Raw genomic sequence first — 43,916 nt, 5'->3', positions numbered from 1 at the left:
CCGGTGGCGGCAGGTGCAAATCGGATAAAGAGGGGAAACTTGTCTGAGCGCAGCGAGTTTGTTTCCCCTCCCGATTTGTGCCTGACGACGCCGGGGACCCCGAAGGGGCTACGAACTTGCGGTCGCCTTCTTTTGCTTACTTTTCTTGGCGAAGCAAGAAAAGTGAGTAGCTGCCGGGCTACCCCCGGCTTGGTCGTCCGAAGAACATGCCGCATCAGTTACAACAAACCGGCTATAAAGCTACGGCAAATTCTCCCGCAACATCACACTAATCCTCACCGCCTCCACCCCCGCCAACGCCTCCTTCTTCTCCCGCAAATTCCCAAATATCCGCACACAATTCATGATCATGTTCTGCGGATGCTGCGTCAGAATCGCATCCACGGTGCCGTCGATCAGCAACCCCCGCGTATCCGGCGTCAGGCCATGCCCGATGAACACCACCTTCTGCTCGCGCCCGCTCTCCCGCAGCGCGCGGCCGACGCCATCCGAAGCGCCGCCGATGTTGTACATCCCGACCAGATCCGGGTACTGCTCCAGCAGCGTGCGCGCCTGTTTGTAGTTGGTGTCGGCATCGTCATGCCCCTCGCGCAGACCGACCACCTGCAGATGCGGAAACATTTCTTCGAGCACATGCAGAAATCCCATCTCGCGCTCTTCATGACCGCGATAGCTGAGACTGCCGGCGATCATCGCCACTTTCATCGGCTTGGCCTTATTGCCGCCGACATTGCCGCCGCCGAGAAAGCGTCCCAGCAAGTAACCGGCGGTACGTCCCGCCGCCCGATTGTCCATACCGACGTAAGCCGCACGGCGAGAATTCGACAAGTCCGAAATCAGCGTCACCACCGGGATGCCTTCGGCCACCAGCGTATTGACGGCTTCGCGCACCAGCGGATGTTCGAGCGCCATGAAGGCCACGCCGTCGGCCTGGCGGCCGTAATGCAGCAGACGCTTGGCCAGCACGCTGGGGTTGAAGCCTTCGATGTGATGGCATTTGCATTTCACGTTGAACGGCGCCAGCTGCTCCTCGGAAAACGCGATGTAGTCGCCCAGCATCTGCATGAAGCGGTTGCTCTGCGGCGGCAGCAAGAACACCAGCCGCATCGGCTTGGGTTGCATCGCCTTGTACAGATCAGCTTCCGGCAGATAGTCGAGTGCGGCGGCCGCCTTCAGGACTTTTTGCATGGTCGCGGCGCGCACGCCGGGGCGCTGGTTGAGTACGCGGTCGACCGTGGCGGTGGACACGCCGGCGGCGCGCGCGATGTCGGTCACACGGGCGCGGCCGCCATCGTTGATGCCATCGGTCGGCAAACGGGGATCAGGGGAAAATGCCATAGCGAGATATTTTATGTTTACATCAAAAACCATCATGAAATTGCTTTGACCGCAGCAGATGCAAAGCCTATTCTCTGCAAAAAGCAATCGAGACAAATCAAATAACATCAAGAATATACAAAGAGACAGCATGCGCGGAAACATTTTTTCCGCTGCATTGCCACGCAGGTCTTCGCTACCCGAACAGAATCCGCACGCCATCAACGACCTATAAAAATCCAGGAGATACGCAATGCACGCCATGACCCGCCGTCACTTTCTGAAGGCCGCTTCCGTCGCTTCGGCCGCCGCCGCGACCGGACTCTATGCCGGTTCCGCCAGCGCCGCCGCTGAATTCACGCTGAAGTACGGCAACAACCTGCCGATGACGCATCCGATGAACGTCCGCGCCAAGGAAATGGCCGCCAAGATCGCTGCCGAGTCCAAGGGCCGCGTCGACTTCCAGGTTTATCCCAACGGCCAGCTCGGCACCGACACCGACATGCTGTCGCAGGTGCGCGCCGGCGCCATCGACTTCTTCACCATCTCGCCGGAAGTGCTCGGCACGCTGGTGTCGGCCGGCCAGATCAGCGGCGTCGGTTTCGCCTTCAAGGATTACAGCCAGGTGTGGGCGGCGATGGACGGCGATCTTGGCGCCTACGTGCGCAAGCAGATCGCCGCGACGACTTCGCTGTTCGCGTTCGAGCGCTGCTGGGACAACGGCTATCGCCAGGTGACCACCAGCACGCGTCCGATCACCAAGCCGGAAGACTTCAAGGGCATGAAACTGCGCGTGCCGCCGAGCCCGCTGGCGACTTCACTGTTCCGCGCGTTCGATGCGGCGCCGACCAGCATCAACTTCGCCGAAGTGTATTCCGCGCTGCAGACCAAGATCGCCGAAGGCCAGGAAAACCCGCTGGCAGTGATCTCCACCGTCAAGTTCTATGAAGTGCAGAAGTATTGCTCCATGACCAACCACGTGTGGAGCGGCTTCTGGTTCATGGGCAACAAGAAGTCCTTTGAACGCATGCCAAAAGAGTTGCAGGAGATCGTTACACGCAACGTCAACGAAGCCGGCCTCAAGCAGCGCGTCGACGTCAAGGCCTTGAACGAATCGCTGGTGGCCGACATGAAGGGTAAGGGCATGCAGTTCAACGATACCGATAACGAAGCCTTCCGCACCAAGCTGCGCGCTTCCGGCTTCTACACCGAGTGGCACAAGAAGTTCGGTCCCGAGGCGTGGGCGCTGCTGGAAAAGTACACCGGGAAGCTCGCGTAAATGGAAGCAGCAATGAATTACGCCGCACCGCTGCCGACCAACCCGCTGGCGCGTCTGCTGGCGGGCGTCAATCGCGGCGTCATGCACGTTGTCGCCGCGGTTGCTGCGGCGCTGGTGGTGGTGGAAACCGGCGTGCTGCTGGCCGGCGTGATCTACCGCTATGCGCTGCATGACCCGCTGATCTGGTCCGATGAACTGGCCTCGACGCTGTTCATCTGGCTGTCGATGCTGGGCGCAGTGCTGGCGCTGGACCGGGGCGAGCACATGCGCCTGACGGCCATCGTCAACAAGCTCTCCGACAAATGGCGCGTCTGGCTGGAAACAGTCGCCGCATTGATCGTCTGCATTTTTGTATTGATGATCATCCATCCTGCGGTCGACCACGCGTCGGAGCAAATGGCGATCACCACGCCGGCCTTGGAGATCCCCGACGGCCTGCGTGCAGCAGCGCTGCCGGTCGGCGCGATCCTGATGTTCCTGGCGGCGATTGCCCGCATGGCGAGCCGCTCCAGCATCAGGCAGGTGTTGTCTGCCGTGGCCGTGGTGGCCGTGATCGGCGCGGTGCTGTGGATCAGCAAGCCGGCCCTGCTGGCCATGGGCAACTACAACCTGATCGTGTTCTTCGTGGTGCTGATCGGCGCTTGCGTGGCCGGCGGTATTCCGATTGCGTTTGCGTTTGGTACGGCAACCATGGCTTACCTGACGATTGCCACCGGCGCGCCGATGATGATCGTGGTCAGCCGCATGGATGAGGGCATGTCCAGCCTGATCCTGTTGTCGGTGCCGTTGTTCGTCTTGCTCGGTTCGCTGCTGGAAATCAGTGGACTTGCCAGAACGCTGATCGACTTCATGGCGGCCTTGCTGGGTCACGTGCGGGGCGGCTTGCAATACGTCTTGCTGGGTGCGATGTTCCTGGTCTCCGGCATCTCCGGCTCCAAGGCGGCCGACATGGCCGCGATTGCCCCGGCGCTGTTCCCTGAAATGAAGAAGCGCGGTTCCAAGCCGGAAGAACTGGTGGCCTTGCTGTCGTCCTCCGGCGCCATGACCGAAACGATTCCGCCGAGCCTGGTGCTGATCACCATCGGCGCCGTGTGCAGCGTGTCGATTACGGCGCTCTTCATCGGCGGCCTGATGCCGGCGGTGATCGCCACGATTGCGATCGGCATTGTCTGCTGGTTCCGCGCCCGTCGTGAACCGATGCCGGATGTGAAGCGCGCCACCATCGGCGTGATCGGCAAGACATTGATCGCGGCGATTCCTGCGCTGGCCTTGCCGATGCTGATCCGCGTGGCGGTGATTGAAGGCGTCGCCACCGCAACGGAAGTGGCCACCATCGGTGTCGCCTACACCATCGTGGTCGGTCTGGTCATGCATGCCTTCATGAAGCATCTCGATTTCAAGCGCATCTATCCGATGCTGGTGGAAGCGGCGACGCTGTCGGGCGCGATCCTCTTGATCATCGGCATGGCCACCTCGATGGCCTGGGCGCTGACGCAGTCGGGCTTCTCGGCCAAGCTGGTGTCGCTGATGCAGGGCGTGCCGGGCGGTGGCTTCGGTTTCCTGCTGATCACGATCGTGATCTTCATCGTGCTGGGCAGCATCCTTGAAGGCATCCCGGCGATCGTGCTGTTCGGACCGCTGCTGTTCCCGGTGGCGCGCTCACTGGGCATCCATGACGTGCACTACGCCATGGTGGTGATCCTGGCGATGGGCATTGGTCTCTTTGCACCGCCGTTCGGCGTCGGCTTCTATGCCGCCTGCGCGATCGGCAAGGTGTCGCCGGACAAGGTCTTCAACCGCGTGTGGGGCTATCTGGCCGCACTGGTGGTGGCCTTGCTGGTGGTCGCTGCGGTGCCGTGGATTTCGATCGGCTTCCTGACGTAAAAAATTTAGCAATTATTCAAACGAAACAAACGAAAAAAGAGGTGAGCAATGAGCCGTTTTCTGGGTGAGATCAAACAACTGGGCTACGTCGTCGACGACATACAGGCCGCGATGAAATACTGGAGCGAAGTGCTGGGCGTGGGCCCGTGGTACTACATGGAGCGAGTGCCGCTGAAGAACTACCGCTACAAGGGCGAGCTGCAGGACATCCATTCGTCGGTGGCGCTGGCCAACTCCGGCAACGTGCAGGTGGAATTGATCCAGCAGCGCAACGATGCGCCGTCGATGTATCAGGATTTCCTCAAGGCCGGCCGCACCGGTTTGCAGCATCTGGCTTACTGGACCGAAGACTTCGACAACGATCTCGCACGCCTGCTGGAAAAGGGCTGGAAGGTCGGCATGAGCGGTGAAGTCGGCGAGCGCGGCCGCTTCGTCTATTTCGAGACCGAATTCCATCCCGGCACCGTGATCGAGCTGTCGGAAATTGCCGGCCCCAAGGGCACCGTGTTCCGCATCATCCGCGAGTCGGCGGAAAACTGGGACGGCAGCGATCCGGTGCGCACCTTCCCCGACCTGAGCAAGATGTGATGGCGGCAACGATGGATAACAATCGTTTCTACGCCGACTACCTGATCGAAACGCCGCTCGATCCCAAGCAGGTCGCCGAGGTCATGGCGGGCGAACAATCCTGCGGCACCTTCGTGCGCGTGCAGGGCGAGACCGAACAGCTGCGCGAACGCGCGCGCGCCGTCGTGGTGTCGGTGGAAGAGATCGACAGCGTGGCGACGCCGAGCCTGCCCAACGCCTGGCAGCAGCGTCAGAACATGCAGGGTCCTTATCGTCGGGCGAAAGTGAAGATTTCCTTCCCGATCGACAACGTCGGCGCCAACTTGCCGACGCTGGCGGCGACTGTCGCCGGCAACCTGTTCGATCTCGGCGAAGTCACCGGCATGCGACTGGTGTCGCTGTCCTTGCCGGAACATTACCGCCGCCAGTTCGACATGCCGCGCCACGGCATCGCCGGCACGCGCAAGCTGACGGGAGTGCCGCAAGCGCCGCTGCTGGGCACTATCATCAAGCCCAACGTCGGCCTCAGTGCCGTCCAGACCGGCCAGCTCGTCACGCAGTTGTGCGAAGCCGGCGTCGACTTCATCAAGGACGACGAAGTCTGCGCCAACCCGGTCCATGCGCCGCTGGAAGAGCGCGTGCGCGAAGTCATGAAACGGGTGCGCGCGTATCAGGACAAATCCGGCCGCCGCGTGATGGTGGCGTTCAACATCACCGACGAGCTCGACGCCATGCGCCGTCATGCCGAACTGGTCGAGCGCGAAGGCGGCAGCTGCATCATGGTCGGCCTCAACTGGTGCGGCTTCTCGGCGCTGCAAAGCCTGCGCCGCACCAGCGGCCTGGCGATCCACGGCCATCGCAACGGCTTCGGCATGATGTCGCGCCAGCCGGCGCTGGGCATGTCGTTCTCTGCGTATCAAAGCCTGTGGCGCCTGAGCGGCGTCGATCACCTGCACGTGCACGGCCTCGACGGCAAGTTCTCCGAGTTCAATGACGAAGTGGTGCAGTCGGCGCGCGATTGCCTGACGCCGATGGCGGCGGGCGATGAAGTGATGCCGGTGTTTTCGTCGGGACAATGGGCCGGTACGGTGCCGGCCACCTTTGCCGCGGTCAACAGCACCGACGTGATCTTCCTCTCGGGCGGCGGCATCCTCGCGCACCCGGACGGCGCTTCGGCTGGTGTCGCCAGCCTGCGCCAGGCGTGGGAAGCGGCGCGCGACGGCGTCAGCCTGCAGGAGCGCGCACGCCAGTCGCCGGAGCTGCAACGCGCGCTGGACTTCTTCGGGCCGCGTCTGAAATGAGCGAAGGGCATCGTCCGCGCGTCTGCTTTTACGGTGACGATTTCACCGGCGCCACCGACACACTGGCGACGGCGACCGAGGCCGGCTTGCGCAGTTTACTGTTCCTGCGTGTGCCGGACCGGCGCCAGCTGGAGGCGGCCGGCGAACTGGATTGCCTGGGCATCGCCGGCGCCGCACGTTCGATGGCGCCGGATGAAATGCGCGAAGAACTGGAACCGGTGGCACGTTTTTTCGCCGGTTTGCAGCCGCCGGTGACGCACTACAAAATTTGTTCGACCTTCGATAGCGCGCCGCACGTCGGCAACATCGGCACGGCCTTGTCGGTATGGCGGCAACACATCGCCAACGACTTTGTCCCCATCGTCGGCGGCCAGCCGAATCTGCAGCGTTATTGCGTGTTCAGCAACCTGTACGCTGCGGTCAACGGCGGCGGCGAGGTGTTCCGCATTGATCGCCACCAGACCATGCGCAATCATCCGGTGACGCCGATGCATGAAGCCGACATGCGCGTCCATCTGGCGGCGCAAGGCGTGACGGTGGCTGCAATCCATGCCCCGGCTTATGCGAAGGATACGGCGCAACTGGATGGGGAAGTGGAGCGGATTGCGCAAGCGCATCCCGACGCCGTGCTGTTCGACGTCGGCGACGCGGCGCATCTGCCGCTGATCGGCCGGCAGATATGGCGACGCGCGCAAGCACAGCCTTTGCTGGCGATCGGCGCCAGCAGCGTGGTGCAAGCCTTGTGCACTCATTGGCGCGAACAAAAAGAATTGCCTGAGTCGTCGACTGGTACGGCACGCATTGCCGCCGCGGAAGGCGCGGTGTTCGTGCTCGCCGGCAGCCTGTCGCCGGTCACGGCGCGCCAGGTGGCGGCAGCGACCTCTTATGAGCGCATCACATTGGATGCGCGCCGATTGATCGAACGCGACCAGACTTATGTCGAAAACATGCTGTTGCGTGTTGCACAGCATCTGAACAACGGCAGCCACGTGCTGGCATGCACCGCCGACGGCGCGCGCCTCGACGGTGAACACGCGTCGTTGCGGCTGGCGCAGGCGAGCGGTGATTTCCTGCAGCGCTTGCTGCCGATGACCTCGGTGCGCCGCATCGGCGTGGCCGGCGGCGATACCTCAAGCCATGCATTGAAGGCGCTCGACATCTGGGGCCTGTCTTATCTCGGCAAGTTGTCGCCGGGCGTCGCGCTGTGCCGCGCGCATGCCGACGGCACGCGCGAGGAGGGCGTTGAACTGATGCTCAAGGGCGGTCAGATGGGCGGCGAGGATTTGTTCGAACGACTGGCGAACGGTATCTAGCTTACTGCGGCCACGCGCGCGCCAGGATGCTTTTCTGCAAGGACGCGGCATCCGCAGTTCCCGCCGGCAGCGTGCCGTACACGCGGCCGTTGACGGCATCGCCGCGGCTGAGGACGAAGGCTTCTGCCATAGTCTGCGGCGCGTGCTGCAGCATCAGCGCGCCTTGCACGGTCAGCACCAGTTGCTGCACCAGCCGGCGCGCCAGCATTTCGCGCTGCTCCGGCGCCAGTGTCATCATCTGCTTGAGCGAATGCAACGGCGCCTGCAAGACTTCGTGGCCATCGGCGACCTGCTGCAATTCGTCCAGCAGCAACAGGCAGGCGTCCGGCTCGCGCTCCATCGCGCGCAGCACGTCGAGGCACATGACGTTGCCCGACCCTTCCCAGATGGAGTTGACCGGCGCTTCGCGATACAGGCGGGCCATCGGTCCGGTTTCCACATAGCCGTTGCCGCCCCAGACTTCCATGCACTCGCCGGTGAATTCCAGTGCACGCTTGCAGATCCAGAACTTGGCGGCCGGCGTGACGATGCGTCGCCAGGCGCGCTGCAAGGGATCGGCCGGCGCTTCGAAGGCGCGCGCCAGGCGCAGCATCAGCAAGGTCGCGGCTTCGCTTTCCAGCGCCAGGTCGGCCAGCACGTTGCGCATCAAAGGTTGTTCGGCCAGGTGCTTGCCGAAGGCGCTGCGATGACGCGCGTGATGGATCGCCTGGACCAGCGCATGGCGCATCAGGCCGGCGCTGCCGATGACGCAATCGAGGCGCGTGTGGTTTGCCATCTCGATGATGGTCGGGATGCCGCGCCCCTCATCGCCGACCATGACGCCGTAGGCATCTTCGAATTCAACTTCGCTGCTGGAATTGGAGCGATTGCCGAGCTTGTCCTTGAGGCGCTGCACCAGTACCCCGTTCTTGTGGCCGTCCGGCCGCCAGCGCGGCACGAAGAAGCAGGACAGGCCGTTGTCGGTGCGCGCCAGTACCATGTGGGCGTCGCACATCGGTGCCGAGAAAAACCATTTGTGACCGGTCAGGGTGTAGGCCGCGCCGCGTCCGCTACCGTTGAGCGGACGCGCCGCAGTGGTGTTGCTGCGCACGTCGGAGCCGCCTTGCTTTTCTGTCATGCCCATGCCGATCAGCATTGATCGCTTCTGGTCCAGCGGCAGGTCGCGCGGATCATGTTCGCGTGAAAACAATTTGTCGCGCACCAGCCGGTACAAGGCCTCTTCACCGCGCAATACGGGGATCGAGGCAAAGGTCATGGTGGTCGGACACAACGACCCGGCTTCGATCTGGGCATGCAGGAAATAGCCGGCGGCGCGCGCCACGTGGGCGCCGGGCTTGCCTTCGAATTCCGGCATCCATGGCAGCGCGTGCAAGGCTTCGCGCCGCAGCAGGCCCAGCAAGGCGTGCCAGGCGGGGTGGAAGTCGACGCTGTCGATACGGTTGCCGAAGCGATCGTGGGTATTCAGTTCGGGCGTGTGGCGGTTGGCCAGCGCCGCCATCTGCAACACCTCGGCGCTGCCCAGTTCGGCGCCGTAATTGGCCAGCGTGGATGCATGCCAGCCGGCCTGTCCGCGCTGCACGCCCTGGCTCAGCGCGATATCGGTGTCATACGGATTGAAGTCCTGCAGTTCCGGGACCTGGTTGGCGACATCGTGCGTTTTCATTGCGGCTCCTAGGGGAAGACGGAAGAACGACTGGCGAGCGCGGACAGTGTAAGGCATAGCCGGCGCGGAAGAGCTGCGTTAGAACCTGTTTGCGATCTTACTGCGAGGCCATGATCCGGCATCGGGCGGTGCTCAGAATCCTCATGTACTCAAGTACATTCCGGTTCTTCCGCTCCGGCCGCTGCCGGCTGATGGCCTCTCGCTACAGATCGTAAACAGATTCTTAGGCGTATTTGCTATAACTATATAAGTATCTTGTCGCTAGGCCTGTCCGGCACATGACAAAGACTCATATTAAAATGAGACTCCTGAAAGGATTCCTCCGACCATGCCTTATCTGACCATCGAAGACACCATCGGCAATACGCCCTTGATTCAATTGCAACGCCTCGGCGGCGAAGACGCCAAGCAACGCAACAACATCATCCTCGGCAAGATGGAGGGCAACAATCCCGCCGGGTCGGTCAAGGACCGCGCCGCGCTGTCGATGATCCGCCGCGCCGAAGAGCGCGGCCAGATCAAGCCCGGCGACACCCTGATCGAAGCCACCAGCGGCAACACCGGCATTGCGCTGGCCATGGTGGCGGCGCTGCGCGGCTACAAAATGGTCTTGCTGATGCCTGAAAATCTCAGCGAAGAACGCCGCCAGAGCATGGCCGCCTACGGCGCCAAGATCGTCCTCACGCCCAAGAGCGGCGGCATGGAATACGCGCGCGACCTCGCCGAACAGATGCAGAAGGAAGGCCAGGGCCTGATCCTCGACCAGTTCGCCAATGGCGACAATCCGCAGGCGCACTACGAAACCACCGGTCCCGAACTGTGGCGCGACACCGAAGGCCGCATTACCCATTTCGTCAGCGCCATGGGCACCACCGGCACCATCATGGGCGTGTCGCGTTACCTGAAGGAACAGAACCCGGAGATCCAGATCATCGGCGCCCAGCCGGAAGAAGGTTCGTCGATTCCGGGCATCCGCAAATGGCCGGAAGCCTACCTGCCGAAGATCTATGAAAAGCCGCGTGTCGACCAGCTCGAATACGTGAGCCAGGCCGCCGCCGAAAACATGGCGCGCAAACTGGCGATGGTGGAAGGTCTGTTCTGCGGCATTTCCGCAGCAGGCGCTTGCGAAGTGGCGCTGCGCATATCGCAGCAGGTCGAGAATGCGACGATCGTGTTCGTGGTCTGCGATCGCGGCGACCGGTATCTGTCTACCGGCGTATTCCCTGCATAATTCGCGTATCACGTGGGCCGGTGGCCCGGCGCCGGAATGCTTTCCCGGGCGCCAATAAAAAACGGAGCTTACGCTCCGTTTTTTTATTCCACGCCTGGTGTTGCCGGCGAGCCTGGCTTCGGCTTGAATTGCTTGTCGCTGATGCGGAATTTTTCGCGACGATCGCCCATCAATTCGCGCAATTCGCGGATCGACAGTTCGCTGACTTCGTGCATGCGGATCAGCAGCGACGCGCCCACCGGCAGACGACGGTGACGGATCTTGCTGATGACTGGTGGAGCCACTTCCAACGCACGCGACAAGGCGGCGTCGTTCTTCAGATGCAATTTCTCAATCAGCGCATCCAGCAGGTGGTTGGGATCGTAGTTGACTTGATCCGAAAGGGAAGTATCGTTGATGCCATTAGGTGTAGTCATGATCGGACGTTCCATTATGCAGATGTTTATAAAGGCCTTGTTTGTGCAAGTGCATTAGTTCTTGGTAAAACTGCAAAACGTGGTTCACTAGTTTCCATCAGAGGTGCCATTCTTTTCCCACTGCAACAACACAACTCGAACCAAGGCCATCGGGATCAGTCGGTCTGACTTGCCAGCCTTCACTATTCGTTTCCATGCTCCCAACGTCTGTACTATCAAAACGCCAATGTTGACGCACAGTACATTCGTTCAGAAAAGTCTATTACAAAATAGTTGCGAGAAATCACCTCGAATTTGTAACAGATATTAACAGGAATTTTTCTATAATTGGTGTTGTTTCTTTGACACGACAAAAGCCAGTCGATTCCAGCCATTTACGCCAAGATCCCGCATGGTTGCGATGTTTCGCTCGAAAATGGCGCTCGCTTCGGGGAAGGCGGCGACCGCCCGGTCGATGCTGCTTTCCCGCAACAGATGCAAAACCGGAAACGGCGAGCGGTTGGTGTAGTTGTCGACATCGTCGGGCAGGGCGTCCGCAAACTGATACTGCGGATGGAAACTGGCGATCTGGATGACGCCGTCCAGCCCGGCGTCTTCCAGCACCTGGTCGGCGACGTCGAGGAAGTTGTTGTAGTCGTAGAAGTCCTGCAACACGCGCGGATGGATCAGCAAGGTGGTGTCGAGCAATTCCGGATCGGCAGCTTGCAGATGTTGCAATTCATCCAGCAACTGCTGCGCCAGGCCGGCTTCATCCTCGGCGTGGCTGACCACATAGCGGATCTGCTCCTTGATGTAGACCGATTTGGCGAAGGGGCAGAGGTTCAGGCCGATCACGGCTTCGGCGACCCAGGCACGGGTCAGGGCAATGACGGTGTCGTCAGCGGGGAAAGTGGCGTTGTCCATGGCGGAATTGTCTCATGGGCACGGTTTTCCAATCTTGCGGGAAAGCGTAGAAAAGCCCCTGAAATCGGCTATGCTTCACATCCTTCGCAGGCATTCAACCCAACACCGCACCAAAAAGAAGACCGTCATGGCGCTCAAAGCAACCATTTTTAAAGCCGATCTGCAGATTTCCGACATGGATCGGCACTATTACCAGAATCATTCCCTGACCATCGCGCGCCATCCATCGGAAACCGATGAGCGCATGATGATCCGCGTGCTGGCCTTCGCGCTCAACGCCAGTGAAGCGTTGACCTTTGGCAAGGGGCTGTCGGATGTCGAGGACCCGGACGTCGTTGCCAAAGACCTGACCGGCGCCATCGACCTGTGGATCGAAGTCGGCCAGCCCGACGACAAGCGCATCCTCAAGGCCTGCGGCCGTTCCGCGCATGTGATCGTCTACAGCTACAGCAGCGTCAGCAGCATCTGGTGGAACCAGATCGGCAACCGCGTCGAACGCGCCAAGAATCTCACCGTCATCAACATCGCCGCCGAAACCAGCCAGGCCCTGGAAAAGCTCGCCCAGCGCAATATGCAGCTGCAATGCACGATCCAGGACGGCCAGATCTGGCTGGGCAACAATGAAGAGATGGTGCAGATCGACCCGCAGGTCATCAAGGCCGAGGCGGCTTTTTAGATTTGATTTTTAGCGTCAGACTGCCGCGCGCGCGGCTATGCGCGCCAGCAGCGCGCAGCCGGCAGTGGTGTTGAACCACGCGGCGTGGCCAAGATAGTAAGCGTCGTAGGCCAGCGCCGCATTATTGGCCGACCGCGTAATGCCGTGGAAGTACGCCAGCTCGGCCAACGCGAACTCCGCATGGACCAGCGGCAACAAGGCCGCCAGCGCCAGCCACTGGCGCGAGGTCAGCGGCCGCACCAGATGGTAGCCTTCGAGCAGCGCATCGAGCAGGTCGGGATGGACGGCGTCGGTCTTGCCTTCCTGGATCGCAAGCCATTCGATGACGTTGCGCTCGATCGCGGTAGCCAGGTCGTGCAGTGCACAAGTTCGGTCGCTGAGGCCGAAATCGAGGATGGTCTCGACGCCTGCCGCCGCGCTGCGATCTGTCCACAGCAAGTTGGACGCGTGCCAGTCGTTGTGGGTCCACAGCGGCGTCAATTCATCCAGATAGGGCCGCAGCCGCGCGTGGAAAGGTAACAGCGTGGTGGCCGCTTCGCCGCGCCAGTCGCGTTCCTTCAGATAGTCGGCAATCGCCGGATAGCGCTCGATGTAGCGTTGCAGCGCCGGCAGCGGATCTGGCTGAGAAAAAATCGTGAAACTCGACACCAGCGTCTGCGCCTTGCGCGCCGGCGCTGCGTAATCCTGCGCGGCCAGGTGCAAGCGCGCCAGCGCCTTGCCTGCTTCGTGCGCATGCACGCTGCTGCTGAACGGCGTCCACGACACGGCGTCGCGATACAGGTCGACGCCGGAGGCGACGCCATGCACTTCATAGGTCCAGTGATCGTCGGTGAAGGCGGTGGCGCCGTCGATGGTGGTCAGCACTTCACTGACGGCGATGCCGCGGCTGCGCAGGTGATTGATGAAACCGTGTTCTTCGCTCAGGCCGGCGACGTCGCGCACCGACACATGGTGGCGCTTGACGAACACGTCCATGGTCGAGGTCATCATCACGCAACCGGCCGAGAACGGGCGCGGGCTGTGCCACACCAGGCGCTTCGGCGTGCCCGCTTGCGGATAGTGCTGCAGCACGCGCGCCACCTCGGCCGAAGTCAGCGCCGGCCAGTCCGATATCACGGCGTCGGCGTTCATGCCGTGGCTCAGTACGCGGGTCAGATGGTGGGAGGCGGCTTCCATGCGGGCGGCGGTTGCGGGACGCTGATTTAGAAGTCGTACTGCACCGACAGGCGCGCCAGACGCGGGGCGCCCAGATGCAGGTAGCTGTCGCCGAGCGATTCGCCGGTGTCTTTCCAGTAGCGCTTGTCGAAGACGTTGTCGACGGTCAGGCGCACCGTGGTCGGATGGCCGGCCATCTTGGTCTGATAGCGCAGGCCGGTGTTGAAGATGTGATACGAAGGCACCGCCGCGCTGCCGTCGCGCGTGGCGCTCTTGCTGCCGCTGTACAGCCAGCTGCCTTGCAGGTTCAGGCCGGGCAGGGCGGCCAGCGCGTAGTCGGCATACAGCGCGCTGCGCACGCGCGGTACGTTGATGGCTTGCTTGTCGTCGTAAGCCGGCGTACCGGTGCCGTCGGCGCGCGCCTGGATGAAGGCCAGGCTGGCGGCAAGACGCAGTTGTTTCGTCACGTTGCCGGAGGCGCCGAGTTCGAGGCCGGTGTGGGTCTGCTTGCCCTGCTGGACATACCTGAAGCCACCCGCGCCGTCCGGCTGCGGATACTCGTAGGCCTTCTTCATGCGGAAGATCGCGGCGGTGAAACTCAGGTCCTTGGTCCAGTCGTACTTGATGCCGGTTTCCAGCTGACGCGCTACTGAAGGCGGCAGGATGGTCGGGTAATTGGTCTGCCAGAACGCCGCCGCCGTGCCCATGCTCAGCGTCTCTGCATAGCTGCCGTACAGCGACATGTTGGCTTGCGGTTTATAGATCAGCGCGAGTTGCGGCAGGAATTGGTTGCGGTCGGTATCGCGCGTGGTGGTGCCGGTCGCGTCGTAGGTTTTTTCCTTCAGCCAGACCTGGCGTCCGCCGGCCAGCACTTCCCAGTGTTCACCGAGCTGCAGGCGGTCGGTGAACAGGATAGCCTGTTGGCGGCTGTCCAGATTGCGGTACGAAGCCGGTATGACGGCGCCCGACGGCGCCAGCGGCGCAGCGACCGGGCTGTAGATGTTGCCGGTGCCGACTACGTTCGAAATGCCGTCCGACTTGTCGACCACGCGGCGCGACATGGTCACGCCCAGCGTCAGGTCATGCCTGATGGCGCCCATGTTGAACTTGCCTTGCACCACCGCTTGCGCTTCGTCGTTGCGGCGGGTGTCGTCCGGGCTGCGGTAGTCGTACACGTCGTAGTCGCCGTTGGCGGCGAAGGTCGGCGAGAACACGGTGGCGCTATTGCTGCCGTAAGGGAAGGACAGATAGTCGTCGATCACCGCGCGGCTGCGGCCGGCCGTGATGTAGCCGCGCCAATTGTCGTTGAATTCCAGATCGAAGCGGGTATTGAAGTTGAGCGAATCGATGCGCACCGGTTGCACCCACGACTGTGGTGACAGCATCGTCTTCGGCGAGACGCCGGACGGCACCGTGGTGCCGCCCAGCAGCTGATAGCCGGCGACTGATTTCTGCGCCTTCTTCTGGTATTCGATGTTGAACGCGAGGCGTGCTTTCGAACTGATGTCCCATGACGCCGCCAGCGAGGCGAAGTCGCGGTAGCCGTTGCTGTAGTCGACGTAGGAATTGATGTCTTCGTGCGCGGCATTGACGCGCAGGCCGAACTGTTTGCGATCGCCGAACAGCACGCCCAGATCGGTCGAGAGATAGCGTGAACCGTTGGAGTCGGTGCCGAACATGACCGAGCGCACGTCGGCCGGACGCTTGGTCACATAGTTAACCAAGCCGCCGGCGTTGACGACACCACCTTGCAGGCCGGACAGGCCCTTGATGATCTCGACCTGTTCCTTGTTCTCCAGCGCGATGTTCTGTTCGCCGACCACTGACAGGCCGTTGATGCGATAACCACTCGCCAGATCCAGCGGAAATCCGCGCACGCTGATGTTCTCGTAGTAACCAACCGGCGCATAGTTTTCACCGACGCTGGCGTCGTTCTTGATGACGTCGCTGAGCAGGCGCGCCTGCTGGTCTTTCAGTTGTGCTTCGGTGATCACCGACACCGATGCCGGCGTGTCCAGCAGCGGCGTTTCGCCAAAGCCGGCAATGGCCGACGAGCGTGCGCGATAAACGTCGGCGCGGCCTGCTTCGGCGCTGACGTTAATGGCCGGCAGCGAGCCGGCGTCATTGCTTTCTTCAGCGAAGGCGGCAGGTGCGACGCTGGCCAGCGTCAGGGAAATGGCGAGGGGAGAGAAGCGTTTCATCGGTCTTGCTGTCGGTTTCAGAGTGTGGCGCAGGCGGATCGGCTGGCGGCTTATTGCGCGCGCGCGGTGCGCACGGCGCGCGCCAGGTCGATCACCGACATGGCGTAGAAGTAGCTGCGGTTGTATTGCGTGATCGCAAAGAAATTGTTGGTCGCCAGCCAGTGGTCGGTCGGCGCATCGCCGTTCTGCAGGTCGACCAGGCCGAAGCGCAGGCCGGCCGGCAATTCGGTGCCGGGAACCACGCCGGCGGCGCGCAACTCGTCGGCGCTGAACTTGGCTTCCAGGCCCTGGTTGATCAGGTTGTCGATCTTGCCGGGGTCGGTGACGGTAGCGGTGAACACGGTCGGTTCACCGCGCTGCCAACCGTGGATCTTGAGGAAGTTGGCGACGCTGCCGATGGCGTCGACCGGCGAATTGCGCAGGTCGATCTTGCCGTTGCCGTCGAAATCAACCGCGTACTGGCGGATGCTGCTCGGCATGAATTGCGGCCAGCCGATGGCGCCGGCGTAGGAGCCCAGCAGCGAGAACGGATCGATGTTGGATTCGCGCGCGAACAGCAGCGTGTTTTCCAGCTCGCCGCGGAAGAACGCCATGCGGGCGTCGCGGTTGGCGGTCTTGGGGTAGTCGAAGGCCAGCGTGGTGACGGCGTCGAGCACGCGGAAATTGCCGGTGTTGCGGCCGTAGACGGTTTCCACGCCGATGATGCCGACGATGATTTCGGCCGGCACGCCGTATTGCGCTTCGGCGCGCGACAGCGCCAGTTCATGCTCGTTCCAGAAGTCGACGCCGGCGTTGATGCGCTTGGGTTCGACGAAGCGCGCGCGGTAGGCTTGCCAGTTCTTCGGCTTGCCGCTCGGCGCCGGCTTGATCAGCTGGATCGCGGTATCGATGTAGCGCGCCTTGTTGAAGAGCGCTTGCAGCGCGGCCTTGTCGAAGCCGTTGCGCGCGACCATTTCGTCGATGAAGTCGTTGACTTCCTTCCACTGGCTGAAATTGGCGAACTCGCCGTCGTCAGCCGGGGCGGCTTTCTTTTTCGGCTTGGCTTTCGTACTGCTGCTTTTGCTCTTGTCGGTTTTGCTCTTGTGGGTCGTCGATTCCGCATGAACCGCTGCAGGGAGCAAACAAGCGAGGGAAAGAACGGACAGGCCGAGCAGGCGAGGCAAACGAAGGCAGGGTTTCATTGACATGGAGGGCGCAGCGCTGCGCGTAAATTAACTCAGTAAGGTGGCTGACAGACAAGTCGGCCAGTATACATGATCGGCCGGGCGCGCCGACGGCCGCCCACTCCGTCTGAACCGCTTGGATGTACACTAGCAAAAATGCCACGAGACGCTCCCGCACCGGGAGAACAAAGCAAAGATAACAATGACGACCGCTTTTTATACGCATGCAGACTGCCAGCGCCACGAGATGGGCGACTGGCATCCGGAGACGCCGTTACGCCTGCAGGCCATTGAGGATCAACTGATCGCCAGCCGGATCGACCAGTTTCTCGAACGACGCGATGCGCCGCTGGCCGAAGTTGCCGACATCGAGCGCGTGCACACCACCAATGCGGTGGCGCTGATCCGTGACAATGCCGAGGCACTTGCTCTGGCGCAGGACAACGTTGCGCACTATCCGCTGGACGGCGACACCTCGATCAACCGGTATAGCTGGAACGCCGCTTTGCGTGCGGCCGGCGCCGCCGTCGCGGCGACCGATGCGGTGATCGCCGGCGAGCTGGAAAATGCCTTCTGCTCGGTGCGTCCGCCGGGTCACCACGCGACACCCACCACGCCGATGGGCTTTTGCCTGTTCAACAACGTCGCCATCGCGGCGCGCCACGCCATGGACGTCCACGGCCTGGAGCGCGTTGCCATCGTCGACTTCGACGTCCATCACGGCAACGGCACCGAAGCGGCATTCAAACATGATCCGCGCGTGCTGATGGTGAGTTTCTTCCAGCATCCGTTCTATCCCTTCAGCGGCGCCGATCCGGCCGAGCCGCACATCCTCAACGAGCCGCTGCCGGCGTATACGGCGGGCAACGTGGTGCGCCAGCTGGTGACCGACAAGTGGCTGCCGGCATTGCACGCGCATCAGCCGCAGATGATCTTCATCTCGGCCGGTTTCGACGCCCATCGTGAAGACGACATGGGGCAGATGGCGCTGGTGGAAGCCGACTACGCCTGGATGACGAAGCAGATCATGGACGTGGCGCGGCAGCATGCGCGCGGCCGCATCGTGAGCTGCCTGGAGGGTGGCTACAACCTGTCGGCGCTCGGCCGCAGCGTGGTGGCGCATCTCAAGGTGCTGGCTGATCTTGATTAAGCTCGGCTAGATCAGACTAGGGCGCTTCCAGCCGGTCGTAAGCCGCAACGATGGCGTCGGCCACGGCGCGCACGCGGGCGGTGCGGTTGAGGTCGCTGTGCAGCACCAGCCACATGTCATAAGGTTCGGCGCGCTCGGGCCAGAGCCGCACCAGTTGCGGCACCGTGTCGGCCATGTAGGTCGGCAACTCGCCGATGCCCAGTCCCGCTACCACTGCTTCCATCAGCATCAATCCCGAACTCACTTCCATCGCCACGCGCGCATTGGTGGTCGATTCACCGCAGATGGCGTCGATCTGCGACGCATAGATCGCGCGCTGGTAAATCACCACGTCATGTCCCGCCAGCGCGGTGCCCGGTTGCGGCAGGCCGTGCTTTTTGACGTAGTTTTTGGACGCGTACAGGCCGAGCGCCAGCCGCTTCAGGTGGCGCGAAATCAGATCGGGACTGGTCGGACGCAGGCTGCGTACGGCCAGGTCGGCTTCGCGCCGGGTCAGGTTGGAGACTTGCGTTGACGTCGTCAGCACCACGCGAATCGCGGGATGATCGGCCGCCAGCTGCTGCATGGCCGGCATCAGTACGTGCTTGGCCATGGTGTCGGTGGCGGCGATGCGCACGACACCGCACAGGCGCTCGTCGATGCCTTGCATCTGGCGCTGCAGCTGGTCGGCGGCGGTTTCCATTTTTTCAACCGCGGCCACGGCCAGGTCGCCTGCGGGCGTCGCCACATAGCCGGCCGGCGTGCGCAGAAACAGTCGCGCGCCCAGCGATTTCTCCATCGCGTTCAGGCGGCGGCCGACCGTGGCCTGGTCGATCTGCAGTTGTTCAGCGGCGCCGCGCAAGGTGCCGGCGCGCTGTATGGCCAGGAAAATACGGGCGTTGTCCCAATCCATGATGGCTTCCCTGCAAGATAAGTGAATAGACTGCTGATGCAAATTTGCATCGGAGTGACGAGATTATGCTTATTTATTGCATTGCGCAAGAAGCCTAGAATGGCATCCTTGCTCGTATTCCCGTTGGCCTCGTGCCGGAATTGTCGGGCGGCAATCCTACAGAAAGAAATCATGTCTACACAATGTCCCGCTCCCGCCGGCGCCATCCCCACACCGCCGCGCAAGGCCGAGGTCCAGGCGCGCACTGGCATGCTGCCGCTGGTGACGCTTGCCATCGGCTTCGTCATGGCGATGCTCGACGTCACCGTGGTCAACGTCGGCCTGTCGTCGATTGAAAAAAGCCTGGCCACGCCGCTCAGCATGCTGGTCTGGATCGTTGACGGCTATACGCTGAGCTTCGCCGCCATGCTGCTGGTCGGCGGTGCGCTGGCCGATCGCTACGGCGCCAAGAATATCTACCTGCTCGGCCTGGTGCTGTTCGTGGTCGCTTCGCTGCTGTGCGGCGCGGCGCCCAACGGCGGCATGCTGGTTGCCGCACGCCTCTTGCAAGGCCTGGGGGCGGCGTTCTTCATGCCGAGTTCGCTGAGCCTGCTGACCCATGTCTATGAAGACGACCGCGTGCGCGCCCGCATGCTGGGCGTCTGGTCGGCCACGGTCGGCGGCGCGGCGGCGGTGGGCCCGCTGGTGGGCGGCATCCTGATCCATTCGTTCGGCTGGCGCAGCGTGTTCCTGATCAACGTACCGGTCGGCCTGATCGGCCTGTACATGGCGGTCAAGATGATTCCGTCGGTGGAGCGGCACATGCGCGCATTGACCATCACCAGCCATTTCCTCGGTGTGCTGATGCTGGCCGCCTTGAGTTTCGTCCTGATCGAGGGACCTGTGTACGGCTGGACCTCGCTGCCGATCGTGAGCGCCGTGGTCGTTGCCGTGCTGGCGTTCGGTACGCTGGTGCAGCGCGAGCGCAGCGGTTCGGCGCCGCTGTTGCCGCGTGCGCTGTTTGCCACGCCGCAGTTCGCGGCCGCCAACGGCATCGGCTTCCTGATCAACTTCGGCGTCTACGGGCAGTTCTTTTTCCTGGCGCTGTTCCTGCAGCAGGCGCGCGGCGCCGATGCGCTGCAGACCGGTTTGCAGATGCTGCCAATGATGGCGGTGATCTTCATCGGCAACCTGAACTCCGGCCGCATGACGGCGCGTTTCGGACCGCGTCTGCCGTTGCGTCTCGGCCTGACGGTCGGCGCGGTGTTTTCCGCACTGCAGATCTGGCTGACGCCGGAGACGCCTTACTGGATGCTGGCCGTCGCCGGCGCGCTTGCCAACCTCGGCATCAGCACCGCCATCCCGGCCATGACCACCGCCGTGATGCAGGTGGCCGGCAAGGGCCACGCCAACAGCGCCGCTGCGGCGCTCAACGCCAATCGCCAGATCGGCGCGCTGGTGGGCGTGGCGCTGATGGGCGCGATCCTGCACAGCTTCAGCAGCTGGATCACGCGCATCGTGCTGGCCTACGGCGTGGTGGCGCTGGTCTATGCACTGGCGCTGGTGTTGGTGTTGCGTTACGTCAATGCACGCTCGGCGGCAAGCACGGCCGCTGTCGCTCCGGCCGGGGAATAAGCGGCATTCGTGCCTTCTTTTTGGAAGCAAACGGGCCGCAGGCCGTAAAATAGCGGCTTATTTTGCAAAAAGAAGAATTCCGCATGTCTATTCAATGGTTCCCAGGTCACATGAACGCCGCCCGCAAGAAGGCGGCGGAAGCGATGGAAAAGGTCGACCTGGTCATCGAGGTGGTGGATGCCCGCCTGCCGCAGGCCAGCTGCAATCCAATGATCGAGCAGATCCGCCTGTTTCGCCAGCGGCCCTGCCTGAAGATCCTCAACAAGAGCGACCTCGCCGATCCGGGCGTGACACAGGCCTGGATCGCACACTACAACAGCCAGAAGAACGTCAACGCCGTTGCGCTCAGCTGCAAGAAGCCCAGCGACGTCGCCAAGGTGCCGAAGCTGGCGCTGGCGCTGGCGCCGCATCGCGGCACGCCCCTGAAGCCGCTGCGCATGATGATCATGGGCATACCCAACGTCGGCAAGTCGACGCTGATGAATGCGCTGCTCAAGAAGCGCGTGGCCGCCGTCGGCGACGAGCCGGCCGTGACCAAGACGCAGCAGCGTCTTTACCTTGGCAACAACATGGTGCTGATCGATACGCCCGGCATGCTGTGGCCAAAGATCCAGCACCCCAGCGATGGCCTCATGCTGGCCGCCAGCCACGCCATCGGCAGCAACGCGCTGATCGAGGAAGAAGTCGCGACCTTCCTTGCCGATGAACTGCTCAAGCGCTACCCGCACCTGCTGGCGGCGCGTTACGGCTTCAAGACCGAAGGCATGGACGGCGTGGCGGTAGTGGAAGGCGTTGCCATCAAACGCGGCTTCCGCCTCAAGGGTGGCGACTTCGACTTCGAGAAGGCCGCGCACACCTTCCTGCAGGACTATCGCACCGGTGCGCTCGGACAAATCACGCTGGAGACGCCTGCTACGCGTGCAGAGTTGCTGGCCAATTACCAGGCCGAGCTGGCCATTGCGGCGGCGGAAGAAGCCGCAGAACTCGCAGCCATCGCGGCCGAGGAAGCGGAAAAGAATCGCGGTCGCCCCGAATAGAGCGAGCCGATTTCGCAGGTCAGGAAAACCGCTCCGGCGGTTTTTTTATTGCGTGCATGGTTGCAAGTTTTCACTGAGGTTCGAGGTTCACGCCGGACGGTGGACCTCAGTTCCTGTCGCAGGCAGCCGTTCCGGTGCCGATATCGGGAGCGCAGGATTTTCTCCTGACGTCGTAGGTTTTGACCGGCACCCAGCGCTGATCTTGAATGCGATAGACGGTAAACGCGGGATTTTGCAAATTGCCGTTGGCATCGAACGCGACCGTGCCAAGCAAGCCTTTGTGGCGAATTTTGTGGAGTTCCTCCACGATCCTGTGCGGTTCCAGTGAATTGGCCTTCTTGATCGCCGCAATCAATGTGTTGCAGGCATCGTAGGACGAGACCGTGTAGACGCTGATACCGGTTCGAAATTTCGCGTGGAAGTTTTTCTCCAACGCCTTGAATTGCGGGTGTTCCTCGTAGTGCTTGCCGGGAGCCGAGGCAAACAGGCCATCGCCCGCACCCTGGATCATGCTCAGGAAAATCGGATTCACTACGCTGCCGGTCAGGAACAATTTTGCGGAGACGCGCAGCCGCTGTCGGGCACGCACCAGATCCTCCGAACGCCGAAGGTAGCCGCCGAAGAAGATCAGATCGACTTCACCGGCTGTAAACTGGGTCAATACGGCGTTGAAATCGGAAGTCTTGTTGCTCACGGTGCTGCGGACAACAACCTGGTTGGGCGAACGAAATTGTTCGGCAAACAGCTCTGCCATGCGCGCGCCGAAAGCGGTGGTGTCGTCGATGATCGCGATGCGTTTTGACTTCAGTTCCTGAGTCGCAAACTCGGCAATGGCGATGGCGACATCTTCACTGCTGCCGACCGCGCGAAAGCTGGTCGCATAGCCCTGTTGGGTAAATTCCGGCGCAGCCGCAGAGGCACTGATCTGCGGTACGCCGGCTTCGGCATAGATGGGCGCCGCAACGATGGTCGGCGCCGATAACCAGTGACCGATCACCCCGGCAACACCGGCGGTGACCATCGATTTGGCGACGAACCCGGCGACGGCGACGTCGGCTTTGTCGTCCATGGCAAGCAGCTTGAAGACTATTTTCTTGCCATTCATGGAGTAGCCGGCGCGGTTGGCTTCATCGATCTTCAGCTGGACTCCGTATTGGCCGCTCTGCGCCAGAGGCCAGGCAAGCGGGCCGGCAAATCCGATCAGGACGGTTTGTGTATTGTCTGCGGCCGAAGCGGCGAGGGCAGGGCTGCCGGAGCAAGCGGAATGGATGAGGACGGCTAGAAAAAGGCGGCGGAGCTTTTTCATGGATGTTCCTTCCTGAAACAGCCTCGCCGTCATCGGGCGGCTCCCGTGCGCAAGGCTGATACACGGATCAATATATTTCCTTTTTGATAATTGTCTTGCGAGCAAGAAAAGGGTTTTTCGGTGTTTGTTTTGCTTTTCGGAAACCAGCAGGCGTAAAAAAGGCTTTCCGAAGAAAGCCTTTTTGGCGGCGGTACTGCTTGCCGGTGACGGACTACCGCTGGATTACCAGGAAGTCACGACCGAGTTCTTGTACTTCTCGATCACGAATTTCTTGATTTCCGGGCTGTGGTAAGCCTTGACCAGCTTGGCAACCCAAGGCTTGTCCTTGTCTTCGACGCGCACGGCGATGACGTTGACGTAAGGGCCCTTGGCGGCTTCGATGGCGATGCCGTCCTTGGTTGGCGACAGGCCGGCGGATTCAGCAAAGTTGCCGTTGATGGCGGCGGCATCGAAATCATCCAGCGAACGCGGCAGTTGGGCTGCATCCAGTTCGATGATCTTGACCTTCTTCGGATTGTCGACGATGTCCAGCGGTGTTGCCTTCAGGCCCGCATCAGGTTTCAGCTTGAGCACGCCTTGCGCTTGCAGCAACAGCAGCGCGCGGCCGCCGTTGGTAGGGTCGTTAGGGATGCCGACGCGAGCGCCGTTCTTCAGGTCGTTGAGCGACTTGATCTTCTTCGAGTACACGCCCATCGGGAAGGTGATGGTGGTGCCGACGCTGACCAGCTTGTAGCCGCGGTCCTTGACTTGCGCGTCCAGGTACGGTTGGTGCTGATAGCTGTTGGCGTCGAGGTCGCCGGCAGCCAGCGCCGCGTTCGGCTGGATGTAGTCGCTGAACTCAACGATCTGCAGCTTCAGGCCGTCTTTCTCGGCCAGCTTCTTTACCTGTTCCAGGATTTCAGCGTGCGGGCCGCCGGTGGCGCCGATCTTGATCGGCTTGTCTTGCGCCAGGACCGGTGCGGACACCAGGCCGGCAACCACGCTCAGACCTGCGAAAAATTGGATTAATTGACGACGATTCATTGTTTCCCTCTCTCTTCGATAGCAGCAGCGGATAGCTGCATTATTTTTTACGCCTGGACCTGTTCTTAACGATGGCTCAGACGACGTACCAGGACATCGCCCAGTGTTTGCACCAATTGCACAAATATGATCAGGATCAGCACCACCGCCAGCATCACTTCCGGCAGGAAGCGCTGGTAGCCGTAGCGGATGCCGAGGTCGCCCAGGCCGCCGCCGCCGATCGCACCGGCCATGGCGGAATAACCGACCAGGCTGACGAAGGTGATCGTAAGACCCGCGACGATACCAGCAAACGCTTCAGGCACCAATACCTTGTAAATGATTTGCCACGTGGTCGCGCCCATCGCTTGCGCGGCTTCGACCAGGCCGTGGTCGACTTCGCGCAAGGCGGTCTCGACCAGGCGCGCGATGAACGGCGCCGACGCGATGGTCAGCGGCACGATCGCGGCAGCAGTGCCGATCGAGGTGCCGACGAAGAAGCGCGTGAATGGAATCACGGCCACCAGCAGAATGATGAACGGCGTCGAGCGCACGGCGTTGACCAGCAGGCCGGCGATGCGGTTGAACGCGACGTTGGGCAGGATGCCCTTGCGTTCGGTCAGGTGCAGCGCGATGCCCAGCGGCACGCCGAAGACGGCGCCGAGCAGGCCGGAGATGCCGACCATCATCAGCGTTTCGCCGAACGAGCTGATGAAGAGATCAATCAGTTCAGATGACATGGTTCAGCTCCTCTACCACGACGCCTTGCGCACGCAGGTAATCCATTGCATTGGTAATGTTCTCGGCGGTGCCGTTGGCGAGGATCGCCAGCGAACCGAAGGCCTGGCCCTGGATCTCGTCGATCTGGCCGTGCAGGATATTGAAGTCCAGGTTGAAACGGCGCACCGCTTCCGACAGATGCGGCTGGTCCACGCCCGAGCCGGTGAAGGCGAAACGGAACAGATGGTCGGTACCCGCGCCGGCCTCGGTATTGGCCAGGCGCGCGCGCAGGCGCTCCAGCACGCCCTTGGGCAGTTCGTGGGCGATGACGTCGCCGATCAGGGCGCGCGTGACTTCATGTTTCGGTTCGCGGAACACGTCCAGCACTTCACCCTGTTCGATGACTTCGCCGGCTTCCATCACGGCGACGCGATCGCAGATCACCTTGATGACTTCCATCTGGTGAGTGATGAGGACGATGGTCAGGCCCAGTTCCTTGTTGATCTTGCGCAGCAGCTCGAGAATCGAGCGCGTGGTTTCCGGATCGAGCGCCGAGGTTGCTTCGTCCGACAGCAACACCTTGGGATCGTTGGCGAGCGCGCGGGCGATGCCGACGCGCTGTTTCTGACCGCCGGAAATTTGCGCCGGATAGCGATCCTTCAGGGCGGTCAGGCCGACCAGTTCCAGCAGCGGCTCAACTTTCTTGGCGATCTCTGCCTTGGACAGGCCGGCCAGTTCCAGCGGCAGCGCGATGTTGTTGTACACCGTGCGCGACGACAGCAGGTTGAAGTGCTGGAAAATCATCCCGATGTGGCGACGCGCATCGCGCAGATCGTCGGCCGACAGCGTGGTCATGTCCTTGCCGTCGAGGATGATCTTGCCCTCGGTCGGACGATTGAGCAGGTTGATGGTGCGCACCAGCGTGCTCTTGCCGGCGCCGCTGCGGCCGATGATGCCGAAGACTTCGCCCTTGCGGATGGACAGGTCGACGTTGCGTACCGCATCGACCGTGCCGCCGCCGTTGGGGAAGCGTTGGGTGACCCCCTGTATTTCGATCATATTACTTTCGATGTTGCTGAATTGTTGCTTCATGAAAAAGGCAGCAGGGCGGCTAAATAACCAGCCTGCTGCCGATATTTTTATATAGAGCCGTGATTTTATGAGGATTTCGTTGCAGGCGGAACTACATTTTGCATATTCCCTAATGAGAAAAAGGCATAACCAAGCGCTTTTTGGCGCGAATTGCAAAGAAGAAAGAGGATCGGCTCATGCCTGCAATTTCAATTTTGATCATTTACCAAGACCCGCCTGCATGTTTGTGCCAATGCGACTAAGATAGCCGTCCCGACCCGGAAGGAAACCATCGATGGCATATGTCTATACAACCATGAAGTCGCCCGTCGGCGAGCTGACCCTGGTCGGCCGTGGCGAGCGACTGGCGGCGATCCTGTGGGAAAACGACAAGCCCACGCGGGTACGGCTGGGCGAGATGAGCCCGGACCCGGACAGCCCGGTCTTGCGCGAGACCGAACGCCAGCTCAACGAGTACTTCGCCGGCAAGCGCAAACAGTTTGAAGTCGAGCTCGATTTCACCGGCACCGATTTCCAGAAGCGGGTGTGGGCGGCGCTGCTGACCATCCCCTTCGGCGAGACCCGCAGCTACAGCGAAATTGCGGTGCAGTTGGGCGACATCAAGGCGGTGCGGGCAGTCGGCGCGGCCAACGGCAAGAATCCCATCTCCATCATCGCCCCTTGTCATCGCGTGATCGGCGCCTCGGGCGAGCTGACCGGCTTCGCCGGCGGACTCAAGGCCAAGGAGCTGCTGCTCACGCTGGAGGGCGCGCATGCCTTGCACAACAAGCCCGGCACCGCGGTCCCGCAAAAGCGCCGAAGCAAGCTGCCCGATCCGAACCAGGGTTTGCTGTTCGCCGATTGATCTGATGATCGTCCAGCGACGCAAACTCTGCGCACAATAAAAAAGGCCTCGATCGCTCGAGGCCTTTTCTTTTGCTGCATGTTGCGTACAGCTGCGTGGAAAGCGTGCTTTCCGGTGCGCCCGCATTCCGGAGAATGCAGGCGCAGCCGAATTACATCATGCCGTCCATACCGCCCATGCCGCCCATACCACCCATGCCGCCTGGCATACCGCCAGCCGACTTGTCTTCCGGCAGTTCTGCAACCAGTGCGTCGGTTGTCAGGATCAGGCCGGCGACCGAAGCGGCGTTTTGCAGTGCCGAACGGGTAACCTTGGCTGGATCCAGAACGCCCAGTTCAACCAGGTCGCCGTAGGTGCCGTTGGCAGCGTTGTAACCGTAGTTGCCAGTGCCTGCCAGGACAGCGTTGATCACGACCGAAGGTTCGTCGCCTGCGTTGAACACGATCTGGCGCAGTGGCTCTTCGACAGCGCGCAGAACGATCTTGATGCCGGCTTCCTGGTCAGGATTGTCGCCCTTCAGGTTCTTGACGTTGGCGCGAGCGCGCAGCAGTGCAACGCCGCCGCCTGGCACAACGCCTTCTTCAACAGCAGCGCGGGTTGCGTGCAGAGCATCTTCAACGCGTGCTTTCTTTTCCTTCATTTCGACTTCGGTGGCTGCGCCAACCTTGATCAGAGCAACGCCGCCTGCCAGCTTGGCAACGCGTTCTTGCAGCTTTTCGCGATCGTAGTCGGAAGTCGCTTCTTCGATTTGCGCGCGGATTTGCTTGACGCGTGCTTCGATAGCGATGGCTTCGCCGTTGCCGTCGATGATGGTGGTGTTTTCCTTGCCGATTTCGATACGCTTGGCTTGGCCCAGTTCAGCCAGAGTGGCTTTTTCCAGGGTCAGGCCGACTTCTTCGGCGATCACTTGGCCGCCGGTCAGGATAGCGATGTCTTCCAGCATTGCCTTGCGACGGTCGCCGAAGCCAGGAGCCTTGACGGCTGCAGTCTTCAGGATGCCGCGGATGTTGTTCACAACCAGCGTTGCCAGTGCTTCGCCTTCGACATCTTCAGCGATGATCAGCAGTGGACGGCCGGCCTTGGCGACTTGTTCCAGGATCGGCAGCAGGTCACGGATGTTCGAAACCTTCTTGTCGAACAGCAGGACGAATGGGTTTTCCAGAGCAACAACTTGCTTTTCTTGGTTGTTGATGAAGTAAGGCGACAGGTAGCCGCGGTCGAATTGCATACCTTCGACGATGTCCAGTTCGTTTTCCAGCGACTTGCCGTCTTCCACGGTGATGACGCCTTCTTTGCCGACTTTGTCCATTGCCTTGGCAATGATGTCGCCGATATCGGAATCCGAGTTAGCCGAGATCGAACCGACTTGTGCGATTTCCTTGCTTGTCGTTGTTGGCTTTGCCAGCAGCTTGACTTCAGCGACGATGGCGGTGACAGCCTTGTCGATGCCGCGCTTCAGGTCGGTTGGGTTGAAACCGGCTGCAACGTACTTGAAGCCTTCGCGAACGATCGCTTGAGCCAGCACGGTAGCGGTAGTAGTACCGTCGCCTGCGTTGTCGGAAGTCTTGGAGGCAACTTCCTTAACCAGTTGCGCGCCCATGTTTTCCAGCTTGTCTTTCAGTTCGATTTCTTTCGCAACCGACACGCCGTCCTTGGTGACGGTTGGGGCGCCGAAGCTGCGCTCCAGAACCACGTTACGGCCCTTGGGACCCAGGGTTACCTTGACTGCGTTAGCCAGGATGTTGACGCCATTGACGATTTTTGCACGTGCGTCATCGCCGAAAATTACTTGTTTTGCTGCCATGTTGGATTCTCCAAAATTCGTTTGTTATTGCAATTGAATCAGCTTGATCAGCATTGATCAGACTTGTTCGCTGCCGGCGCAGGACGATTTACGTCGCGCCGCGGCAGGGGACGTCGATTATTTTTCGACGACGGCGAACAGGTCTTCTTCACGCATGACCAGCAGTTCCTGGCCGTCGATCTTCACGGCTTGGCCGGAGTACTTACCGAACAGAACGCGGTCGCCGACCTTGACTGCCAGCGGACGGACCTTGCCGTCATCCAGGATCTTGCCGTTGCCGACTGCCAGGATTTCGCCTTGATCCGGCTTTTCAGTTGCTGCGTCAGGCAGCACGATACCGGATGCGGTCTTGGTTTCTTGGTCGAGACGCTTGACGATAACGCGATCGTGCAAAGGACGAAGGCTCATGAAAACTCCTTAAAATTCAATAAGTTATAAATAAATTGCGGCATCGGCTGCAAAGTGTACTTAAGCCCTGCAGCAAGAAATCCGTGCCACATCGGAAAAGTGGGTAGGCCAGGAGGAGTTGTTAGCACTCTCCCCTAACGAGTGCTAAGTATAGGGGTGGGAAGGGGGTTTTTCAAGGGCAGGGATGATTTATATACGTCCAGACGACTGTCGGAATTCATTTAAGTCTGAACTTTTGCCACTTAACTCTGAATTTCTCGTCTCAATAGCCCTGTTTCCAGAATGTTGATTTGCACCGAGAATTGCCCCACGTTCAGAACACAATTCTGCTGATGACCGTCAACAGAAGATCGGAGTGATCGAGGTGGCCTTACCAGGCATTATTCGACTCTGGCACCTTCGTGACCGGGTCTCATTGCGAGAGATCATCGGGGTTCAGGGATCTCACGCAGCACCGTCAGGCGGCATTCGCGCTGAAGCCAGTGAGCCGGCCTATGCAGATAGGCGTCCCGGGGGATCTACAGAAAAATACGCACTAAAACTCTCAGCGTAGTTCATCACGCAAGCAGCGCGGTACCTTATAGCAGCTCCACTTGGCGCTGCGATCCTTGGATTCAGAGGGGCGTACGATCGGGGCGAAGCCTTCGTCAGATGCTGGAAGGTGGGTCAGTGGGGGAAGGGGCAATTTCGCGAGAAAATCAAAAAAACACATGCAATCGCGTTGCGGCATTCGCCCGGCAATGGAAAGTGGACGAGTCGGATAGAAAAATTCTACAGGCACAGGAATACTCACAAGGCAAAATTCCCAGAAAAATAATCTGCCGGGAATTCGCTTGTGAGGTCGGTGACGACATGTGGTCGCCCAATTGTGCGTCGTTGACTATTTGCTCAACACATAGTCAAATTTGCCCGGTTGCACGAGGAAGAACAAGCAGTCGGTGTCCGAGATGCACTCCGTCACATGCGACTCTTCACCGCGTTGAAACCAGTAGGAACCTACCGGAAGCGGAACTGCTTTCCCACCGGCCTGATAGTTGGCGCCGACACCCTTCAGCACCACGGCATAGTAGTCCTCGGTGTGTGTATGCGGAGCGCTCTTGAAGCCGGCCGGTGCGCGAACGAAAGTACCGTGACGTCCGTTTGCCAAATTCCCATAGGCCGGACCCGCCTTGAGCTCCTTGCCATCCGACTTCACGCCGGTATCTACAAACTTGATGTCGCCGGCGGGAACGCTCACCGACGGGCCTTCGTGCGCAGGCTTCTTGTCCGCAGCGCTTGCGACGATGGAAACACCGAAAGCCAGCCCCATTGCAATGATTACTTTTTTCATGTTCATGATAGTGTTTGATATAAAGATGATGTTGAATGATCGTGACAGTCACGGATCATGATTGCCAATCGGCGTCGTGATTGATGAGGGTAAATACCTACCCATCCATCAGTTCACTCCGCGTTACTTATTCAGAAGCCCGGCCACTTTGGCCACACCTGCCTGGGCGCAGACTTCGTCTTTGTCACCACCAGGCGAGCCACCGACACCGAGTCCGGCAATGGTTTCTTCTCCCACCTTGAATGCCACTCCGCCAGGCAACGCCGTGACATTGGGTGTGCTTGCCAGCGACTGAGCCAGCAGAGGTGGATACTTCGACAGAACACCGATATAGCCGCTGGTCGTATCGACATGGAAGATCGGCCCCATCGTCACGACCGTGTAGGCCTTGCGGAAGCTGCTGTCCTTGGTGTGAATCACCGCATGGTCGCCGCGCAGAACAACTTGCGGCGTTCCCGATACATCGACAACCGTCGCAGTCACGTCGTAGCCATTTGCCTTGCATGTGTCCACCGCCGTTTGCGCTGCAATAATTGCCGTGCTCAACGGCAGCGTCTTGCCGCTGACCGATACCTGTGCCTGAGCCGGTGCCTGAGAGATCAGGGCGATAAGTCCCACCATAACGGTCAACGATGCGACCCCTACGCCAAGTTTTTCTTGCAGGCTGGCAGTGTCAAATCGGTTGCCCGATTTGCCGCCGGTGCCGCGTGCAGTTTTGTTTATGATTTTCATATTTCAGTTATCTCGCATGGGTTGATTTGAGCGGCAAAAGAGTCGATACACGAAACACCAACAACGCTTCTTCCTGATCGCCTAAGCTGATCGGTCGTCTTGTTTCGCTTGGTCGCTTTGCCTGAAATGAATCATGCTCTGAATCGATTTAAAACAGAATCATGCAAATGTGAGAATCATTTCCTCAGAAAATGATTAAATTGCGGGGATCTGAAAGGGGCGCAGCTCGTCGTTCTTTCTTGGACTGGCGGCACCTGATTGCATCAAGGAAGGCTGCGCATGCGCCCGCATCCGTAATGGAAAATCCGGGAGGCATAGTCGTGTTTCACCCTATTCCATAGGGTATTGATGCGCGCCATGGGAAACGCACTAGTGCCTAAGCGAGTTAGGGCTCAAATGGCTTGCAACGGCGTCTGTAAGAAATGGAGGGGAATCAACTGCGTCGGAGCAATTCGGCAGGAGGACAAACGTCGCCGGTGGTCCGGGTACACCAGCGATGTCGAGTGTGCATCGGGGGGGAATTCAATCAGAAGGAATGCGCCCGAATTCAGCAAGCAACTCGCGAAGTTGCGGTACAGCATAGTCAATGAATCTGCGCAGCTTTGCCGGCATCGCTTCCCGGGAAAGAAAAACCACATGAACCGGAATCGGCTCAACCTCAAAATCTTGCAAGACGTATTGCAATTTCCCAGCCTTTACCGCGTCGTGCACATCGTGTTCAAGGATGAAGGTCACACCGATGCCTGCGATAGCCGCATCCACTGCGGCATCCGGCGACGAAACCAGTAAGCGCGGTACATCGGAAACTGTGTATGTTTGCCCCGTATCCTGACTGCGGTAACGCCATGGAGAGAGGCTTGGACTATCGAATACGACGCAAGGAAATTTGTTCAAATCCTCCGGCGTCTCGGGCAGGCCATATTTATCCAGAAGCGCCGGGCTGGCTACGGTCACCACCCGCAATGCCCCAACCCTCGTCGCGACCAGACTGCTGTCACGCAGATTCCCGACACGGATTGCCACGTCGGCGTGTACGTCGATCAAGTCAATGACGCGATCGGACTGTACCAGCCGGATTCGAATCTCGGGATAGAGCGCGAGAAACTGATTGATGACCGGCAGCACCCGCAAACGCGCAACCTGCACGGGCGAGGTGACAACCAGTTCTCCCCGTGGGGTCGTGAATTCACCGGCGGCACGCCGCTCCAGTTCGTCCACGTCTTCGAGGATTCGCTTTGCCGCAGCGACATACTCAATGCCCGCTTCGGTCAGCGCGAGCTTCCTTGTTGTTCTGATGATCAGCCTCGTCCCGACCATCGCTTCAAGGTCGCTGACGTTCCTGGTGAGCGTGGGAGCTGATACATTCAATTTTCTGGCAGCGGCCGACAAGCTGCCTTCCTCAACCGAGGCCACCAACATCGCCATCGCTTCTAGTCGGTCCACTTGATGCACCCAGAAAAAATATGAAGAATCAATTCTAACCCCAGGTTGCCCAATTCAAGCCAGGTCCTGTCCGCCGGGACGGGCCTGGCTTGTCGCGACATAGTGTCGCTGCACATTAGAACTGTGTCAGACCACCGTCGACCACCATTTCGGTTCCAGTGGTGTACGACGAATCGTCGCTTGCCAGAAACAACGCTGTCTTGGCCAGCTCCTCAGGGCTGCCGAAACGCTTCAGTGCAACCTTGTCTGTAATGCTGGCGGCGACCTGCGACAGCACGTTGTCGGGCAGGCCGATCTTGCTGTAGAACGGAGTTGCAATTGCGCCCGGGCTGATGGCGTTGACACGGATGCCGAGCGGTGCCAGTTCGGCACCCAGGGTGCGAACCAGGGAGCGCGTTGCTGCCTTGGTGGCGGCCAGAATCGACAGGCCTGGATAACCGATGGTGTTGAGGAAGGAGGTCGTCACGATGACGCTGCCGCCCCGGCTCATCAGCGGAGCCGTCTTTTGGATCGTGAAGAATGTGCCTGTGAAATTCAACGCGAGGTTTTCGTTGATGTAGTCCTCGGTGACGGAAGCGAGAGGAGCGACCGTGGTGGCGCCGGCGTTGGCAAAGACGACGTCGATGTGGCCGAACTGCGTACGGGTTTTTTCGACTGCACGTTCGATATCCGCTACCTTGCGGATGTCCGCCTGGATCAGCAGAGCGTTGCCATTGAGCGCCTTGCCGGCTTCTGCCAGACGTTCGGCGTTCGAGCCAACCAGCACGACATTGGCGCCTTCCGCTTGGAACAGCTTTGCAGTTTCCAGTCCGATGCCTGATGTGCCGCCGGTAATAAATGCCACTTTGTTGCTGAGTTTCATGATTTTTCCTTTGAGTGATAAGTTGGATCGCAATGCAATGGCTGACGATGACGTCACTTCGTCAACTTGTTGTGTTGAATGCCTTGCTTGGAACAAATAGTAGATCTCACCACTTTTAAAGAGAATCCATTAAACCTGATTAATATCTAATCAAAATATGAGGAAGTAACCAAGATGCCGGGATCGCGGTCAATAGCGACTGGTGTGCTTGTCAGGCTGAGGGAGGGCTTTGCTTTCGAGATTTTCCGGGAGCCGGTGTTAAGCCGCGCGATAGCTTGAATGCGTACACATCGGGAGCATTGCCGGGTAGGAGGAGTGCGGCATCTTGCGTCAGATCTTTCCGAGTGAAAACGGCGCCTGCGAGGCGCCTGTCGTTTCAGAAGAGACCAGGAAGCGCCGCCAATTTATTGCGCTTCCGGGTCGGGGGCCGGTAGCAGGAATTCTCTTTTGTCGGTCACCGTCAGCCATGTTTGCGCATCATCCGGCACTTTTCCCTGTTGCGTAATGAGGGGCCATGTCTTCGCAAACTGGATGTTGATATCGATATAGTCGCGGTCTTTGCCGGCGAGCGTCTCTTTGGCGCGGATTGCTCCTGCGGGGCATACCAGCTCACATATTGCGCAGTTGACACAAACGGATGGATCGATCACCACAAAATTCTGTCCTGCGCGGAAAGCCTGCACAGGGCAGACTTCCACGCATTCCATGAACTTGCAGCGAATACAAGCTTCGGTGACTACATAGCTCATGACATTTCTTTCTGAAAATCAGAAACCGGCGTCAACGTCAAAAAACACATTAGGCTTGCGATACACCGCCAGGATCACGCAGCCTTCGTCGGAGCGGGTTTCGTGCAACGAACCGGGCTTGCGCCATGTGAATTCACCGGCGCGTGCGATGCCGTCGTGATCATAGAAAGAGCCTTCCAGCACAAAGCTCTGTTCGATCTCCGGATGACGATGGAACGGGAGGGTGGTGCCAGGTTCCCATTTCAGCAGGCAAGTCAGCTCGCCGCTTTCGGCATTTTCGTACAGCGCCTTGATGCGGATGCCTTTGTGTTTGGTCGGCTTCCATTCCAGATCATCCGGCTTGACATAGGTAGACCCGTTAGGCGTTGGGGCCAGTTTTCCCTTCAAGCGGGTTTCGACGACTGCGTTCATTTTCATCTCCTTAAAAAATGCGGCTGTTCCGCGATAAGTTGAACAACTACTACAACACTTCGTTTCTGGTTTCCCGGGCGGCCAGCGCCGCGACAAGCGTGATGACGGCCAGTACGATCAGCATGATCGAGACGCCGGCGGTCCCTCCGAAATAAGCCATCAGCCCCGTCGCCAGCATCGGCGAAAGCCCGCCGCCGATGGCAGCTGCGACTTGAAAGCCGAAGGAGGCGCCGCTGTACCGCACATTGGCACCGAAGAGTTCAGGGAAATACGTCGCTTCCGGTGCAAACATGAGTCCATGGCCCAGGCTCAGCGCCACGATCATCGTGCCGATCACGATGGTCGCGTCTTTCGTATCCAGCATCGTGAAGAGCGGGAAAGCCAATAGCATCGTGATGATCGCTCCCGCTATATACATGGGGCGTCGGCCGATGTAATCGGACATCAGCCCGAACAGGGGAATCGTCACCACTTCGACGATCGCCGCATAGAGAATGCCGTCCAGGATCAGGGACTTCGGCAACGAAAGTGTGTTGGTGGCGTACAGAACGATAAAGACGGTCAATATGTAGACCCAGGACACTTCCGAAATTTTCAGTCCGATCGCCGTCAGGAATGAACGCGGGTTCTTCAGGATGGCGTCCAGAACCGGGCTCTTCGACAGTTCATTTTTTTCTTTCATGCGGAGGAAAACCGGCGACTCTTCCACCTTGCTGCGGATGAAATAGCCCACCACCACCAGCACCAGGCTCAGCAAAAACGGTATCCGCCATCCCCAAGCCATGAAGTCGGCTTCAGGCAACTTCGAGACAATGGAAAAGACTGCGGTAGCAATGAGCAATCCGAGCGGAAAGCCGACCTGAACCAGACTTCCATAAAATCCGCGTCGATTTGGTGGTGCATGCTCCAATACCATGAGTGCTGCACCGCCCCATTCTCCGCCCAGGCCAATGCCTTGAATGAAGCGCAGGGTGATCAGAAGAACCGGCGCCCATATCCCGACCTGAGCATAGGTGGGGAGGCAGCCGATCAGAACCGTCCCCAGGCCCATGATGAACATCGTCAGCAAGAGCATCGATTTGCGACCGACCCGGTCGCCGAAGTGCCCGAAAATGGCGCCGCCCAGCGGGCGTGCAAAAAAGCCGACGGCATAGCTGCCCAGTGCCGCCAGCGTGCCGATGATTGGCGAGACGTTCGGGAAAAACAACTTGTTGAATACCAGCGCTGCCGCCATGCCATAAATAAGAAAGTCGTACCACTCGATAATCGTCCCAATCGAGCTGGCTGCTGCGATTGTGCCGATCTTCCCTTTTGTTTCTGCCTTTCCTCCGGTCACCGCGTGACTTGTTGTTGGAATTGCCATCTGTGCCTCCTTCGTGTGATTTTTTACGAAGAACCGATTCTCGATACGAGAAACTCTATCTATCAGCAGTGGAAAATATCTTATTGGGAAACAATCGTTGTAACGAAATTCACTGTTGAATACAATAAATCGTACCTATCACCCTTCTTCTCCTGGTTCAGCTAGACAGCTGATGAAACTCAATGTAGCATCAAGTATCCCAACAGTAAACATTTTAATTAAAAGTTTCATAAAGGAGATTGGCATGAAAGTTGGCATTTTTATTTATCCAGATGTAGAGCCGATTGATTTGGCAACCTTCGGCGTGTTGTCGATGGCGCGTCGTGTTGATCCTGACATTCAGATCTGCACACTTGCGCCGCAGAGCGGAGAAGTTCGGCTGGCGAACGGGCTGCGGGTGATCGCCGACTACGGTGTCGACGACGCGCCGGCGCTGGATGTGATTGTCGTGACGGGAGGTCCGGGATGGCAGGCGCAGACTGTTGCGAAGAGCACGCTCGATTTCCTGAGGACGCGTGCGGCCGATACGTTGCTGGTCTCAGTGTGCACCGGCGGCATGATCATGGCCGCAGCTGGCGTTCTTGATGGAAAGAGCGCGACGACCAAGGTTGAAGTCATTGGCGCCGAGGTTTCTCCGTTGAGCGTGATGGCGTCGAAATATCCGGAGATTTCGACAGTGCATTCAAGCCTGGTCGATGAAGGAACTATCGTCACCGGCGGCGGGGTGACGCTGTGCATCGACGCGATGATGCATCTGCTCAAGACAAGAATCGACCCGAAAGTGGCGGATGAGACCGCCCGGATCATGGAGTATTCCCGGGCATGGCAGGCCAACATAACTGCGTTGCCGCCGGTTCAAGTCTGATGATGTCGGACGCTCCTCCCGCCGACGCGGCCGCCGGGCTGTCTGACGTAGAAATACGTCTGGGTACGCGCGTGTACGAACTTCGCAATGCGCGCAGTTATACGCTTGAGCAGCTGTCGGTCGAGACCGGATTTACCAAGGGATACCTTTCAAAGATAGAAAATTCGAAAGTCATTCCTCCAATCGGCACGCTGATAAAAATAGCGCAGGCGCTGCATACCGATCTGGCTGAATTGCTCGGTACGGAAGTGCTGGCCGAAAGCACCAGCGGAATCTGCGTCGTGCGCGCATGGGCACGCGAACCCAGCGTGCGCGGCGACAGCTCGTTCGGCTACGACTACATTGCGCTGGCCAACAAGCGGCGCCGCAAGACCATGGATCCCTTCATCATGGTATTTCCCTCCGATCTGTCGCACGACGTGCGATTTGAGCATGAGGGGGAGGAGTTCATTTACATACTCGAGGGGCAAGTCGAGTTTAGCTTTGTGGTTGACGGCAAGGAGCGGCAGTGGGTTCTGTCTCCGGGCGACAGCATCTATTTTGACTCGCAGACACCGCATCGCGGGCGCGGTCTGCAGGCGCAATCCAGGGCGTTGATGGTGACATCGCAGCCGGCGGATTCCGGAGGCGACAGCGCGCTTGGGATGCGGCCAGGGTAAAGAGCATGGCGGTCGGTCGATGTGCTCCATTGAATCGATCGGCCATCGTCAGACGATTCAAATTATGGAGGAAATGGCTGTCATGAAAAATCTTACGCTAGGCGGGAAGCTGTATTTGATATTGGTGCTGATGTGGGTCGGTTTGGTGTCGTTCGGCGTCTGGTCTGCGTGGAACACGCGCAGCATTTTGACGGAAGAGCGTCGCACCAAGCTTCGCGCCAATGTCGAGATTGCAGAATCTGTAGTCAAGGGCTATGCCGCACGTGTGGATAGCGGCGAGCTCACCATGGCGGAAGCACAGAAGCGTGCCATCGCAAATATCTCCGCCATGCGCTTCAACCCGGAAGGTTATTTCGTCGTGCAGGATCAGGACTTTATCGCGCTGGTCCATGCGAATCAGAAAATTGTGGGGAAGAGCCAGCGGGATTTCAAAGATACCAATGGAAAGTACTTTATCCAGGAGCAGCGGAAACAGATCGATGCCACCGGCGAAGCGCAGGTGGATTATTCCTTCCCGCATCCGGGAGATACCGTTCCTGCACCGAAGATCACCTACGCCAAGCTCTTCAAGCCGTGGGGATGGACAATTTTTACCGGAGCGTATGTCGATAGCATCGAGCTTGTGTTCTATAGCGAACTCAAGGGCATTCTGAGCATCACGATTGCAATCGGCTTGCTGCTGACGGCGCTGACCTATCTCGTCATTCGCAACGTTGCGCGCAGCCTCGGTGGGGAGCCGTCGTACGCCGCCGAGATTGCGTCGAGAATTGCGGATGGCGACCTGGCATTCGAGATCAACGTAAAAGGCGACAACGAAAATAGTATGCTGGGCACCATGCATCGGATGCAGCGGCAATTGTCCGCGACGGTCGGCCAGATCCGCCAAGGCACGGACACGATTGAAGTCGGCGCCGGCGAGATCGCCGCAGGCAATCTTGACCTGTCTTCACGCACCGAGCAACAGGCGAGCTCTTTGGCGGAGACATCCGCCAGCATGGGGGAGCTCACTTCCGCGGTACAACAAAATACCGATAACGCGCGACAAGCGGGCGAGTTGGCCGGCAGTGCATCGCGCATCGCGGAGCGTGGCGGTGATGTGGTGAGCAAGGTGATAGAGACCATGCGTGGAATTAACGATAGTTCGCTCAAGATGGTCGACATCATCAGCGTGATCGACAGCATCGCCTTCCAGACGAACATCCTCGCACTTAATGCCGCCGTCGAAGCGGCGCGCGCCGGTGAACAAGGTCGCGGCTTTGCGGTCGTCGCGACGGAGGTCAGAACGCTGGCGCAACGCAGCGCTCAGGCGGCAAAAGAGATCAAGGGACTCATTGACGACTCCGTCGCGCGTGTCGGCAATGGCTCCGGCCTGGTGGAGAAAGCCGGAGCAACAATGAAGGAGATGATGGTTGCGGTTGACCGGGTGACGGATATCGTCGGCGATATCTCCTCTGCGTCAGAGCGACAAAGCACCTGGATTGGGCAGATCAACGATGCAATGATGCAAATGGACCAGGTCACCCAGCAAAACGCCGCGCTCGTCGAAGAGGCGGCTGCTGCTGCAGCGTCGTTGGAGGGGCAGGCGAAACGCTTGAAGCAGGCAGTCGAAATCTTCAAAACGGAGGATGCAAGATCGATGGCGGCAGCTGTATCTGCAAATGCTTCGACGCCTTCAGGGAATGCGGCTGGTGTGGGTCGCGGAGAACAATCGAAGAACAAATACCCACAGCAGAAATTGGCGCTACCGGCGAGGTAAGGCATGGGCCTGGTTCAATGGCGCGCCCGCTTTTCCGTTGAGCCGGCGCCGTTTTCCTGGGCCCCTGCGGGGTGGAGATGCCGTGAATTACGGAATGGATGTCGGCTTGGATTTGTAGATGACGACCAGCGCCCGGGACTCGCCGTTCAGGCTGCGTCCGCGATGGGGCGAGCGGGAGTCGAAATAAACGCTGTCTCCTGGTGATAGAACCCAGGTCTTGTTGCGTCCATCGATGATCGCCTCGAATTCCACTTCTCCATCGAGGATGAACATGAACTCTTCGCCTTCATGTTCGAAGCGAATGTCGCGGTCGACCTTGGACGGAAACACCATGATGAATGGCTCCATCTGTTTGTGGTGGCGCTTGTGTGCGAGCGCGACATAGTCGTAGCCAAAAGAGCTGCCGCCTTTGATGACGGATTCCCGTTGCCAGGACCGGACGACACAGACGGTGTCTGTGTCGATGGTCGCGTCTTCCGGCTCAAGCAGGTCTGCAATATCTGTTTCCAACACCTGCGCAATTTTAAGCAAGGTGCCGATGGGGGGAATGACTTTGGAGTTCTCAATCTTCGAAAGGTAGCCTTTCGTGAAGCCAGTGGCCGTTGCCAGGTTTTCCAAGGTGTAGCCGCGGGCGCCGCGCAATCGGGAAATTCGCTTTCCAAGTTGCAGCTCGATTGCCGTAGGAATTTCTTCTTTTACTGAATCCAGTTCGTCCGTCATTCGTCGATTTATCAAAAAATAAATATTGTTTTGAAAGATTGTCTTGCAATGTGTTGTTCGAAAGTGCTGCATGTTTTAGCACCTTTTAAGTGCAATGATACTTCGATTGCGGTCAGCGGCAGTTGTTTCGGGTCAAGAGCGGGAGCGCTTGGAGATGGCGATGCCGACTTTTGATGCAAAAATTTTCTGTCTCGGTTTTAAAGTGTGGCAAAAATGACGGTAGCGGTTTGCGGTCGCTTTGAGATCGCCTGAACTCAGCGCGAGATGAATCTTCGATTCAGATTCGATGGAGTTTGGCTTTAAACAAGCCCAGTTGGGACTTGAGCGGTAGTGCGGGTCAATGTCGCCGTGTTGAGCGATTTCGAAGTCGGTGATAGTATACGTTTAATATACGTTTTATATTCGTTTAATATACGATTGGTAAGCATTTAATATAAAGAGTCTTCATGGGAATCGTCAAAATCACCGAGCAGATGCACACCAATCTGCGCCTGAGCAGCGGCGCAATGAGCCGTTCCATCAATTCGCAGGCCGAGCACTGGCTGCGCGTGGGCATGATGGCGGAATTGAATCCAGGTCTTTGCTACAACGAAATCTGCCAGAAACTGCGCGAGGCGGAGCAGCAGGCGCGCGTCGAAGACGAGCGCCAGGAAATCACCCTGGCGATTGCAAAACTATGATGTTCACCGAAGTCGAGATCAAGACGCCCGCCGACATCGCCATGCTGCGCAAGTCCGGCGCGCTGGCGGCAAAGGTCCTGGAGATGATTGCGGAGCACGTGCGCCCCGGCGTCACCACCAACCAGCTGGACAAGTTGTGCCATGACTACATCGTCGACGTGCTCGACGCGGTGCCGGTCAACATCGGCTACAACGGGTATCCGAAAACGATCTGCACCTCGGTCAACCACGTCATCTGCCACGGCATTCCTTCCGACCGCGCCTTGAAGGACGGCGACATCGTCAATATCGACGTCGCCCTGACCAAGGACGGCTGGCACGGTGACACCAGCCGCATGTACTTCGTCGGCGAGCCGGGCATCCTTGCCAAACGCCTGGTGACCACAACCTACGAGGCGATGCGCGCCGGCATTCTCGCCGTGAAGCCGGGCGCGACCTTGGGTGACATCGGTTACGCCATCCAGTCGGTCGCGCACAAGGAAGGTTTCAGCGTGGTGCGCGAATATTGCGGCCACGGCATCGGCAGGATCTATCACGAAGACTTGCAGATCCTGCATTATGGACAACCGGGTGCCGGCCTGCCGCTGCAAACCGGCATGGTGTTCACCATCGAGCCGATGATCAACGCCGGCAAGCGCCATTCGAAAGAAATGCCCGACGGCTGGACCGTCGTCACCAAGGATCATTCCCTGTCTGCGCAATGGGAACACATGGTGGCGGTGACGGAGACCGGGTTTGAAGTGTTGACGCCGTGGCCCGATGGGGTGGGGGAGTATTCAGCGCTTGCCGCATGATGTTCCGTCGCCCGGTTTATCATCGGACGCGTCAATGAAAGGCCCGGATGACCGGGCTTTTTTTTCGCTTTGTATAATCTCGAAGAACGTCATGCACCGCGAGAAAGCTTATGGAATTAACGAGACTGGAAAAGCAACTGGGCTTCCTGAGGGAAATCGACCGCTTGAAAACGGTGGTGCGGCAGTCACCGTTGCTCGACCAAAGCCGCAAGGAAAACTCCGCCGAGCATTCCTGGCACCTGGCCATGTACGCCATGCTGCTGAGCGAGTATGCCAACGGCACCGTGGATGCCAATCGCGTCATCCGCATGCTCCTGTTGCATGACATCGTCGAAATCGACGTCGGTGATTTTCCGATTCATGGCGGATCTTCTGCGGTGGTGCAGGCGGAGCAGGAGGCGAAGGCGGCGGAGCGCCTGTTCGGCTTGCTTCCCGAAGCGCAGGGCGATCAGTTTCTGGCGTTGTGGCAGGAATTCGAACACGCGGAAACCGACGACGCAAAATTCGCCAAGGCGCTGGATCGCTTCCAGCCGCTGCTCATCAACATATTCACCGGCGGCGGCACCTGGACGGAGAACGGCGTTTCACTGGAGCAGGTGTTGTCCCGCTATGGTCCCGTGATCAAGAGAGGTGCACCGGAATTGTGGTCGGCTTGTGAGCAGTGGGTGATCGGCCACTTTGCGCGGTAACTGTTTTTAAGCTAAAGAAATCTCGCCATGGAGATGTCGGCAACGTATGTGCCGTCTCCCAGTTTTATCCGCCTCTCGAACCGTCCCTCCTCAACAAAGCCGAAGCGGGCATAGAGTCGCCGGGCAACGACATTGCTCTCTCTGACCCTGAGTTCAACTTTCTCAACAAGCGGATTGCCTTCGGCCCATGTCAGCACATGCGCCATCAGGGCGGAGCCAATACCTCGGCCTGTGTAGCCGGGGTGCACGACGACGGTCAATGAAAATACATGCGACATCGCCTGCAGCGGCATGGGTTCCAGAGACGCGTGGCCGACGGCTTCGTTGCCGATCTCGGCGACAGCGTAGATTCCGGCCTCGGTCAGCCAAGTAATCTTTTTCCGGAAATCCTGTTCGGACAGTTCATCTGCCGTGGAGATGAGAAGGCCCGGTGTACGGCTCGTTTCGCGTTCAGCCTGGCATATTGCTGCAGCGTCGTCAGGAGCCGCCGGTCTGCACTTGATGATGTCTGAGCCGCCCATATCGTTTTTCATGTCGTCTGCCTTATTTCCGCAACTCGCTCGGCGCCTTCCCCGTCCATCGCTTCAAGGCCCGCCTGAAGTTCGCCCCATCGCTGAATCCCAGCAGCATTGCAATATCGTCCGTACTCATCTGCGTGGTGCGCAGGTATTCCTGCGCCAGCGAGCAGCGCACGTCGTCGAAGATGGCGACGAAGGATGTTCCTTCCGCCTCCAGGCGCCGGCGCAATGTCCGGCTCGTCATCTTCAGGGCGTCGGCCACGCCTTCCATGTCCGGGAACACGCCGGGTTTGCTCATCAGCACCTGATATACCTCGCCGGCCACGCCGACCGATACTTTGGATTGTCCGATCAGGCGATCGCACATGTTCTGCAGCAGCTTGGCGGTGAGCTTGTGCGCCAGTTGCGGCTGCTGTCCCAGGATGGCGCTGTCGTAGATGAGCTCGCAGGCCTCCTGGTCGAAATAGCAGGGGCAGCCGATGTAGTCGCTGTAGATATCTGCATGCGCCGGCGCCGGATAGGAGAAGCAGGCCTTGAGCGGCGGGCAGCTGTGGCCGGCGACGTCTTGCAGGTGCGTGACGTGCTGGGTGAACTGCTGCTCGACGATGAATTCGCGCAGCTCGCGCGACGGGCTGGAAATGAAGGCGTCCGGAAACGACCATACCGCCCGGTCGGGATATTCGGTCCAGTCGATTTTCAGTGTCGGTGTTGCCAGGCGATGGTATTTCACGCCCAGCTTGAAATAGTCGCGCAGCGACAGGCACGACATCAGCGCGTAGCCGTACATGCCATAGGCCGACAGGTGCAGGCGACCGCCGACCTTGAACGGCGTGGCAGGATCGGTCGACAGCGCGATGGCGTTCTTGCAGACCGTGGCGTACTGGCGCACTGACGTCAGCAGCGCGGCGTCATAAATCTGGTCCGGCCGGACGCCGCTTCCCGCCAGGCTGTCCTCCGCGGAAATGCCTTGTTCCGCCAGCACTTCGACCAGTGCCGCGATCTTGTAGGGCGCGTAAAGAGGCTCGTTGAGCATGGTGATCGGCGACAAAACGACTCCTTGAAGATTGTCCTCAGATGACTCTGTAGTGTCCGTTAAAGACCTTACTTTGGTGACTTTAACTGATTATGATCGCTCCCACAATGAAGGTGAACCGTGTGCGGCATCTTCTTAAAAATACAGGCAGGAGACAGGTCGGCGAGGCGTGTATACCCTCGTTGCCGCGGCTTGCTGTCGATTTTCAATCCGTCGAAGAATGCCAAAATGAGCAAAGTCAGCAACTCCAGCAAATCCAGCAGGAAGGTCATCATCTCGTGCGCCGTCACCGGCGCCACCCATGTTCCCTCCATGTCGGCGTACCTGCCGATCACGCCGGCGCAGATCCGCGACCAGGCGATCGAAGCGGCCGA

The 43,916-nt window shown here is 59.5% G+C and carries 42 protein-coding genes and 1 other RNA gene (1 of these 43 cut by a window edge); 19 read left to right on the top strand and 24 right to left on the bottom strand.

Annotation, left to right across the window (positions count from 1 at the left end):
• Positions 1–240: 240 nt before the first annotated feature.
• A complete protein-coding gene (locus ACIROW_RS23765) occupies positions 241–1,338 on the bottom strand; it encodes a LacI family DNA-binding transcriptional regulator (RefSeq protein ID WP_402279602.1) in 1,098 nt (365 codons plus the stop codon).
• 232 nt (positions 1,339–1,570) lie between these two features.
• Between ACIROW_RS23765 and ACIROW_RS23760 the strand changes: the two genes are divergently transcribed.
• The 5 genes from ACIROW_RS23760 to ACIROW_RS23740 are packed head-to-tail and all read left to right on the top strand — an operon-like array spanning position 1,571 to position 7,661.
• Positions 1,571–2,596: a TRAP transporter substrate-binding protein gene (locus ACIROW_RS23760; protein WP_402279599.1), complete on the top strand. Its 1,026-nt coding sequence runs from the start codon at positions 1,571–1,573 to the stop codon at positions 2,594–2,596.
• A 12-nt stretch (positions 2,597–2,608) separates the two neighbouring features.
• Positions 2,609–4,480: a TRAP transporter large permease subunit gene (locus ACIROW_RS23755; protein ID WP_402279597.1), complete on the top strand. Its 1,872-nt coding sequence runs from the start codon at positions 2,609–2,611 to the stop codon at positions 4,478–4,480.
• 48 nt (positions 4,481–4,528) lie between these two features.
• Positions 4,529–5,068 (top strand): VOC family protein, encoded by a 540-nt coding sequence (locus ACIROW_RS23750; RefSeq protein WP_402279595.1) that lies wholly within the window; start codon positions 4,529–4,531, stop codon positions 5,066–5,068.
• A gap of 11 nt (positions 5,069–5,079) precedes the next feature.
• A complete protein-coding gene (locus tag ACIROW_RS23745) occupies positions 5,080–6,348 on the top strand; it encodes a ribulose-bisphosphate carboxylase large subunit family protein (protein WP_402279592.1) in 1,269 nt (422 codons plus the stop codon).
• Positions 6,345–7,661 (top strand): four-carbon acid sugar kinase family protein, encoded by a 1,317-nt coding sequence (locus tag ACIROW_RS23740; RefSeq protein ID WP_402279590.1) that lies wholly within the window; start codon positions 6,345–6,347, stop codon positions 7,659–7,661. Before ACIROW_RS23745 ends, ACIROW_RS23740 begins: the two co-directional genes overlap by 4 nt.
• A gap of 1 nt (position 7,662) precedes the next feature.
• On the opposite strand, the gene ACIROW_RS23735 is transcribed toward ACIROW_RS23740, so the two are convergent.
• On the bottom strand, positions 7,663–9,324 hold the full coding sequence (locus ACIROW_RS23735; RefSeq protein ID WP_402279587.1) for an isovaleryl-CoA dehydrogenase: 1,662 nt from the start codon (positions 9,322–9,324) through the stop codon (positions 7,663–7,665).
• Between the two features lie 143 nt (positions 9,325–9,467).
• Here ACIROW_RS23735 and ACIROW_RS23730 point away from each other — a divergent pair.
• Together ACIROW_RS23730 and cysM are read left to right on the top strand one after the other, a co-directional pair.
• Positions 9,468–9,542: non-coding RNA, sX9 sRNA (locus ACIROW_RS23730), on the top strand.
• A gap of 110 nt (positions 9,543–9,652) precedes the next feature.
• Positions 9,653–10,555, top strand: a complete 903-nt coding sequence (cysM, locus tag ACIROW_RS23725) for a cysteine synthase CysM (RefSeq protein ID WP_402279584.1) — start codon at positions 9,653–9,655, stop codon at positions 10,553–10,555.
• 83 nt (positions 10,556–10,638) lie between these two features.
• Here the strand turns inward: cysM and ACIROW_RS23720 are convergent, their stop codons facing one another.
• Together ACIROW_RS23720 and ACIROW_RS23715 are read right to left on the bottom strand one after the other, a co-directional pair.
• Positions 10,639–10,971, bottom strand: coding sequence for a hypothetical protein (locus ACIROW_RS23720; RefSeq protein WP_116435310.1), 333 nt, complete (start codon positions 10,969–10,971; stop codon positions 10,639–10,641).
• 321 nt (positions 10,972–11,292) lie between these two features.
• Positions 11,293–11,874 (bottom strand): DUF1415 domain-containing protein, encoded by a 582-nt coding sequence (locus tag ACIROW_RS23715; protein WP_402279582.1) that lies wholly within the window; start codon positions 11,872–11,874, stop codon positions 11,293–11,295.
• Positions 11,875–12,001: 127 nt separating this feature from the next.
• On the opposite strand from ACIROW_RS23715, the gene ACIROW_RS23710 reads away from it, so the two are divergent.
• Positions 12,002–12,550, top strand: a complete 549-nt coding sequence (locus ACIROW_RS23710) for a YaeQ family protein (protein ID WP_402279580.1) — start codon at positions 12,002–12,004, stop codon at positions 12,548–12,550.
• 15 nt (positions 12,551–12,565) lie between these two features.
• On the opposite strand, the gene ACIROW_RS23705 is transcribed toward ACIROW_RS23710, so the two are convergent.
• The 3 genes from ACIROW_RS23705 to mltB are packed head-to-tail and all read right to left on the bottom strand — an operon-like array spanning position 12,566 to position 17,087.
• The gene (locus ACIROW_RS23705) at positions 12,566–13,726 is read right to left on the bottom strand and encodes a phosphotransferase enzyme family protein (RefSeq protein WP_402279577.1); all 1,161 of its coding nucleotides are present in this window, start codon (positions 13,724–13,726) and stop codon (positions 12,566–12,568) included.
• A 26-nt stretch (positions 13,727–13,752) separates the two neighbouring features.
• Positions 13,753–15,906, bottom strand: a complete 2,154-nt coding sequence (locus tag ACIROW_RS23700) for a TonB-dependent siderophore receptor (RefSeq protein WP_402279575.1) — start codon at positions 15,904–15,906, stop codon at positions 13,753–13,755.
• Positions 15,907–15,956: 50 nt separating this feature from the next.
• The gene (mltB, locus tag ACIROW_RS23695) at positions 15,957–17,087 is read right to left on the bottom strand and encodes a lytic murein transglycosylase B (protein WP_402279573.1); all 1,131 of its coding nucleotides are present in this window, start codon (positions 17,085–17,087) and stop codon (positions 15,957–15,959) included.
• A gap of 184 nt (positions 17,088–17,271) precedes the next feature.
• Here mltB and ACIROW_RS23690 point away from each other — a divergent pair, with 184 nt between their 5' ends.
• Positions 17,272–18,219 (top strand): histone deacetylase family protein, encoded by a 948-nt coding sequence (locus ACIROW_RS23690; protein ID WP_402279571.1) that lies wholly within the window; start codon positions 17,272–17,274, stop codon positions 18,217–18,219.
• Between the two features lie 16 nt (positions 18,220–18,235).
• Here the strand turns inward: ACIROW_RS23690 and ACIROW_RS23685 are convergent, their stop codons facing one another.
• Entirely contained in the window at positions 18,236–19,111 is an 876-nt protein-coding gene (locus tag ACIROW_RS23685; protein ID WP_402279568.1) for a LysR family transcriptional regulator, read from the bottom strand.
• 249 nt (positions 19,112–19,360) lie between these two features.
• Between ACIROW_RS23685 and ACIROW_RS23680 the strand changes: the two genes are divergently transcribed.
• Together ACIROW_RS23680 and ylqF are read left to right on the top strand one after the other, a co-directional pair.
• Complete coding sequence (locus tag ACIROW_RS23680; RefSeq protein ID WP_402279618.1) at positions 19,361–20,725, top strand: MFS transporter; 1,365 nt, start codon at positions 19,361–19,363, stop codon at positions 20,723–20,725.
• An 83-nt stretch (positions 20,726–20,808) separates the two neighbouring features.
• Complete coding sequence (gene ylqF / locus ACIROW_RS23675) at positions 20,809–21,762, top strand: ribosome biogenesis GTPase YlqF (protein ID WP_402279565.1); 954 nt, start codon at positions 20,809–20,811, stop codon at positions 21,760–21,762.
• A gap of 106 nt (positions 21,763–21,868) precedes the next feature.
• On the opposite strand, the gene ACIROW_RS23670 is transcribed toward ylqF, so the two are convergent.
• The 4 genes from ACIROW_RS23670 to ACIROW_RS23655 form a co-directional block, all read right to left on the bottom strand.
• A complete protein-coding gene (locus ACIROW_RS23670) occupies positions 21,869–23,068 on the bottom strand; it encodes a branched-chain amino acid ABC transporter substrate-binding protein (protein WP_402279562.1) in 1,200 nt (399 codons plus the stop codon).
• 222 nt (positions 23,069–23,290) lie between these two features.
• Complete coding sequence (locus ACIROW_RS23665) at positions 23,291–24,091, bottom strand: MetQ/NlpA family ABC transporter substrate-binding protein (protein ID WP_402279560.1); 801 nt, start codon at positions 24,089–24,091, stop codon at positions 23,291–23,293.
• 65 nt (positions 24,092–24,156) lie between these two features.
• Positions 24,157–24,810, bottom strand: a complete 654-nt coding sequence (locus ACIROW_RS23660; RefSeq protein ID WP_402279557.1) for a methionine ABC transporter permease — start codon at positions 24,808–24,810, stop codon at positions 24,157–24,159.
• A complete protein-coding gene (locus tag ACIROW_RS23655) occupies positions 24,800–25,849 on the bottom strand; it encodes a methionine ABC transporter ATP-binding protein (protein ID WP_402279554.1) in 1,050 nt (349 codons plus the stop codon). The genes ACIROW_RS23660 and ACIROW_RS23655 overlap by 11 nt, the downstream gene beginning before the upstream one ends.
• Positions 25,850–26,156: 307 nt before the next feature.
• Between ACIROW_RS23655 and ACIROW_RS23650 the strand changes: the two genes are divergently transcribed.
• Positions 26,157–26,726: a methylated-DNA--[protein]-cysteine S-methyltransferase gene (locus ACIROW_RS23650; RefSeq protein WP_402279552.1), complete on the top strand. Its 570-nt coding sequence runs from the start codon at positions 26,157–26,159 to the stop codon at positions 26,724–26,726.
• A 151-nt stretch (positions 26,727–26,877) separates the two neighbouring features.
• Here the strand turns inward: ACIROW_RS23650 and groL are convergent, their stop codons facing one another.
• The 9 genes from groL to ACIROW_RS23605 all read right to left on the bottom strand — a co-directional run bounded on the left by groL (position 26,878) and on the right by ACIROW_RS23605 (position 35,828).
• Positions 26,878–28,530: a chaperonin GroEL gene (gene groL / locus ACIROW_RS23645; RefSeq protein WP_402279550.1), complete on the bottom strand. Its 1,653-nt coding sequence runs from the start codon at positions 28,528–28,530 to the stop codon at positions 26,878–26,880.
• 117 nt (positions 28,531–28,647) lie between these two features.
• Complete coding sequence (gene groES, locus ACIROW_RS23640; RefSeq protein ID WP_007882171.1) at positions 28,648–28,938, bottom strand: co-chaperone GroES; 291 nt, start codon at positions 28,936–28,938, stop codon at positions 28,648–28,650.
• Positions 28,939–29,818: 880 nt separating this feature from the next.
• Positions 29,819–30,274 carry a DUF4437 domain-containing protein gene (locus ACIROW_RS23635; protein WP_402279547.1) on the bottom strand — a complete coding sequence of 152 codons (456 nt, stop codon included), beginning with the start codon at positions 30,272–30,274 and terminating at the stop codon, positions 29,819–29,821.
• 117 nt (positions 30,275–30,391) lie between these two features.
• Positions 30,392–31,000: a heme-binding protein gene (locus tag ACIROW_RS23630; protein WP_402279545.1), complete on the bottom strand. Its 609-nt coding sequence runs from the start codon at positions 30,998–31,000 to the stop codon at positions 30,392–30,394.
• Positions 31,001–31,522: 522 nt separating this feature from the next.
• Positions 31,523–32,443, bottom strand: a complete 921-nt coding sequence (locus ACIROW_RS23625) for a LysR family transcriptional regulator (protein ID WP_402279542.1) — start codon at positions 32,441–32,443, stop codon at positions 31,523–31,525.
• A gap of 115 nt (positions 32,444–32,558) precedes the next feature.
• A complete protein-coding gene (locus ACIROW_RS23620) occupies positions 32,559–33,305 on the bottom strand; it encodes an SDR family oxidoreductase (protein WP_402279539.1) in 747 nt (248 codons plus the stop codon).
• Between the two features lie 404 nt (positions 33,306–33,709).
• Positions 33,710–34,054 carry a 4Fe-4S binding protein gene (locus ACIROW_RS23615; protein WP_402279537.1) on the bottom strand — a complete coding sequence of 115 codons (345 nt, stop codon included), beginning with the start codon at positions 34,052–34,054 and terminating at the stop codon, positions 33,710–33,712.
• An 18-nt stretch (positions 34,055–34,072) separates the two neighbouring features.
• A complete protein-coding gene (locus tag ACIROW_RS23610) occupies positions 34,073–34,465 on the bottom strand; it encodes a cupin domain-containing protein (protein ID WP_116434115.1) in 393 nt (130 codons plus the stop codon).
• Between the two features lie 49 nt (positions 34,466–34,514).
• Positions 34,515–35,828, bottom strand: coding sequence for an MFS transporter (locus ACIROW_RS23605; protein ID WP_402279535.1), 1,314 nt, complete (start codon positions 35,826–35,828; stop codon positions 34,515–34,517).
• A 244-nt stretch (positions 35,829–36,072) separates the two neighbouring features.
• Between ACIROW_RS23605 and ACIROW_RS23600 the strand changes: the two genes are divergently transcribed.
• From ACIROW_RS23600 to ACIROW_RS23590, 3 genes are all read left to right on the top strand, one after another.
• Positions 36,073–36,693: a DJ-1/PfpI family protein gene (locus tag ACIROW_RS23600; RefSeq protein WP_402279532.1), complete on the top strand. Its 621-nt coding sequence runs from the start codon at positions 36,073–36,075 to the stop codon at positions 36,691–36,693.
• Positions 36,651–37,352 carry a helix-turn-helix domain-containing protein gene (locus tag ACIROW_RS23595; protein ID WP_402279529.1) on the top strand — a complete coding sequence of 234 codons (702 nt, stop codon included), beginning with the start codon at positions 36,651–36,653 and terminating at the stop codon, positions 37,350–37,352. The genes ACIROW_RS23600 and ACIROW_RS23595 overlap by 43 nt, the downstream gene beginning before the upstream one ends.
• 82 nt (positions 37,353–37,434) lie before the next feature.
• Positions 37,435–39,108, top strand: a complete 1,674-nt coding sequence (locus ACIROW_RS23590; protein ID WP_402279615.1) for a methyl-accepting chemotaxis protein — start codon at positions 37,435–37,437, stop codon at positions 39,106–39,108.
• 87 nt (positions 39,109–39,195) lie between these two features.
• Here the strand turns inward: ACIROW_RS23590 and ACIROW_RS23585 are convergent, their stop codons facing one another.
• Positions 39,196–39,828 carry a helix-turn-helix domain-containing protein gene (locus ACIROW_RS23585; protein ID WP_402279526.1) on the bottom strand — a complete coding sequence of 211 codons (633 nt, stop codon included), beginning with the start codon at positions 39,826–39,828 and terminating at the stop codon, positions 39,196–39,198.
• Positions 39,829–40,274: 446 nt separating this feature from the next.
• Between ACIROW_RS23585 and ACIROW_RS23580 the strand changes: the two genes are divergently transcribed.
• From ACIROW_RS23580 to ACIROW_RS23570, 3 genes are all read left to right on the top strand, one after another.
• A complete protein-coding gene (locus ACIROW_RS23580) occupies positions 40,275–40,508 on the top strand; it encodes a ParD-like family protein (RefSeq protein WP_402279524.1) in 234 nt (77 codons plus the stop codon).
• Entirely contained in the window at positions 40,508–41,302 is a 795-nt protein-coding gene (map, locus tag ACIROW_RS23575) for a type I methionyl aminopeptidase (protein WP_402279612.1), read from the top strand. The genes ACIROW_RS23580 and map overlap by 1 nt, the downstream gene beginning before the upstream one ends.
• Before the next feature lie 110 nt (positions 41,303–41,412).
• Positions 41,413–41,991 carry an HD family hydrolase gene (locus ACIROW_RS23570; protein WP_402279521.1) on the top strand — a complete coding sequence of 193 codons (579 nt, stop codon included), beginning with the start codon at positions 41,413–41,415 and terminating at the stop codon, positions 41,989–41,991.
• 11 nt (positions 41,992–42,002) lie between these two features.
• On the opposite strand, the gene ACIROW_RS23565 is transcribed toward ACIROW_RS23570, so the two are convergent.
• Positions 42,003–42,524 (bottom strand): GNAT family N-acetyltransferase, encoded by a 522-nt coding sequence (locus tag ACIROW_RS23565; RefSeq protein ID WP_402279518.1) that lies wholly within the window; start codon positions 42,522–42,524, stop codon positions 42,003–42,005.
• A 10-nt stretch (positions 42,525–42,534) separates the two neighbouring features.
• The gene (locus ACIROW_RS23560) at positions 42,535–43,542 is read right to left on the bottom strand and encodes an AraC family transcriptional regulator (protein ID WP_402279610.1); all 1,008 of its coding nucleotides are present in this window, start codon (positions 43,540–43,542) and stop codon (positions 42,535–42,537) included.
• Positions 43,543–43,770: 228 nt separating this feature from the next.
• On the opposite strand from ACIROW_RS23560, the gene ACIROW_RS23555 reads away from it, so the two are divergent.
• On the top strand, positions 43,771–43,916 hold the start of the coding sequence (locus tag ACIROW_RS23555) for a 3-keto-5-aminohexanoate cleavage protein (protein ID WP_402279515.1). The gene runs 811 nt beyond the window's last position; the window shows 146 of its 957 coding nt (coding positions 1–146); its start codon is at positions 43,771–43,773; the stop codon falls past the right edge of the window.

Origin of the sequence: Herbaspirillum sp. NPDC101397 (assembly GCF_044767325.1) — a bacterium.
Taxonomy (GTDB): domain Bacteria; phylum Pseudomonadota; class Gammaproteobacteria; order Burkholderiales; family Burkholderiaceae_D; genus Herbaspirillum.
The sequence above is the reverse complement of the archived record's forward strand: the minus strand, read 5'-3'. Positions and strand labels throughout refer to the sequence as shown.

Bases quoted from the DNA above. Each gene is read 5' to 3' on its own strand.
- ACIROW_RS23590 (WP_402279615.1), top strand. From the start codon at position 37,435: ATGAAAAATCTTACGCTAGGCGGGAAGCTGTATTTGATATTGGTGCTG.
- ACIROW_RS23595 (WP_402279529.1), top strand. From the start codon at position 36,651: ATGGCAGGCCAACATAACTGCGTTGCCGCCGGTTCAAGTCTGATGATG.
- ACIROW_RS23700 (WP_402279575.1), bottom strand. From the start codon at position 15,906: ATGAAACGCTTCTCTCCCCTCGCCATTTCCCTGACGCTGGCCAGCGTC.
- ACIROW_RS23585 (WP_402279526.1), bottom strand. From the start codon at position 39,828: ATGACGGACGAACTGGATTCAGTAAAAGAAGAAATTCCTACGGCAATC.
- ACIROW_RS23660 (WP_402279557.1), bottom strand. From the start codon at position 24,810: ATGTCATCTGAACTGATTGATCTCTTCATCAGCTCGTTCGGCGAAACG.
- ACIROW_RS23565 (WP_402279518.1), bottom strand. From the start codon at position 42,524: ATGAAAAACGATATGGGCGGCTCAGACATCATCAAGTGCAGACCGGCG.
- ACIROW_RS23665 (WP_402279560.1), bottom strand. From the start codon at position 24,091: ATGAATCGTCGTCAATTAATCCAATTTTTCGCAGGTCTGAGCGTGGTT.
- ACIROW_RS23740 (WP_402279590.1), top strand. From the start codon at position 6,345: ATGAGCGAAGGGCATCGTCCGCGCGTCTGCTTTTACGGTGACGATTTC.
- ACIROW_RS23735 (WP_402279587.1), bottom strand. From the start codon at position 9,324: ATGAAAACGCACGATGTCGCCAACCAGGTCCCGGAACTGCAGGACTTC.
- ACIROW_RS23760 (WP_402279599.1), top strand. From the start codon at position 1,571: ATGCACGCCATGACCCGCCGTCACTTTCTGAAGGCCGCTTCCGTCGCT.
- ACIROW_RS23635 (WP_402279547.1), bottom strand. From the start codon at position 30,274: ATGAACATGAAAAAAGTAATCATTGCAATGGGGCTGGCTTTCGGTGTT.
- groES (WP_007882171.1), bottom strand. From the start codon at position 28,938: ATGAGCCTTCGTCCTTTGCACGATCGCGTTATCGTCAAGCGTCTCGAC.
- ACIROW_RS23670 (WP_402279562.1), bottom strand. From the start codon at position 23,068: ATGAAAAAGCTCCGCCGCCTTTTTCTAGCCGTCCTCATCCATTCCGCT.
- ACIROW_RS23580 (WP_402279524.1), top strand. From the start codon at position 40,275: ATGGGAATCGTCAAAATCACCGAGCAGATGCACACCAATCTGCGCCTG.
- ylqF (WP_402279565.1), top strand. From the start codon at position 20,809: ATGTCTATTCAATGGTTCCCAGGTCACATGAACGCCGCCCGCAAGAAG.
- ACIROW_RS23765 (WP_402279602.1), bottom strand. From the start codon at position 1,338: ATGGCATTTTCCCCTGATCCCCGTTTGCCGACCGATGGCATCAACGAT.
- ACIROW_RS23685 (WP_402279568.1), bottom strand. From the start codon at position 19,111: ATGGATTGGGACAACGCCCGTATTTTCCTGGCCATACAGCGCGCCGGC.
- map (WP_402279612.1), top strand. From the start codon at position 40,508: ATGTTCACCGAAGTCGAGATCAAGACGCCCGCCGACATCGCCATGCTG.
- ACIROW_RS23600 (WP_402279532.1), top strand. From the start codon at position 36,073: ATGAAAGTTGGCATTTTTATTTATCCAGATGTAGAGCCGATTGATTTG.
- mltB (WP_402279573.1), bottom strand. From the start codon at position 17,087: ATGAAACCCTGCCTTCGTTTGCCTCGCCTGCTCGGCCTGTCCGTTCTT.
- ACIROW_RS23690 (WP_402279571.1), top strand. From the start codon at position 17,272: ATGACGACCGCTTTTTATACGCATGCAGACTGCCAGCGCCACGAGATG.
- ACIROW_RS23715 (WP_402279582.1), bottom strand. From the start codon at position 11,874: ATGGACAACGCCACTTTCCCCGCTGACGACACCGTCATTGCCCTGACC.
- ACIROW_RS23710 (WP_402279580.1), top strand. From the start codon at position 12,002: ATGGCGCTCAAAGCAACCATTTTTAAAGCCGATCTGCAGATTTCCGAC.
- ACIROW_RS23720 (WP_116435310.1), bottom strand. From the start codon at position 10,971: ATGACTACACCTAATGGCATCAACGATACTTCCCTTTCGGATCAAGTC.
- ACIROW_RS23570 (WP_402279521.1), top strand. From the start codon at position 41,413: ATGGAATTAACGAGACTGGAAAAGCAACTGGGCTTCCTGAGGGAAATC.
- ACIROW_RS23605 (WP_402279535.1), bottom strand. From the start codon at position 35,828: ATGGCAATTCCAACAACAAGTCACGCGGTGACCGGAGGAAAGGCAGAA.
- ACIROW_RS23620 (WP_402279539.1), bottom strand. From the start codon at position 33,305: ATGAAACTCAGCAACAAAGTGGCATTTATTACCGGCGGCACATCAGGC.
- ACIROW_RS23680 (WP_402279618.1), top strand. From the start codon at position 19,361: ATGCTGCCGCTGGTGACGCTTGCCATCGGCTTCGTCATGGCGATGCTC.
- cysM (WP_402279584.1), top strand. From the start codon at position 9,653: ATGCCTTATCTGACCATCGAAGACACCATCGGCAATACGCCCTTGATT.
- ACIROW_RS23610 (WP_116434115.1), bottom strand. From the start codon at position 34,465: ATGAACGCAGTCGTCGAAACCCGCTTGAAGGGAAAACTGGCCCCAACG.
- ACIROW_RS23750 (WP_402279595.1), top strand. From the start codon at position 4,529: ATGAGCCGTTTTCTGGGTGAGATCAAACAACTGGGCTACGTCGTCGAC.
- ACIROW_RS23650 (WP_402279552.1), top strand. From the start codon at position 26,157: ATGGCATATGTCTATACAACCATGAAGTCGCCCGTCGGCGAGCTGACC.
- ACIROW_RS23705 (WP_402279577.1), bottom strand. From the start codon at position 13,726: ATGGAAGCCGCCTCCCACCATCTGACCCGCGTACTGAGCCACGGCATG.
- ACIROW_RS23560 (WP_402279610.1), bottom strand. From the start codon at position 43,542: ATGCTCAACGAGCCTCTTTACGCGCCCTACAAGATCGCGGCACTGGTC.
- ACIROW_RS23630 (WP_402279545.1), bottom strand. From the start codon at position 31,000: ATGAAAATCATAAACAAAACTGCACGCGGCACCGGCGGCAAATCGGGC.
- ACIROW_RS23615 (WP_402279537.1), bottom strand. From the start codon at position 34,054: ATGAGCTATGTAGTCACCGAAGCTTGTATTCGCTGCAAGTTCATGGAA.
- ACIROW_RS23655 (WP_402279554.1), bottom strand. From the start codon at position 25,849: ATGATCGAAATACAGGGGGTCACCCAACGCTTCCCCAACGGCGGCGGC.
- ACIROW_RS23755 (WP_402279597.1), top strand. From the start codon at position 2,609: ATGAATTACGCCGCACCGCTGCCGACCAACCCGCTGGCGCGTCTGCTG.
- ACIROW_RS23745 (WP_402279592.1), top strand. From the start codon at position 5,080: ATGGATAACAATCGTTTCTACGCCGACTACCTGATCGAAACGCCGCTC.
- groL (WP_402279550.1), bottom strand. From the start codon at position 28,530: ATGGCAGCAAAACAAGTAATTTTCGGCGATGACGCACGTGCAAAAATC.